The 54544-nt window shown below is 71.9% G+C and carries 52 protein-coding genes, 2 tRNA genes, 3 pseudogenes and 1 riboswitch (2 of these 58 cut by a window edge); of the genes and pseudogenes, 29 read left to right on the top strand and 28 right to left on the bottom strand.

Annotated features, from left to right (window positions below):
• From ACFYZJ_RS08045 to ACFYZJ_RS08025, 5 genes are all read left to right on the top strand, one after another.
• Positions 1 to 1211, top strand: the 3' portion of a protein-coding gene (locus tag ACFYZJ_RS08045; protein WP_388564078.1) for an FAD-dependent oxidoreductase. The gene continues 529 nt to the left of window position 1, outside the view; the window shows 1211 of its 1740 coding nt (coding positions 530-1740); its start codon lies beyond the left edge, outside the window; it ends in the stop codon at positions 1209 to 1211.
• A gap of 54 nt (positions 1212 to 1265) precedes the next feature.
• Positions 1266 to 2141 carry an intradiol ring-cleavage dioxygenase gene (locus ACFYZJ_RS08040; RefSeq protein ID WP_388564076.1) on the top strand — a complete coding sequence of 292 codons (876 nt, stop codon included), beginning with the start codon at positions 1266 to 1268 and terminating at the stop codon, positions 2139 to 2141.
• Complete coding sequence (locus ACFYZJ_RS08035; protein ID WP_388564074.1) at positions 2138 to 3220, top strand: maleylacetate reductase; 1083 nt, start codon at positions 2138 to 2140, stop codon at positions 3218 to 3220. The genes ACFYZJ_RS08040 and ACFYZJ_RS08035 overlap by 4 nt, the downstream gene beginning before the upstream one ends.
• Before the next feature lie 172 nt (positions 3221 to 3392).
• Positions 3393 to 4307 carry a YceI family protein gene (locus ACFYZJ_RS08030; RefSeq protein ID WP_388564072.1) on the top strand — a complete coding sequence of 305 codons (915 nt, stop codon included), beginning with the start codon at positions 3393 to 3395 and terminating at the stop codon, positions 4305 to 4307.
• A gap of 102 nt (positions 4308 to 4409) precedes the next feature.
• Positions 4410 to 4483, top strand: a tRNA-Pro gene (locus ACFYZJ_RS08025).
• Between the two features lie 102 nt (positions 4484 to 4585).
• Here the strand turns inward: ACFYZJ_RS08025 and lpdA are convergent.
• The 10 genes from lpdA to ACFYZJ_RS07975 all read right to left on the bottom strand — a co-directional run bounded on the left by lpdA (position 4586) and on the right by ACFYZJ_RS07975 (position 14779).
• On the bottom strand, positions 4586 to 5983 hold the full coding sequence (gene lpdA, locus ACFYZJ_RS08020; protein WP_388564070.1) for a dihydrolipoyl dehydrogenase: 1398 nt from the start codon (positions 5981 to 5983) through the stop codon (positions 4586 to 4588).
• 115 nt (positions 5984 to 6098) lie between these two features.
• Positions 6099 to 7541 carry an NADP-dependent phosphogluconate dehydrogenase gene (gndA, locus tag ACFYZJ_RS08015; RefSeq protein ID WP_388564068.1) on the bottom strand — a complete coding sequence of 481 codons (1443 nt, stop codon included), beginning with the start codon at positions 7539 to 7541 and terminating at the stop codon, positions 6099 to 6101.
• 156 nt (positions 7542 to 7697) lie between these two features.
• Complete coding sequence (locus tag ACFYZJ_RS08010; protein WP_388564542.1) at positions 7698 to 8954, bottom strand: arsenic transporter; 1257 nt, start codon at positions 8952 to 8954, stop codon at positions 7698 to 7700.
• A 115-nt stretch (positions 8955 to 9069) separates the two neighbouring features.
• Positions 9070 to 9867, bottom strand: coding sequence for a bifunctional hydroxymethylpyrimidine kinase/phosphomethylpyrimidine kinase (gene thiD / locus ACFYZJ_RS08005; RefSeq protein ID WP_388564066.1), 798 nt, complete (start codon positions 9865 to 9867; stop codon positions 9070 to 9072).
• Entirely contained in the window at positions 9864 to 11258 is a 1395-nt protein-coding gene (locus ACFYZJ_RS08000; protein WP_388564064.1) for a purine-cytosine permease family protein, read from the bottom strand. The genes thiD and ACFYZJ_RS08000 overlap by 4 nt, the downstream gene beginning before the upstream one ends.
• A riboswitch (TPP riboswitch) is annotated at positions 11250 to 11343 on the bottom strand. Its footprint overlaps the gene before it by 9 nt.
• An 87-nt stretch (positions 11344 to 11430) precedes the next feature.
• Positions 11431 to 12762, bottom strand: a complete 1332-nt coding sequence (locus ACFYZJ_RS07995; protein WP_388564062.1) for a jacalin-like lectin — start codon at positions 12760 to 12762, stop codon at positions 11431 to 11433.
• Between the two features lie 231 nt (positions 12763 to 12993).
• Positions 12994 to 13650: an endonuclease gene (locus ACFYZJ_RS07990; RefSeq protein WP_388564060.1), complete on the bottom strand. Its 657-nt coding sequence runs from the start codon at positions 13648 to 13650 to the stop codon at positions 12994 to 12996.
• Positions 13651 to 13657: 7 nt separating this feature from the next.
• Complete coding sequence (locus ACFYZJ_RS07985; protein WP_388564058.1) at positions 13658 to 13996, bottom strand: DUF3140 domain-containing protein; 339 nt, start codon at positions 13994 to 13996, stop codon at positions 13658 to 13660.
• Positions 13997 to 14039: 43 nt separating this feature from the next.
• Positions 14040 to 14522 carry a Dps family protein gene (locus tag ACFYZJ_RS07980; RefSeq protein WP_388564056.1) on the bottom strand — a complete coding sequence of 161 codons (483 nt, stop codon included), beginning with the start codon at positions 14520 to 14522 and terminating at the stop codon, positions 14040 to 14042.
• Entirely contained in the window at positions 14519 to 14779 is a 261-nt protein-coding gene (locus ACFYZJ_RS07975; protein ID WP_388564054.1) for a WhiB family transcriptional regulator, read from the bottom strand. The genes ACFYZJ_RS07980 and ACFYZJ_RS07975 overlap by 4 nt, the downstream gene beginning before the upstream one ends.
• A 170-nt stretch (positions 14780 to 14949) precedes the next feature.
• Between ACFYZJ_RS07975 and ACFYZJ_RS07970 the strand changes: the two genes are divergently transcribed.
• Positions 14950 to 16143 carry a thiolase family protein gene (locus tag ACFYZJ_RS07970; protein WP_388564052.1) on the top strand — a complete coding sequence of 398 codons (1194 nt, stop codon included), beginning with the start codon at positions 14950 to 14952 and terminating at the stop codon, positions 16141 to 16143.
• A gap of 108 nt (positions 16144 to 16251) precedes the next feature.
• Positions 16252 to 17025 (top strand): sulfite exporter TauE/SafE family protein, encoded by a 774-nt coding sequence (locus tag ACFYZJ_RS07965; protein ID WP_388564050.1) that lies wholly within the window; start codon positions 16252 to 16254, stop codon positions 17023 to 17025.
• A 14-nt stretch (positions 17026 to 17039) separates the two neighbouring features.
• On the opposite strand, the gene ACFYZJ_RS07960 is transcribed toward ACFYZJ_RS07965, so the two are convergent.
• Entirely contained in the window at positions 17040 to 17819 is a 780-nt protein-coding gene (locus tag ACFYZJ_RS07960) for an HAD-IIA family hydrolase (protein ID WP_388564048.1), read from the bottom strand.
• Between the two features lie 82 nt (positions 17820 to 17901).
• Between ACFYZJ_RS07960 and ACFYZJ_RS07955 the strand changes: the two genes are divergently transcribed.
• A complete protein-coding gene (locus tag ACFYZJ_RS07955; RefSeq protein ID WP_388564046.1) occupies positions 17902 to 18648 on the top strand; it encodes a cobalt-precorrin-6A reductase in 747 nt (248 codons plus the stop codon).
• A gap of 109 nt (positions 18649 to 18757) precedes the next feature.
• Here ACFYZJ_RS07955 and cobF read toward each other — a convergent pair whose 3' ends face one another.
• Positions 18758 to 19528 (bottom strand): precorrin-6A synthase (deacetylating), encoded by a 771-nt coding sequence (gene cobF / locus ACFYZJ_RS07950; RefSeq protein ID WP_388564044.1) that lies wholly within the window; start codon positions 19526 to 19528, stop codon positions 18758 to 18760.
• Positions 19529 to 19575: 47 nt separating this feature from the next.
• A complete protein-coding gene (locus ACFYZJ_RS07945; protein ID WP_388564042.1) occupies positions 19576 to 20100 on the bottom strand; it encodes a DUF309 domain-containing protein in 525 nt (174 codons plus the stop codon).
• 98 nt (positions 20101 to 20198) lie between these two features.
• Here ACFYZJ_RS07945 and ACFYZJ_RS07940 point away from each other — a divergent pair.
• From ACFYZJ_RS07940 to ACFYZJ_RS07925, 4 genes are all read left to right on the top strand, one after another.
• Positions 20199 to 20272 (top strand) — tRNA-Pro (locus tag ACFYZJ_RS07940).
• 353 nt (positions 20273 to 20625) lie between these two features.
• On the top strand, positions 20626 to 21168 hold the full coding sequence (locus ACFYZJ_RS07935) for a hypothetical protein (protein WP_388564040.1): 543 nt from the start codon (positions 20626 to 20628) through the stop codon (positions 21166 to 21168).
• A 31-nt stretch (positions 21169 to 21199) separates the two neighbouring features.
• Positions 21200 to 21577 (top strand): DUF3566 domain-containing protein, encoded by a 378-nt coding sequence (locus tag ACFYZJ_RS07930; protein ID WP_388564038.1) that lies wholly within the window; start codon positions 21200 to 21202, stop codon positions 21575 to 21577.
• Between the two features lie 38 nt (positions 21578 to 21615).
• The gene (locus ACFYZJ_RS07925; RefSeq protein WP_388564036.1) at positions 21616 to 22407 is read left to right on the top strand and encodes a DUF429 domain-containing protein; all 792 of its coding nucleotides are present in this window, start codon (positions 21616 to 21618) and stop codon (positions 22405 to 22407) included.
• A 124-nt stretch (positions 22408 to 22531) separates the two neighbouring features.
• Here the strand turns inward: ACFYZJ_RS07925 and ACFYZJ_RS07920 are convergent, their stop codons facing one another.
• From ACFYZJ_RS07920 to ACFYZJ_RS07910, 3 genes are all read right to left on the bottom strand, one after another.
• Positions 22532 to 24502 carry a collagenase gene (locus ACFYZJ_RS07920; protein ID WP_388564034.1) on the bottom strand — a complete coding sequence of 657 codons (1971 nt, stop codon included), beginning with the start codon at positions 24500 to 24502 and terminating at the stop codon, positions 22532 to 22534.
• 223 nt (positions 24503 to 24725) lie between these two features.
• A complete protein-coding gene (locus tag ACFYZJ_RS07915; RefSeq protein WP_388564032.1) occupies positions 24726 to 25685 on the bottom strand; it encodes a LysR family transcriptional regulator in 960 nt (319 codons plus the stop codon).
• Positions 25686 to 25786: 101 nt separating this feature from the next.
• The gene (locus tag ACFYZJ_RS07910) at positions 25787 to 27247 is read right to left on the bottom strand and encodes a PP2C family protein-serine/threonine phosphatase (protein ID WP_388564030.1); all 1461 of its coding nucleotides are present in this window, start codon (positions 27245 to 27247) and stop codon (positions 25787 to 25789) included.
• Positions 27248 to 27277: 30 nt separating this feature from the next.
• Here ACFYZJ_RS07910 and ACFYZJ_RS07905 point away from each other — a divergent pair, with 30 nt between their 5' ends.
• From ACFYZJ_RS07905 to ACFYZJ_RS07895, 3 genes are all read left to right on the top strand, one after another.
• The gene (locus ACFYZJ_RS07905; RefSeq protein WP_388564028.1) at positions 27278 to 28090 is read left to right on the top strand and encodes an SAM-dependent methyltransferase; all 813 of its coding nucleotides are present in this window, start codon (positions 27278 to 27280) and stop codon (positions 28088 to 28090) included.
• Positions 28091 to 28420: 330 nt separating this feature from the next.
• The gene (locus ACFYZJ_RS07900) at positions 28421 to 29410 is read left to right on the top strand and encodes an aldo/keto reductase (protein WP_388564026.1); all 990 of its coding nucleotides are present in this window, start codon (positions 28421 to 28423) and stop codon (positions 29408 to 29410) included.
• A gap of 159 nt (positions 29411 to 29569) precedes the next feature.
• Positions 29570 to 30022 (top strand): DUF6098 family protein, encoded by a 453-nt coding sequence (locus ACFYZJ_RS07895; RefSeq protein ID WP_388564024.1) that lies wholly within the window; start codon positions 29570 to 29572, stop codon positions 30020 to 30022.
• Between the two features lie 68 nt (positions 30023 to 30090).
• Here ACFYZJ_RS07895 and ACFYZJ_RS07890 read toward each other — a convergent pair whose 3' ends face one another.
• Positions 30091 to 30264, bottom strand: coding sequence for a CsbD family protein (locus tag ACFYZJ_RS07890; RefSeq protein WP_103839713.1), 174 nt, complete (start codon positions 30262 to 30264; stop codon positions 30091 to 30093).
• Between the two features lie 196 nt (positions 30265 to 30460).
• Between ACFYZJ_RS07890 and ACFYZJ_RS07885 the strand changes: the two genes are divergently transcribed.
• A complete protein-coding gene (locus ACFYZJ_RS07885) occupies positions 30461 to 31342 on the top strand; it encodes a hypothetical protein (protein WP_388564021.1) in 882 nt (293 codons plus the stop codon).
• Between the two features lie 74 nt (positions 31343 to 31416).
• Here the strand turns inward: ACFYZJ_RS07885 and ACFYZJ_RS07880 are convergent, their stop codons facing one another.
• The 3 genes from ACFYZJ_RS07880 to ACFYZJ_RS07870 all read right to left on the bottom strand — a co-directional run bounded on the left by ACFYZJ_RS07880 (position 31417) and on the right by ACFYZJ_RS07870 (position 33541).
• The gene (locus tag ACFYZJ_RS07880; RefSeq protein WP_388564019.1) at positions 31417 to 31884 is read right to left on the bottom strand and encodes a hypothetical protein; all 468 of its coding nucleotides are present in this window, start codon (positions 31882 to 31884) and stop codon (positions 31417 to 31419) included.
• A 97-nt stretch (positions 31885 to 31981) separates the two neighbouring features.
• Positions 31982 to 32548, bottom strand: coding sequence for a cysteine hydrolase family protein (locus ACFYZJ_RS07875; RefSeq protein ID WP_388564017.1), 567 nt, complete (start codon positions 32546 to 32548; stop codon positions 31982 to 31984).
• Between the two features lie 102 nt (positions 32549 to 32650).
• The gene (locus ACFYZJ_RS07870; RefSeq protein ID WP_388564015.1) at positions 32651 to 33541 is read right to left on the bottom strand and encodes an LLM class F420-dependent oxidoreductase; all 891 of its coding nucleotides are present in this window, start codon (positions 33539 to 33541) and stop codon (positions 32651 to 32653) included.
• A gap of 257 nt (positions 33542 to 33798) precedes the next feature.
• On the opposite strand from ACFYZJ_RS07870, the gene ACFYZJ_RS07865 reads away from it, so the two are divergent.
• Both ACFYZJ_RS07865 and ACFYZJ_RS07860 read left to right on the top strand, forming a co-directional pair.
• Entirely contained in the window at positions 33799 to 34632 is an 834-nt protein-coding gene (locus ACFYZJ_RS07865) for a universal stress protein (protein WP_388564013.1), read from the top strand.
• A gap of 202 nt (positions 34633 to 34834) precedes the next feature.
• Positions 34835 to 35518, top strand: coding sequence for an OsmC family protein (locus tag ACFYZJ_RS07860; protein ID WP_388564012.1), 684 nt, complete (start codon positions 34835 to 34837; stop codon positions 35516 to 35518).
• On the opposite strand, the gene ACFYZJ_RS07855 is transcribed toward ACFYZJ_RS07860, so the two are convergent.
• From ACFYZJ_RS07855 to ACFYZJ_RS07835, 5 genes and pseudogenes are all read right to left on the bottom strand, one after another.
• Positions 35475 to 36533, bottom strand: coding sequence for a PucR family transcriptional regulator (locus tag ACFYZJ_RS07855; protein WP_388564010.1), 1059 nt, complete (start codon positions 36531 to 36533; stop codon positions 35475 to 35477). The genes ACFYZJ_RS07860 and ACFYZJ_RS07855 overlap by 44 nt on opposite strands.
• 213 nt (positions 36534 to 36746) lie before the next feature.
• Positions 36747 to 37526: pseudogene (locus ACFYZJ_RS07850) on the bottom strand (sugar phosphate isomerase/epimerase family protein); the annotation flags it as partial.
• A gap of 85 nt (positions 37527 to 37611) precedes the next feature.
• Positions 37612 to 37752, bottom strand: a pseudogene (locus ACFYZJ_RS07845) (Gfo/Idh/MocA family oxidoreductase); the annotation flags it as partial.
• Positions 37753 to 37767: 15 nt separating this feature from the next.
• A pseudogene (locus ACFYZJ_RS07840) lies at positions 37768 to 38856 on the bottom strand (sugar porter family MFS transporter); the annotation flags it as partial.
• 84 nt (positions 38857 to 38940) lie between these two features.
• Positions 38941 to 40752, bottom strand: a complete 1812-nt coding sequence (locus tag ACFYZJ_RS07835; protein ID WP_388564008.1) for an ABC transporter ATP-binding protein — start codon at positions 40750 to 40752, stop codon at positions 38941 to 38943.
• A 444-nt stretch (positions 40753 to 41196) separates the two neighbouring features.
• Between ACFYZJ_RS07835 and ACFYZJ_RS07830 the strand changes: the two genes are divergently transcribed.
• Positions 41197 to 41535: a hypothetical protein gene (locus ACFYZJ_RS07830; RefSeq protein ID WP_388564006.1), complete on the top strand. Its 339-nt coding sequence runs from the start codon at positions 41197 to 41199 to the stop codon at positions 41533 to 41535.
• Between the two features lie 95 nt (positions 41536 to 41630).
• Here the strand turns inward: ACFYZJ_RS07830 and ACFYZJ_RS07825 are convergent, their stop codons facing one another.
• Positions 41631 to 42011, bottom strand: coding sequence for a hypothetical protein (locus ACFYZJ_RS07825; protein ID WP_388564004.1), 381 nt, complete (start codon positions 42009 to 42011; stop codon positions 41631 to 41633).
• 395 nt (positions 42012 to 42406) lie between these two features.
• Here ACFYZJ_RS07825 and ACFYZJ_RS07820 point away from each other — a divergent pair, with 395 nt between their 5' ends.
• Positions 42407 to 43600 carry a hypothetical protein gene (locus ACFYZJ_RS07820; protein ID WP_388564002.1) on the top strand — a complete coding sequence of 398 codons (1194 nt, stop codon included), beginning with the start codon at positions 42407 to 42409 and terminating at the stop codon, positions 43598 to 43600.
• Positions 43601 to 43667: 67 nt separating this feature from the next.
• On the top strand, positions 43668 to 44735 hold the full coding sequence (locus tag ACFYZJ_RS07815) for a DUF4232 domain-containing protein (protein ID WP_388564000.1): 1068 nt from the start codon (positions 43668 to 43670) through the stop codon (positions 44733 to 44735).
• A 75-nt stretch (positions 44736 to 44810) separates the two neighbouring features.
• On the opposite strand, the gene ACFYZJ_RS07810 is transcribed toward ACFYZJ_RS07815, so the two are convergent.
• Positions 44811 to 45461 (bottom strand): DUF4360 domain-containing protein, encoded by a 651-nt coding sequence (locus ACFYZJ_RS07810; protein ID WP_388563998.1) that lies wholly within the window; start codon positions 45459 to 45461, stop codon positions 44811 to 44813.
• A 511-nt stretch (positions 45462 to 45972) separates the two neighbouring features.
• Positions 45973 to 46989: a LacI family DNA-binding transcriptional regulator gene (locus tag ACFYZJ_RS07805; RefSeq protein ID WP_388563996.1), complete on the bottom strand. Its 1017-nt coding sequence runs from the start codon at positions 46987 to 46989 to the stop codon at positions 45973 to 45975.
• A gap of 666 nt (positions 46990 to 47655) precedes the next feature.
• Here ACFYZJ_RS07805 and ACFYZJ_RS07800 point away from each other — a divergent pair.
• The 8 genes from ACFYZJ_RS07800 to ACFYZJ_RS07765 form a co-directional block, all read left to right on the top strand.
• A complete protein-coding gene (locus ACFYZJ_RS07800) occupies positions 47656 to 49641 on the top strand; it encodes an ATP-binding protein (RefSeq protein WP_388563994.1) in 1986 nt (661 codons plus the stop codon).
• 56 nt (positions 49642 to 49697) lie between these two features.
• The gene (locus tag ACFYZJ_RS07795; protein WP_388563992.1) at positions 49698 to 50132 is read left to right on the top strand and encodes a roadblock/LC7 domain-containing protein; all 435 of its coding nucleotides are present in this window, start codon (positions 49698 to 49700) and stop codon (positions 50130 to 50132) included.
• Positions 50129 to 50506, top strand: a complete 378-nt coding sequence (locus tag ACFYZJ_RS07790) for a DUF742 domain-containing protein (RefSeq protein WP_388563990.1) — start codon at positions 50129 to 50131, stop codon at positions 50504 to 50506. Before ACFYZJ_RS07795 ends, ACFYZJ_RS07790 begins: the two co-directional genes overlap by 4 nt.
• Entirely contained in the window at positions 50484 to 51083 is a 600-nt protein-coding gene (locus ACFYZJ_RS07785) for an ATP/GTP-binding protein (RefSeq protein WP_388563988.1), read from the top strand. Before ACFYZJ_RS07790 ends, ACFYZJ_RS07785 begins: the two co-directional genes overlap by 23 nt.
• On the top strand, positions 51080 to 51649 hold the full coding sequence (locus ACFYZJ_RS07780) for a GAF domain-containing protein (RefSeq protein ID WP_388563986.1): 570 nt from the start codon (positions 51080 to 51082) through the stop codon (positions 51647 to 51649). The genes ACFYZJ_RS07785 and ACFYZJ_RS07780 overlap by 4 nt, the downstream gene beginning before the upstream one ends.
• A 268-nt stretch (positions 51650 to 51917) precedes the next feature.
• The gene (tdh, locus tag ACFYZJ_RS07775; protein ID WP_388563984.1) at positions 51918 to 52946 is read left to right on the top strand and encodes an L-threonine 3-dehydrogenase; all 1029 of its coding nucleotides are present in this window, start codon (positions 51918 to 51920) and stop codon (positions 52944 to 52946) included.
• A gap of 35 nt (positions 52947 to 52981) precedes the next feature.
• Complete coding sequence (locus ACFYZJ_RS07770) at positions 52982 to 54181, top strand: glycine C-acetyltransferase (RefSeq protein WP_388563982.1); 1200 nt, start codon at positions 52982 to 52984, stop codon at positions 54179 to 54181.
• 32 nt (positions 54182 to 54213) lie between these two features.
• Positions 54214 to 54544: the 5' portion of a LysR family transcriptional regulator gene (locus tag ACFYZJ_RS07765; RefSeq protein WP_388563980.1), read on the top strand. 575 nt of this gene lie beyond the right edge of the window; 331 of the gene's 906 nt are visible here — the first part of the coding sequence; its start codon is at positions 54214 to 54216; its stop codon lies beyond the right edge, outside the window.

The following is a 54544-nucleotide window of genomic DNA, read 5'->3' as shown; positions in this document are numbered from 1 at the left end:
CGGACGGCGGCCGCTCGAAGGTCGCCGAGGATGCGGGCCTGCCGATGGGCGGTCAGATGGGCGTCGCCGGCAGCATCAACATCGTCTTCGACGCCGACCTGACGAAGTACACGGCCCACCGCCCCTCCACCCTCTACTGGGTCCTCGCGCCGGGCGCGACGGTCGGCGGCATCGGCGCGGGTCTGGTGCGCTGTGTCCGGCCCTGGACCGAGTGGCTCATCGTGTGGGGCTACGACGTCCAGGCGGGCGCCCCCGACCTGACCACCGAGTACGCCGAGTCCGTCATCCGAGGGCTCGTCGGCGACGACGAGATACCGGTGACCGTCAAGTCGTCCTCGGCGTGGACCGTCAACGAGATGTACGCGGAAACCTACTCCAGCGGCCGGGTCTTCTGTGCCGGGGACGCCGTGCACCGCCACCCGCCGTCCAACGGCCTCGGCTCCAACACCTCGATCCAGGACTCCTACAACCTGGCCTGGAAGCTCAAACTGGTCCTCGACGGCACGGCGAGCCCCAAGCTGCTGGAGTCCTACACCGCCGAGCGCGCCCCCGTCGGCAGGCAGATCGTCACCCGCGCCAACCGGTCCATCGGCGAGACCGCGCCCATCTTCGAGGCACTGGACGGGCTGTCCCCGCAGACGCCCGAGCAGCTGTGGGCCAACATCGCCGCCCGCAAGGAGGCCACCGAGGCCGCCGAGAAGCAGCGCGCGAAGCTGCGCGAGGCGATCGCCTTCAAGGTGTACGAGTTCAACGCGCACGGCGTCGACCTCAACCAGCGCTACGTCTCGCACGCGATCGTCCCGGACGGCACCCCCGACCCGGGCTTCACCCGCGACCCCGAGCTCCACCACCAGCCCTCCTCCCGCCCCGGTGCCCGCCTCCCGCACGCCTGGATCACCTCCGGCACCCGCACCCTGTCCACCCTCGACACGGTCGGCAAGGGCCGCTTCACCCTGCTCACCGGCATCGGCGGCGAGTGCTGGGTGCGGGCGGCGAAGGCGCAGCGGATCGAGATCGCGACCGTGGTGATCGGCCCGGGACAGGAGTACGAGGACCCCTACGGCGACTGGGCGCGGCTGCGTGAGGTGCCCGACGCGGGCGCCCTGCTGGTGCGGCCCGACGGCTTCGTCGCGTTCCGGCACGCGTCCGCCGCCTTGGACGCCGAGGAACTGCTGTCCCAGGCGTTGCGGCGCATCCTCGGGCAGGCCTGAACGCGGGATCATGGGGGAAGCGACAGGTACGTCGTGGACGATGAGGAGCACGGCATGACCATCGACAGCACCGCCGGCCAGGACACGGTCACCGGGGAGGCCCTCGCCAGTCTCGGCGCGACCGCCGATCCCCGGCTGCGCGAGCTGCTCACGGGCCTGATCCGCCATCTGCACGCCTTCGTGCGCGAGACCCGGCTCACCCAGGAGGAGTGGGAGAAGGCCGTCGGCTTTCTGACGGCGACCGGACAGACCTGCACGGACACCCGTCAGGAGTTCATCCTGCTGTCGGACGTCCTCGGCGTCTCCATGCTGGTCGAGACCCTGAACGGCCACCGCGCGCCCGGCGCCACCGAGTCGACCGTCCTCGGACCCTTCCACATGACCGCCTCACCGGTGCGTCAACTGGGCGACGACATAGACCTGGTGGGCAGTGGCGAGCCGTGCGTGGTCAGCGGCCGGGTGCTCTCCGAGGACGGCACACCCCTGCCGGGCGCCGTCCTCGACGTGTGGCAGGCCGACGCCGAGGGCCACTACGACGTGCAGCAGCCGGACCTCCAGCCGGCGGGCAACGGACGCGGGCTGTTCACCGCCGACACCGAGGGCCGCTTCTGGTTCCGCACCTGTGTACCGGCCCCGTACCCCATCCCGACCGACGGCCCGGTCGGCGCCCTGCTGCGGGCCACCGGCCGGCACCCGTACCGCCCCGCACACATCCACTTCATCGCCACCGCCGACGGACACACCCCCGTCACCACGCACATCTTCGTGGCCGGCAGCGACTACCTTGACTCCGACGCCGTCTTCGCGGTGAAGAAGAGCCTGGTGCAGGACTTCACGGTCACCGACGACCCGTCGCAGGCGCGGGAGTTCGGGGTACCCAACCCGTTCCGGCAGGCCCGCTTCGACCTCGTCCTGGAGCGTGCGACATGACCTTCAGCACCGACTTCACCTACGAGACGCGCCCCGTGCGGGTCGTCTTCCGGCCCGGCGCCGCCGTCACCGCGACCCCGGACGAGGCCGCGCGCCTCGGCCTGCGACGGCTGCTCGTGATCTCCGGCAGCCGCGGCGAACCCACCGCACGGGCGGTCGCGGACGCCCTCGGCGACGCCTGCGCCGGGCTGCACGCCGAGGCCCGCATGCACGTACCCGCCGACGTCGCCGACCGGGGCGTCGAGGCGGCGCGGGCCGCCGGCGCCGACGGGTGCGTCGCGGTCGGCGGCGGCTCCGCGATCGGCCTGGGCAAGGCGATCGCGCTGCGCACCGGGCTGCCGCTGATCGCCGTGCCGTCGACCTACTCCGGATCCGAGATGACCCCCGTGTGGGGGCTGACCGAACACGGGGCCAAGCGCACCGGCCGCGACCCGCAGGTCCAGCCCCGCAGCGTCGTCTACGACCCCGAACTGACCCTCTCCCTGCCCGTGGCGCTCACCGTGACCAGCGGCATCAACGCGCTCGCGCACGCCGTCGAGGCGCTCTACGCCCCCGACACCTCCCCACTGGTCCAGCTGATGGCCGAGGACGGCACCCGGGCGATGGCCGAAGCGCTGCCGCTGCTCGTCGCCGACCCGGGCGACCTGGAGGCGCGCAGCCGCGCACTGTACGGGGCGTGGCTGTGCGGAGCGTGCCTCGGTGCGACCACCATGGGGCTGCACCACAAGCTGTGCCATGTGCTGGGCGGCACCTTCGGGCTGCCGCACGCCGAGACGCACACGGTGGTGCTGCCGTACGTCCTCGCCTACAACGCGCCCGCGGCACCCGAGGCGGTGACCGCGCTGCGGCGGGCGCTCGGCGCGGAGGACGTGGCGCGCGCCCTGTGGGAGCTGGGAGGCCGCCTCGGCGCGCCGCGCTCCCTCGCCGAACTCGGCCTGACGGAGCGCGACGTGACGACGGCCGCCGCCCAGGTGACGGCCCAGCCGTACGCCAACCCCCGCCCGGTGACGGCGGACGGGGTGCGGGGTGTGGTGAGGGCGGCGTACGAGGGAAGGGAGCCCGAGACGGCCGCGGCATAGGGGCTGTCACGGCGGCAGGTGCCCTGTGCCGTACCACTGTCTCGTAATGAGACACCCGCGGCGGCGCCGTCCGACCCAAGATCGAAAAGGGGGACCGCACACAGGCGCGGCCGCTTCGGCGTGCCCAGAGCCGCCACTCGCACGGCCGCGCCACCGAAGAAAGGTGAACATCATGGCCCTCGCACTGCTCCGGCGTCGGCGGCCCCGGGGCGCCTCAGCCGAGGCGGCGGGCCTCTCGCTCCCCCTCCCGCCCGGCGCGGGCGCAATCGCCCGTGAGATCGTCGACCCGATGGGCTCGCCGATGGCGTCCGCGGACGTCACCGTCACCGCCCTGGACACGCACCGCGTCGCGGCCCGTGGCACGACCGACCCGTACGGCTTCTTCGTCGCGGCGCTGCCGCCCGGCCACTACAGCCTGCTGGTCTCGGCGGAGGGCCTCAGGCCGCACCACGAGACCGTCGAGCTCGTGGCGGGCACGGTGGCGCGCACCGAGCGGGTCTGGCTGCAGCCGGCCGAGGCCCAGCAGCTGCCGATGCCGGGCGCCTGGCTCTTCGACCCGCCGCACACGGCGATCCGCTTCATCGCCAAGCACGTCGGCATGGCCAACGTCCACGGCCGCTTCGAACGCTTCGACGGCGGCATCCAGATCGCCCAGGACATGACGCAGTCCCGCGTCCACGTCCGGATCGACGCCTCCAGCATCAACACCGGCAACAACACGCGCGACAACCATCTGAGGTCCGCCGACTTCCTGGACGTGGAGCGCTTCCCGTACATCGACTTCACCAGCACGCGCTTCGCCTACCGGGGCGGCAGCAGGTGGACCCTGCAGGGTTCCCTCACGATGCACGGCGTGAGCCGGTCGGTCGCGCTCGACACCACGTACCTCGGCATGGTGAACGGCGGCTACGGCGAGGAGCTGCGCTGCGCGGCCCTGGCCAAGGCGGAGCTGCACCGTGAGGACTTCACCCTGAACTGGCGCTCCATGCTGGCCCGCGGCATCGCGGTGGTGGGCCCGACGGTGCAACTGGAGCTGGACGTCCAGGCGATGTACCGCACCCCCGACACGCCGACACCGCCGGAGTAGGGAACCGCGGGCGGCGGCCGGCGCGAGCGCCCCGGTGAAGGACCCTCAGTCCGGTGCGGTAGGGTTTACCCGCGCGATCTCGCGGAACACGCGAGAGGGCGACGGGACGTGGCGCAGCTTGGTAGCGCACTTGACTGGGGGTCAAGGGGTCGCAGGTTCAAATCCTGTCGTCCCGACAGTGGGAGCGGATGCTTCCGCCGGTGGGGGCTCTCTTCGAGAGGGCCCCCGTAGTGGCGTCCTTGGTTTTCCCGCGCGGGCGCCCGGTCTCCGTCCTCACATCATAGGTTGATCATGTGCCCGGCCAGACCGTGCAACGCGTCCTGGACGGCCTCGCTCAGCGTGGGGTGCGCGTGCACGTTCCGCACGAGCTCGGTCACCGTCAGGTCCCATTTCTGAGCCAGCGTCAGCTCGGGGAGCAGTTCCGTGACGTCCGGCCCGATCAGGTGGGCACCCAGGAGTTCGCCGTGGCGGGCATCGCTGATGAGCTTCACGAAGCCGGCCGTTTCGCCCAACCCGTGCGCCTTGGCGTTCGCGGTGAAGGGGAACTTCGCGACCCGGATGTCGAATCCCTCGCTCCTGGCCTCGTTCTCGGTCCAGCCGAAGCTCGCGATCTGGGGCCGGCAGAAGGTGGCGCGGGGAATCATGCGGTAGTCGAGCTCCATGGTCTCGGCGCCCGCGATGGTCTCCGCGGCGATGACACCCATGGCCTCCGCCGTGTGCGCGAGCATCAGTTTGGCCGTCACATCGCCGATGGCGTAAATGTGCGGCTGGCTGGTGCGGCACCGGCCGTCGACGTCGATCGCGCCGCGATCCGTGAGCCGGACGCCCGCGTTCGCCAGCCCGTATCCGGCCGTACGGGGCTGGAAGCCCGTGGCCTGGAGCACCTTCTCCGCCTCCAGTGTCCTTTCCTGGCCGGCCTGCGAAACGACGACGCGCACGCCGTGCGGGGTCTCCTCCATGGACTCCACGCGGGTGGAGGTCATGACCGTGATGCCCTGCCGGCGGAACTGCCGCGCCAGCTCCGCCGAGACCTCCTCGTCCTCCAGGGGAGCGATCCGGTCGAAGAACTCGACCAGCGTGACCTGGACGCCGTAGGCCCGCAGCAAGTAGGCGAACTCCACCCCGATGGCGCCGGCGCCCGCGATGACGATGCTGGCCGGCAGGGTGTCGGAGAGGATCTGCTCCTCATAGGTCACGACACGTCTGCCGAGACGGGTGCCCGGCAGCAGCTTCACGGTCGAGCCGGTGGCGATGACGCAGTGGGCGAAGGTGAGCGTGGCCTCTTCACCGGACATCCGGACGTTCATGGTGTGCGGGTCGATGAACGACCCCTGGCCCTCGAACTGCGCGATGCCGTTCTTGCGCATGAGGTAGCCGACACCCTTGGCCCGCCCGTCGGCCACCTTGCGGCTCCTGAGGTATGCCGCCCGGTAGTCGAGGCCGACCTGCCCGTCGAACTTCAGGCCGTAGGTGTCCGCTTCATGGACGACGAGGTGCGCCAGTTCCGCGTTCCTCAACAGCGACTTCGCCGGGATGCAGCCGATGTTCAGGCAGATGCCGCCCCAGAACCGTCCTTCGACGACGGCGGTCCTCAGGCCGAGTTGGGCGGCGCGAATGGCCGCCACGTAACCGCCCGGGCCTGCCCCCAGGACCACGACATCGAACTCTGGGTTCATGGCTCGACCTTACCGTCGAATCAGGATTTCGCCCGCTGAGTCAGGTTCGTGCATTACGGCGACACAGGCGGTCAGGACCGGGCTCCCGCCCGCGGAGCCCGGTGGTGCGCCGGTCTCAGATGACCTCCGTCTCCGTGCGGCCCGGCATGCCCCAGAGGGTGTGGTAGCTGCCCTCCCGGTCGACGCGCCGGTAGGTGTGGGCGCCGAAGTAGTCGCGCTGGCCCTGGGTGAGCGCGGCCGGCAGGCGGTCGGCGCGCAGGGAGTCGTAGTGCGACAGCGCGGCGGAGAACGCGGGCACCGGCACGCCCCGGCGGGCCGCCGTGGCGATCACCTCGCGCCACGGCACCTGCGCCTCGGCGATCTCCGACGCGAAACCCCCGTCCGACAGCAGGCTGACCAGGCGGGGTTCGGCCGCGTAGGCGGCACGTATGCGGTCCAGGAAGGCGGCGCGGATGATGCAGCCGCCGCGCCAGATCTTCGCGACCGCCCCCAGGTCGATCTTCCAGCCGAACTCCTTGGCCGCGTCCAGGATCATCTTCCAGCCCTGGTCGTAGGCGATCAGCTTGGACGCGTACAGGGCCTGCTCCACCTGCGCGGTGAAGCGCTCCGCCTCGTACGGGGTCAGTTCCCAGTTGGTGCCGCCGGGCAGCCCCCGGTAGGCGGCGCGCAGCGCGGACTGGCCCGAGGCGGCGCGGGCGAAGGTGGCCTGCGCGATCGCCGTCACCGGCGAGCCCAGCTCCAGCGCGGTCTGCACGGTCCAGCGTCCGGTGCCCTTCTGCCCGGCCGCGTCGGCGACGACGTCCACGAAGGGCCTGCCGGTCGCCGGGTCCACATGGGACAGCACCTCCGCCGTGATCTCGATCAGATACGAGTCCAGGCGGCCCTTGTTCCACCGGCGGAAGATCTCCGCGATCGCCGCGGGGGAGTACCCGGCCACCTGGCGCAGCAGGTCGTAGGCCTCGCCGATGAGCTGCATGTCGGCGTACTCGATGCCGTTGTGGACCATCTTCACGAAGTGCCCGGCGCCGTCGGTGCCGACATGCGTCGCACACGGTTCGCCGTCCACCTTCGCGCTGATCTTCTCCAGCATCGGGCCGAGCGCGGCGTACGACTCCGGTGAGCCGCCGGGCATGATGCTGGGCCCGTTGAGCGCACCCTCCTCACCGCCGGAGACCCCCACGCCCACGAAGTGGATGCCTCGCTCGCGCAGCGCCCGCTCACGGCGACGGGTGTCGGCGAAGTGCGCGTTGCCACCGTCGATGATCATGTCGCCGGGCTCCAGGAGCGGGGCGAACTCCTCGATCACGGCGTCGGTCGCCGCTCCCGCCTGCACCATGATCATCAAGCGGCGGGGCCGCTCCAGCGCCGCCACGAACTCCTCGGCCGTCTCGGCGGCCACGAACATGCCCTCGTGCCCGAAGTCATCGATGAGCGCCTTCGTCCTGGCCGGGGTGCGGTTGTGCACGGCGACGGTGTATCCGTTGCGCGCGAAGTTCCGGGCCAGGTTGCGGCCCATCACGGCGAGCCCGGTGACGCCGATCTGCGCGGTCGCCTGCATGCTGTGCTCCTTGGGTCCGGATCCGTCGCCCCCGCGTGCGGGGCGGGCGCGGCGGATGTCGCTCGGTACGGCTCGTACCGCCGTACCGATGTACGGACGGCGGGGCGGGAGTTGCTCACCGCCCGCGAGCCGGACCGTGCGGGGCCGGGAGCCGGGTCATGCCCCCACGACGTGCAGGGAGGCCCACAGCGCCACCACCGCGCCCGCCAGCGCGGTCGGTACGGTGATCGCGCCCAGACGCGTGAACTCCTTCAGGTCGACGCCGTGGTCGTGCTGGTGGACGATCCGGCGCCACAGCAGGGTGGCCAGCGAGCCGGCGTAGGTGAGGTTGGGGCCGATGTTCACGCCCAGCAGCACGGCGAGCACCGCTCCCGGGCCCGACGGGGCGGCCAGCGGCAGCAGCACCAGGACCGCGGGCAGGTTGTTGATCAGGTTGGCCAGGACGGCCGCCAGAGCCGCGACGCCGAGCAGCGCGGGCAGGCCGGAGCCACCGGGGATGACCTGGCCGAGGGCGCTCGCGAGACCGTTGTCGACCACCGCGCGCACCACGACGCCCAGCGCCAGCACGAACGCCAGGAAGGACGGCGCCGCCGCGCGCACCACCGTCAGGGGGGTGGCCCGGCGCCTGAGGAGTCCGCGCACGGCCAGCACCAGCGCCCCGGCCGCCGCCGACCACGCCGGGTCGATGCCGAACGCGGAGGCGACCACGAACCCCGCGAGCGTGCAGGCGAGCGTCACCAGCGCGAACAGCGGCAGCTTCGGCGGCTCGCCGTGGTCCTCTTCGGTGGCGCCCGCGTCCAGGTCGTGGTGGAAGAAGCGCCGGAAGACGACGTACTCGACGGCCACCGCCACCAGCCACGGCAGGACCATCAGCGCGGCGAAGCGGGTGAAGCTCAGCCCGGCCGCGCCGAACGCGAGCAGGTTGGTGAGATTGGAGACCGGCAGCAGCAGCGAGGCCGTGTTCGACAGATGGGTGCAGGCGTACAGGTGCGGCTTCGGTCGGGCGCCCATGCGGGCGGCGGTGGCGAACACGACGGGCGTGAGCAGCACGACGGTGGCGTCCAGGCTGAGCACCGCGGTGATCAGCGAGGCGAGCGCGAACACCGCGGTCAGCAGCCGCCCGGGACGGCCCGCCGCCCAGCGCGCCATCCACGCGCCGCAGGCCTGGAACAGGCCCTCGACGTCGCAGAAGTGGGCCAGTACCAGGACGGCCGCGAGGAAGCCGACGACCGGGCCGAGGCGCTCGGCCTCGGCACGTGCGTGGTTCAGGGAGATGGCGCCGGTCAGGATCACGATCCCGGCGGCCGGAACCGCCCAGACGGCCTCCGGCAGCTTGAAGGGACGCACCACCGCGCCGGCCAGGACGGCGACGAGGAGGAGGACGGAGAGAGCCTCGGCGAGCGGGGGGTTCAGGGTTCGGTCCTTCCGCGAAAGGATCGGCGGTGCGCGTCCATCACACCAGATCCGTCTGTGGCGCTCTGACCCGAGGCACCCTCACGAGGGCGCGGGCTCCCTTCCCGGGCCACGGTCACGGGCGCGCACGCAGTCTCCAGCCGTGGTCCACCGGTCCGATGCCGGCGCCGAGCGCGAAGCCCGCCGCGATCGCCTCCGTCACGTACTCCTTGGCCTGCCGCACCGCGTCGGGCACCGTGAGGCCTTGCGCGAGACCGACGGCGACGGCCGAGGCGAGGGTGCAGCCCGTGCCGTGGGTGTGGCGGTTGTCGTGGCGCGGGGCGCGCAGCCAGTGTTCCTCGCCCCCGTCGGTCAGCAGGTCCGTGGCCTGACCGGGCAGGTGCCCGCCCTTCACCAGCACCCACCGGGGCCCGTACGCCAGCAGGCGGTCGGCCGCGCGGCGCATGCCCGCCTCGTCGGTCACCGAGATGCCGGTCAGCTCCGCGACCTCGTCCAGATTGGGCGTCGTCACCGTGGCGAGCGGCAGCAGCCGGGTCCGTACGGCGTCCAGGGCGTCGTCGGCGAGCAGCCGGTCCCCGTGCTTGGAGACGCTCACCGGGTCCACGACGACCGGCGCGGACACGTCCGCGAGCAGGTCGGCCACCGTCTGGACCAGCGCGGGCGAGGCGAGCATGCCCGTCTTGACCGCCTGTACGCCGATGTCGTCGACGACGCTGCGGTACTGGGCGCGCACCGCCTCCACCGGCAGCTCCCATGCCCCCTGCACTCCCACCGAGTTCTGCGCCGTGACCGCGGTGATCACGCTCATCCCGTGGGCGCCGAGCGCCAGCATGGTCTTGAGGTCGGCCTGGATGCCGGCGCCGCCGCCGGAGTCGGAGCCGGCGATGGTCAGGACACGGGGCGGCGCGGTCATGCGCGGCCCTCCTCTCGGACGCGCAGCGGGGCGTAGAGCGTGAGGGCGACCAGGAACGCCACGTAGTAGGAGACGTCGGCGCCGTGCAGCGCGTGGGCGACCGGGCCCACGTACAGGCCGGTGTCCATGAACGGCACCGCCGCGGCGAAGGCGCCGACGAACGCGAGGAGCGGCGGCCACGGGGAGCGCGGCCGGGCGGTCTCGGCGGCGAGGTCGACCGCGGTGCCGCGCCGCACCAGCCAGTCGACGACGACGATCGCCACGAACCCGGGGATCCAGTAGCTCACGAACAGCAGCACGTTCTGGAAGCGGGCGGTGGTGTTCGCCGCGTGCATCCACAGCACCAGCGGGAAGCCCAGCAGCACGGCGAGGGCGGCCGCCACCGGACGCGGCAGGCGGACCCCGACGGTCTGCAGCGCCAGGGAGCCGCTGTAGTCGTTCATCGCGTTGCTGGCGAGCGCCGCCAGCGCCACGGCCAGCAGCCCGAAGGCGCCGGCCGCGCCACCGCCCAGGACATGGTCCACGCCCGCGGCCGTCTGGTCGGTCAGCACCGAGGCGCCCCACAGCCCGAGGACCTGCACGGCCAGGAAGGACACCACCAGACCGAGCAGCGTGCACCAGAACATCCGGGCGCGTGAGGTGGTGCGCGGCAGATAGCGGCTGAAGTCGCTGGCGTACGGCGCCCAGGACAGTGACAGGCTGAGCGCGATGGTGCTGGTCAGCACGAAGGCGCCCGCCCGGTCCGCGCCGTGCGCGGTGCCCGTCCAGGCGGGGTGCACGCTTCCCTGCATGCGCAGGGCGATCAGCGCGAACGCGGCCGCCAGCACGAACGTCATGACGATCTGCAGCCGGTGGATCGCCTCGTAGCCGAGGACCCCGAGGGCTCCCTGCGCCAGCATCACCACCAGGGCGCCCAGCCAGAACGGCCAGCCCGCGAGCCGTGCCAGCGCGTCCCCGCCGAACAGCCCGATCAGCGCGTCCCAGGCGATCGAGGACAGCCACTGCAGCACCCCGGGCAGCACCACCGCACGGCCGAACGCCAGCCGGGCGAGCGGCAGCTGGCCGGCTCCGGTGCGGCTGCCCCAGGTGCTCAGGTAGGCGGTGGGCACCGCGCCCAGCACCGTGCCCAGGACGACGGCGGCGAGCGCGGTGGTGAAGTCCAGGCCGAGCGCGATGCCGATGGTCCCGGTGAACACGCCGGTCATGGTCAGATTGGGTGCGAACCACACGGTGAACAGCCGACCCGCCCCGCCGTAACGATTCGTCTCGGGGACCGGCTCGATGCCGTGCCCCTCGACCCTGAGGTCGCCGGGAGCGGTGGGCATCCGCCCGTCGAAGACGGTGCTCCGGCCGCCGGTGGGCAGTCCGCCCGAGACATGCGCCGATGGCATGAAAGACATCCCTCCGCCAGTACGAACTGGTTCAGGTTCGACGGGTGTGATCTCAGCCCGCAGGTGGGCACCCCGTGTCCGGTACGGCGGCAAGACTAACCCGAGGACCGGAATCAGCCATACGCAAGGGCCGCTGCCCGGTCAGCGGCCCTGGACGTGTCGTGCCGGCGCGTCAGCGCCGGGTGTAGACGAAGCCGATCTTGTCGACCTCGTCCCCGGCGCGCCCGTGGAACCCCGCGATCTGCCAGCCCCAGGGCGCCGTACGGGTCACGCAGTCGGAGGTGGTGGTGCCACCCGCCAGGCTGCGGCCCAGGTTGGTCGTGAACTTCGCGGAGAAGATCCTCGAGTGGCCGTCGTACTGACCCTCGCACAGCTGTGCGCTCGTCACGTACTCGTCGCTGCCCAGGGCGAGTGCGGACGCCGTGCCGCCGGTGCCGCCGTGGACGAGCGTGGTGCCGCCCGCCAGCGTCAGGCCGACCTGGTCGACACGGGAGCCGCTGCGCAGCGATATGCCGGTCGCGCGGGCGCCGGCCGGGACGCTGTCGATGTCGTTGTAGTAGTCGCCGTGCGGGCCGCCGAACTGGTCGCTGAGCTGGAAGGCGGAGTCGCGCGCCCAGCTGAACGTGGCGGTGATCGGGTCGTGGTCGGAGAGCATCTTGCCGTCGTCGGTGAGGAACTCGGCGTGCTCGTTGTTGTAGGCGGTGGCCTTGAGGGAGACCAGCTTGCTACTCCGGTAGAGGATCTTGTCGACGACCTCGCAGCTGTTGGTGACCGCGTTCTCGTCGCACAGCAGCGGGTCGCTGCCCTTGACGGGCGGGGTGCCGCCGCGTACCAGCTGGACCCAGGCGTCGGTGAGGCCGTTGGCGGCGGCGAACTCGGCGATCGTGTCGCCGGAGCGCGTGTAGCGGGTGTTGGTGTCGCCCATGACGACGACGGCGTTGCCCGCGGAGTGGGTTGTGATGAAGTCCGTCAGCTGGTTGAGGTTGTCCGCGCGCGAGGCCAGGTCGCCGTCGTTCGTCCCGGCGTTGGTGTGCAGGTTGTAGAAGTCGACGTAGACGCCCTCGGCCAGGCGCTCCCGCATGAACGTGAAGCCCTTGGGGGTGAGGCAGTCGCCCGAGTCGTACTGGCACGAGTTCCAGTGCACGCGCTCGAAGTCGTCGGTGTCGTAGGGGATGCGGGACAGCGTGTTGAGCCCGCTGCCGACGCCGGCGCCGCCACTGGTGGGCGTGCGGTACGGGTGGGAGTCGGCGGCGTACAGGTACGCGTGGTAGTTGAAGTCCTCCTGCACCTGGACGATGTCGTACGGGCCGAGCCGCGAGCCGATCGCCGTGGTGCTCGGCCGGCGCGGTGTCGGAGCGCTGGAGAGGCCCTCGGGCAGGCCGGCGACGTTGTAGCCGAGCACGCTGAACGTGCCCGAGTCGGCCGCCGCCGCGGTGGGCGCGGTGGCCGTGAGTCCGCCGAACGCGGCGGCGGCCGCCGCGAGGGTGGCGAGGAGTCTGCGCATGGGGAACGGCTCCTGGGGGTGGCGAAGGGAGTGTTGCGCGCATGCCAAAAGTAGCGGCGAGGGACCGCTGGGGGAACGCGCTTTCTGCGGTCCGGGTGAAGATTTCACCAGGCGGTCGCCGGGGAGTCGACGACGCCGAGCGGCGCGGGCGGTGTCCACGGCGCCCGGTGGGGGACGGCACGGGGCGCGGGCTGCCTGACAACTGGTCCTCGGCAGGCCCGCGGGCCACCCTCACGCCGCGTGCTCCCGCACCTCCTCCGCCAGCTTCTTGTCGAGTGCCGCGCGCACCAACGCCGCTGCCAGCACCGCGGGTTCGGTGTCCTTCGCCAGCTTCACCAGCTTCTCCGGGTCCTTGGGCAGCCCCAGCCGCTCCGCCCCCGACAATGCCTTCGCGTCGAGGTAGGGTGCCACCTCCGGCCACACGCGCTGCACCTCGCGCAGGAAGATGTCCGCGCCGGCCGGGCCGATACCCGGTATCTCCTGCAACAGCCGGCGCAGGGCGGCGACATCCCCGTCGGCTTCCTTCCGCAGCCGCCGCAGGTCTCCGCCCCAACGCTCCCTCACCAGTTCGGCTCCCTGGCCGAGTTGGGTCGCCGTCCGCTCGTCGTAGCGCCGGTAGCCGCCCCGCCCCAGCGCGTCGACCCGCTCCTGCCAGTCCGCCTCCGTCATGCGGCGCGGATCCTTCAGACCCGCCTCCTCGAGCGCCCGCACCGTGGCGAGGGCGATCGAGGAGCGGATGCGGGCACTGAGCAGCAGCGCCATCAGCAGCAGTCGGTACAGCGGCTGCGGGGCGTCCTTGAGCCGGATCCCCGCCTCCTCGGCGTAGGTCTGACCGTGTTCGCCGACGAGTTCCCCGATCACCTCGGCGGCTCTGTCGTCGCGGCCCATGGCGGCCTCACCGTGACGCCTTGAGCGGGTCGTGCCCCAGTGTCATGAGCCGGTGGCGCCGGTGCTCGTCCTCGGCCTGCGGCTCGTTCTCCACGTCCACCTCGGAGGTGACCGTGTCCACCACCTTGCGCATCACCCGGACGTCGTCGTCGGTGAGATCGGTGCGCCGCTTCTGCAGGATCGACAGGACGTGCCGCCCGGTGGGCGTGCCCGCCTCCTCCGGCAGCGGCTCGCTCTCCTCCTCGGCGTCCCGGACCCGCAGCCAGGCCGCGAGTTCCTGGGAGGTCATGTTCACCACCCGGTGAAAGTCCTCCCACAGCGCGTCCATCTCCAGGGCGTCGGTCATGGCGTACTCCTCTCCACCCTCGACGGTTCGGCTCCGCGCCGGCTCACTCCTCGCGCGGCCAGTTCTCGGCCTCGAACATCCAGCGCTGCTTCTCCAGCTCCGCGGTGATCCCGATCAGCAGGTCCTGCGTGACGGGATCCGGCTCCGCGGTGGCGTCGATCCGCTTGCGCAGCCGCCCGATCGCCGCTTCCAGCGACTCCACCATCAGACCCACGACCTCGGTGTCGCGCAGCCAGCCCTCTTTGGCGCCGGGCAGGCCGTAGACGGACGCGATCGTCTCCGGGCGGCCGTCCGGCGGCACACCGAGCGCGGAGGCACGCTCGGCGACCGTGTCGGCGTACGAGCGTGCCGTGGCGACCACCTCGTCGAGCTGGAGGTGGATCGAACGGAACCGGGGTCCGACGATGTTCCAGTGGGCCTGCTTCCCGACCAGGGACAGCCCGAGCAGATCCACCAGAGTCTCCTGCAGGGCCTCCCCGGTGACCCGGCGTGCGGGCTCGGGCAGCGTGCTGTGCACCACGGTCATCGGGCGCTCCTCCTTGTCGTCGGTCGGTCTCTCGTGGCACGGAGCAGTTCGGCGCGCTCCTGCTCGCCGGTGCCGCCCCACACGCCCGCCGTCTGCCCGCTGCCCAGCGCCCAGTCCAGGCACTCGCCCATCACGGGGCAACGGCGGCAGACGCGCTTGGCGGCGGCGGTCTCCTCGACGGCCGGTCCCGCCGTCCCGACGGGGAAGAACAGCTCGGGGTCCTCGCCCACGCATGCCGCTTGCCGCAACCACTCCATGGGCGCCCGGGTCCCCAGGACGGATCAGGTGAAACCCGACGGGACGGCGCCCGCCTTCCCTCACGTCGCAGGTGAGCTTCCCGGCGACCGCCCGGCGGTCTATAGTCCGAAACTAGCGGTGCTAATTAACTGGCTCCGCACCATCGTCGAGGCCGGTCAGGAGTTCCGTGGTGCGTACCGTCCACTTCGCGGCAGCCCGCCGCACCCCCATCGGCAGGCTGCGCGGCGCCCTGTCCTCCGTGCGGCCCGACGACCTCGCGGCCACCGTGATCCGCGGCCTGGTCGCGGACGTGCCCGCGCTCGACCCCGCCCGCATCGACGACGTCTACTGGGGCGCCGCCAACCAGGCCGGCGAGGACAACCGCAACGTCGCCCGCATGGCCGCCCTCCTCGCCGGCCTGCCCGAGTCCGTCCCGGGCGCCACGGTCAACCGGCTGTGCGCCTCCGGCCTGGAGGCGGTGACGACGGCCGCGCGCGCCATCGCCGCGGGCGAGGCCGACATCGTGCTCGCGGGCGGCTCGGAGTCCATGAGCCGGGCCCCCTTCGTCCTGCCCCGCCCCGACGAGGCCCTCCCGCACCGCGTCGAGACCGCCGACACCCGCCTCGGCTGGCGGCTGGTCAACCCGGCGATGAAGGACCTGCACGGGTTGCTGTCCATGGGCGAGACCGCCGAGGAGGTCGCGAAGCGGTACGGCATCCCACGCGAACGCCAGGACGACTTCGCGCTGCGCAGCCACCGGCGGGCGGCCGAAGCGCGCAAGAACGGGCTCTTCGACGCCGAACTCCTGCCCGTGACGCGGCCCGACGGAGTCGTCGTCACCGCCGACGAAGGCGTCCGCGAGGACACGTCGTACGAGAAACTCGCCCGCCTGAAGCCGGTGTTCCGCGAGGGCGGCACCGTCACCGCGGGCAACGCCTCACCCATGAACGACGGCGCCGCGGGACTAATCCTCGTCAGCGAGGGGGTCCTGAACGAGCTGGGCCTCGACTCCCTCGGCCGGTACGTGGCCGGGGCCTCGGCCGGCGTGCACCCGGACGTCATGGGCATCGGCCCCGTCCCCGCCACCGAGAAGGCCCTGGCGCGGGTCGGCTGGTCGATCGGCGACATCCAGGAGGCCGAGCTCAACGAGGCGTTCGCCGCCCAGGCCCTCGCCTGCACCGACCGGCTGGGCCTCGACCCCGAGCTGGTCAACCCGACCGGCGGCGCCATCGCCCTCGGTCATCCCCTCGGCTGCTCGGGCGCCCGCATCCTGACCACCCTCCTGCACCGCATGCGCCGCACCGGCGCGTCCCGCGGCCTTGCGACGATGTGCGTGGGCGTGGGGCAGGGCAGCACGGTGCTCGTCGAACGTCCGCAGGCATAGGGGAAGCGGGGCAGACGCGGGGTCGTCGAGGGGCCGCCGAACCGAGGGCCCATCTGGCGAGACGCCCCTGACGGGGGCCGGATGCGTGGGCATAGCATCGGTCCCCGCATGAACACAATCACGCTATGGGACATATCGCCGTGGGGGTTCGCCGCGCTGGCCGCCGCCGCGCTGCTCGTCGGCTTCTCCAAGACGGCCGTGAGCGGCGCCAACACGGTCAGCCTCGCCATCTTCGCCGCCGTCCTGCCCGCCCGGGCCTCGACCGGCGTCCTGCTGCCGATCCTGATCGCGGGCGACGTCCTCGCCGTCCTCACCTACCGCCGCCACGCCCACTGGCCCACCCTGTGGCGCCTGTTCCCGGCGGTCGCCGCGGGCGTCGTGCTCGGCACACTGTTCCTCGTATGGGCCGACGACGGCATCGTACGGACGTCGATCGGGGCGATCCTGCTGCTGATGGCGGCGGTCACCGTGTGGCGCCGCCGGACCGCCGAGCAGGAGGACGACCCCGACGCGGTGATGACCCGGGCCGGCCGGATCAAGGCCCGCTCCTACGGCGTCCTCGGCGGTTTCACCACGATGGTCGCGAACGCGGGCGGCCCGGTGATGTCGATGTACCTGCTCTCGGCCGGCTTCCGCAAACTCGGCTTCCTCGGCACCTCTGCCTTCTTCTTCCTGATCGTCAACGTCTCCAAGGTGCCCTTCAGCGCCGGTCTCGGCCTGATCGACGGCCGCTCCCTGCTGCTGGACGCGGCGCTCGCGGTGTTCGTGCTGCCGGGTGCCGTCATCGGCAGGTGGGCGGTGAACCGGATCGACCAGCGCCTGTTCGAGCAGCTGGTGATCGTCGCGACGGTGGTGGGCGCCGTCCAGCTGCTGCTGCCCTGAGCCGCGCCACCGGGCTACCCCAGCAGCGCGGGAAGGTCCGCGAAGGAGTCCAGAACGTGATCGGGCTCGCCGCTCGCGGCCCGGTGGGTCTCCGGCAGGTACTTGCCGGTCTTCACGAGGACCCCGGTCAGGCCGGCCCGCTGGGCGGCGAGAACGTCGGACTCGATGTCGTCGCCCACCATGAGCGCTTGGCCGGGGCCGACCCCGAGACGGGCCAGCGCCGCCTGGAAGAAGGCGGGTGACGGCTTGCCGGTGACCTCGGCCTCCGTCTGCGCGGCCTTCTCCAGGCCCAGCAGGAACGCCCCCGAATCGAGCTGCAGCCCGCGGTCGGTGCGCCAGTACAGGTTGCGGTGCATGGCGACCAGCCGGGCACCCCGCTGGAGGTGGCCGAAGGCCCGGTTGAGCGCCGCGTAGTCGAACTCGGGTCCTGCACCGCCGAGGACGACCACGTCCGGGACGTCGTCCTCGTCCTCCACGAGGGAGACACCGGTCAGGTCCTCCCGGATGTCACCGCTGGTGAGCAGCGAGCACCGCGCGCCGGGACAGTGCTCGGCCAGATACGCGGCGGTCACGGCGGGCGCGGTGAGGATGTCCTCGGCGGCCACGGGGAAGCCGGCCGCCGACAGGGTCTCGGCGATCGACGCGCGGGTGCGGGACGTCGTGTTGGTGACCAGGGAGACGGCCGGACCGGAGGCACGGATCTCCCGCAGCGCCTCGACCGCGCCCGGCAGCGGCTGCCACGAGACGGTCAGGACCCCGTCGATGTCGATGAGGACGGCACGCAACTCATCCATGCCAGGACGATAACGAGCCCGACGCCCCCACCGCCGCACGGCCCGCGGTACGTGAGCCGGGCGTGCCCGTACCCTCGACGTCATGTCCCCGCACGTCCTGGTCCTCGGCGGCACCACCGAGGCACGCGAACTCGCCGCGGCGCTGGCGTCCCGCCCCGCCGTCCGGGTGACCACGTCCCTGGCCGGGCGGGTGTCCCGGCCGGGCGCGGTGGAGGGTGACGTCCGCATCGGGGGATTCGGCGGTGCGCAGGGACTGGCCGACTGGCTGCGCGAGCACCACGTGGACGCCGTCGTCGACGCCACCCACCCGTTCGCCGCCGGCATCACGGCGAACGCGGCACGCGCGGCGGCGGCAACCGGTGTTCCCCTGGTGGTGCTGCGCCGGCCCGGCTGGAGCGCCGGGCCCGGCGACCGCTGGCACGAGGCGGCCTCACTCACCGACGCCGCGACCCTGCTGCCGGGGGTGGGGCGGCGTGTCCTCCTCACCACCGGCCGGCTGGGCCTCGCCGCCTTCGCGCACCTGACGGACCTCCACTTCGTCGTACGCTCCGTGGAACCGCCCGAGCCGCCCCTGCCGCCGGACATGCGACTGCTGCTGGCGCGCGGCCCGTTCACGGTCGAGGACGAGACGGCGCTGCTGCGCGAGCACCGCGTCGACGTCGTGGTGACGAAGGACAGCGGAGGCACGGCTACGGCGGCGAAACTCGCCGCGGCGCGACACCTGGGACTCCCGGTGGTCGTCATCCGCCGCCCGCCCCTGCCGCAGGGAGTGACGGCGGTACCGGACGTGCCCCGGGCACTGAACTGCCTGGGACTGGGCCCGCACTGACGCATCCGCCCGCCGGTCCGGTCGTACCGGAGTGACCGTCGAGCCCTGTTCGAAGAGCTTGGGGAAGCCTGCCGGGCGTCGCGACGGGGCGGACGTCGCCTGTAGGGCACTAATCCCGAGGACGCCTGCGCAGGAGATACGTGTCCATGATCCAGCCCTTGCGCTCCCGCGCCTGGGCGCGCAGTCGCCCGATGCGCTCGGCCGTCTCGGCGAGGGGGCCGGAGACGAGTATCTCGTCGGGCGTGCCGATGTAGGCGCCCCAGTAGATGTCGATGTCCTGGTCCGCGTACTTCCGGAACGTCTGGTGCGCGTCCAGCATCACGACCACGTCGTCGACCCCCTCCGGGAAGCCCTCCGCGAGGCGGCGGCCGGTGGTGATCTGCACCGGCCCGGCGACCCGGTTGAGTCCTGTGCGGTGCTTCGCGACCAGCGCCGAGACGCTGCTGACGCCCGGCACGACGTCGTAGGAGAACGTCACCGTGCCCCGCTCGAGGACCTCCTGAAGGATCCCGAGGGTGCTGTCGTAGAGTGCCGGGTCGCCCCACACCAGGAAGGCGCCGCTCTCGTCCTCGCCCAGCCCCTCGGCGATGAGCCGCTCGTAGATCCCGGCGCGCGCCGAACGCCAGTCACCGACCGCGGGGGAGTAGGCGGCACCGCCCGCGGCGCGGTCCCGCTCGGGATCGCGCGCCTCGACCAGGCGGTACGACCCCCGGGGCAGGTGTGCGTCGAGGATGTCGCGGCGCAGCTGTACCAGGTCGGACTTCACCTCGCCCTTGTCGAGGAGGAAGAACACGTCCGTGCTCTTCAACGCCTTCACCGCCTGCAGGGTCAGCTGGTCGGGGTCGCCCGCCCCGATGCCGATGACATGAATCTTTCGCACGCCCCGAGTCTGCCGTACGGCACGCTCGGTCCCCGCGGGCCGCCCCCCTATGGCCGCGCCCCACGCAGTCGGGGCGCCCACGCCCGCGCGTCGACGGACGCCGCGTCCCGCTCCACCACCGCCGCCAACTCCCGGGCCCAGCCGACCAGCCCGGCCACCTCCAGCCCGTACGGCCTGTCCCGTCCCGTCCCGGACGCCCACGCCTCGACGGCCCCGGCGCCGCGCCGCAGCAGCCGGGCGCCTCCGGTCACATTGCCCCGGGCCGCGTGCGTGAGACCGACCGCCAGCTGCGCGAGCCCGCGCCACAGGGCACGCTCCTGCGCGGGCCCCGACTTCCAGGCGTCCTCGAAGACCTCGTGCGCGTGAAACGGCTTTCCGGCCTCCAGCAGCGCCTGCGCCTCGGTGACGGTCTCCTCCGGGGTGCGCACGACGCCTTCCGGCTGGCGTGCCACGCCCTCCGCCCCGTACGGCAGGGGCCGTCCCAGACCGTCCCGTGGCCGCGCGTTGCGGGCCCGCCCTTCCGTGTCCCGGTCGCGTCCCCGGCCCGCCCGAACTCCCGATGCGTCGCTCATACCCCGATTGTCGCGCCGCACCTGCCTTCTTCGGGGCAGTGCCCGTCGTGGGGTAAAGTTCTGTCCGCGTGATCACGCGGGACCCGCGGGAGACGCATCGGGACGTGGCGCAGCTTGGTAGCGCACTTGACTGGGGGTCAAGGGGTCGCAGGTTCAAATCCTGTCGTCCCGACAGTGATGTCGGACATTTCCGCAGGCAGGGGCTCTCTTCGGAGGGCCCCTGGTGTTTGGCCGGGAGCAGGTCACGTCCGTCGGAGCGGCTTCCGCTCCCGGCGCGGAGCCTGAACGGGCTCGCATACGCCACCGGACGGACGCCGTTGCGGGTCCGTGGCCTCACCCGAACAGTCTCCAGGGCGCCGCCCGCCTCCGCCCCGACGTATCGGCCCTGTCCGCAAGTCGTCCCGGCGCCGTCCCGGGCGCGGAACGGCCGCTCGCGGTGACATTCCGGGATGCAGGGTGACCTTCCCGAACATAGCGTCGGCAGCGCACAGCGGGTGCCGGTTCGGCGTAGGAGGTCGGTCAGTCATGGGATCTCGAACCGAGCAGCACAGCCGTCCGCAGGGCTCGCCGCTGGTGCGGCGATGGCGTCAGGCGGCGGACCGGCATCTCACGCCTCTGCAGCGGTCGTTGCTGGTGACATGGATCTCCTTCGGGGTGACCTTCGGCACGCTGCGGATCATCACGCACGGCATCCGTGGCGGATGGCTGCCCTGGGGGAACGTCTCCGCGGGTGGCGAGCACCTGCACCACTACAACTTCGGCATCGCCACCCTCGCCGGCGTGGGCCTGGTCGCCGTGCGCGGTGACGAACGAGCCATTGGGCATCCCGCCGTGGCGGCCGCCTACGGGTGCGGGACCGCACTGATCCTCGACGAGTTCGCCCTGCTCCTGGACCTGCGGGACGTCTACTGGGCCAAGCAGGGCCGCGTCAGCGTCGACGTCTCCATCGGCTTTCTGTCCGCGCTCGGCACGTACCTGACCGCAAAACCCTTCTGGCACGAGGTCGGCCGGATCACGCGCCACCACATCGCCGCGACGGCCCGGCGGGGCGGACCGACGGCCGTCTGAGCGGCTTCGTGAGGTCGCGAGGAGGACTCCCATGAGCGCGACCCCGGGCGCTACGGACGGCACCGGCACCGGCGGGCGGCCGGACGGGGTACGCCCCGCACCGCGCAGGCCTCGCGCACGACTGCGGCTGTCGGGGGCCGATCCCTGGTCCGTCATGACGACCAGCTTCCTGATATCGCTCGCTCTCGGGGCCTGCTCGATCATGACCGTTGCCCTGCTGTGGGTGCTGCTGAGCGTGCTCAAAGCGGTGGCCTGGCGGTCGCTGGGCTGGGCGCTCGCCCTCACCACCGGCGTCGCGGTGCTCGAGGTCGCGCTGACCACGGCACTGGCGACCCTGGCTGCCTTCCTCTACAACATGTCGGCCGGCTTCGTGCGCGGGATCGAGGTGACGGTGACCGAGGACGAGTAGCGGTGGATCCGGAGGGCAGGCTGCGGGAGCATTCCGGGGTGAAGCGACGACAGGCGGTGACGGTCGGCGTCGATCTCGCCGCGAGCGCCCGGCGTACCGCCGTGTGCCGGATGATCTGGGGCCGCGGGCCCGGGGTGACGGCTGAGTTCCTCTCGCCGGAGGGTGACGACGGCCTGCTGGCCGTGATCCGGTCGGCCGACAAGACCGGCGTGGACTGCCCTCTCGGCTGGCCGTCGAGCTTCGTGGCCACGGTCGAGGCCCATCACCGGGGTGAGCGGCTGCCGCCTCCCGCCGGGTACGGGGAGCACGCGGACGGAAGGCCGGGGCTTGACCCACTGCGGTTCCGGCTGACCGACGACATCACCTGGAAGGCGACCGCCATGCGGCCTCCGCTGTCGGTGTCCACCGACCTGCTGGGTGTCGTGGCGCTGCGGGTGGCACGTCTGCTGGACGCTCTCGCGGCGACGGGGGTGCAGGTGCCCAGGGACGGCTCCGGACCGGTCGCCGAGGTCTACCCGGCTGCCGCGTTGCGGCGCTGGGGGATCCGTCCCACCGGCAGCTACAAGACGGCCGCGCCCGAGGCGCGGGCCGTCCGCGAGCACATCATCGCATCGGTCGAGGCCGGGCTGGGGGCGTCGCTGCCCGGGAGCGCCCGGGAACGGTGCGCCGACAGCCACGACCACCTCGACGCCCTCGTCTGCGCCCTGGTCGCCCGTGCCGTCCTGCTCGGGGACACCGTGGGGCCGCGTACGGTGGACGAGCGCGCCGCCGCGGCGCGGGAGGGCTGGATCCACCTGCCGGGTACGGACCTCGCCGCTCTCCCCCGCTGAACCGGCGCTGTCGCCGTCCAGCCGTTTCCGGCCGGCTCGAGAGGCCGGCCGGCTGCCGCGCGGCCGGTCGGCCTGTTGGGCGGTCGGTCGGCCTGTTGGGCGGTCGGTCGGCCTGCCTGGCGGACTATCGCCTCTGTGGCAGGCCGACGTGCCGAAGGCCGCCCGTGCCCGGGCCGGCGCAGGCGCCCGTCGCGCACGCGGTGAGCCAGGCGTCGAAGTCGGCGTCGTAGCGGGCGCCGATCCCGGAGGCATACACGGCGTGGCCGCCCGGGTAGTCGCCGACCCGGAAGCGGGCGAGCATCCGCAGGATGTCCGCCGGGTGCTTTTCGAACATGTAGCGGACCGCGAGGTAGCCCCACGGGTAGGTGCGGGTCACGTCGCTGTTGGCGTAGGTGCTCTGGAAGAGCGTGCTCAGTGTGTAGGTGTGCCTGCCCGCCTCGGTGACCGCCTGGTCGTCGGTCATGCCGCGGTAGCTGTAGGAGACGTATTCGGCCAGGCCCTCGATCCACCAGACGTCCGGTACCGCCGTCTGCTGGGAGAAGTCGCCCTTCATGTCGTCGCGGGCGTCCAGGTAGTGCGTGTACTCGTGGTTGAGGTTCCAGATCCGGGCGGTGAAGCCGTCGTCGTACTGCTTCTGGTACATGATCGAAATCGGCTGGTTGCGGGGGTCGGCCGGATCCCCCACCAGGGTGATGCCGCCGTTGTCCGTGCTGACGCCGAAGATCGCCCCGGCGTAGGTCCGGTAGTCGGCGCGGTCGGCGAACACGACGAGCTGGACCGTCGATTCGTACTGACCGGGTATCGGTCCCTCGTCCTTGACGAGGGCGTGGAAGTACGGGTCCTGGCCGGCCAGGCTCGCGCACGTGGCGTCGAGGTCGGCGGCGGTCAGGGCCTGCGCCCGGATGGTGTGGGTCGCGTCGCAGGCGTGGGTGACGGGCAGCGCCGCCTTCGCCAGCCGGCCGACGAGGTCGCAGACGCCGTAGTACGAGCAGTGGGCCTTGTCGTAGGAGTCCACCTGGGTCGCGACCGCGACCCACAGCCCGGCGGTGGGCCCGGTGATCCGGGACGCCTTCAGCAGGCCCTTGGCCAGCGGGCGGACCGTGGCCCGGAGGCCGGGGTGTTCGATGTGCCGGGCCAGGTTCATGCCCGCGTTGGAGTCCAGGTAGGCACGGTCCGTCCGCAGCAGGTCCCGGTGGCCGAGCGCGAACGCGTGGAGGGTGTGGAGGATGCGCGGGTCGGCGGTGACCGCGTCGACGTAGGCGGGGTTCCAGTTTCCGCGCCAGAGGGGCGTGTAGACGTCGTTGACGGCCGCCACCATGCTGGCGACGGCGTCGTAGGAGCTGTCGTACCCGCTCAGCACCCTGCGGTAGACGTTCAGGTAACGGGCCTGCAGGTCGGCACTGTCGGTGAGGATGATGACGTCGCCCAGGACGTCGCCGTTCGCGGAGCTGACATCCCTGGCATGCCGGCGGGCGAAGAAGGCGTCCAGGCCCCGGGCCGTGGCCGTGGCCAGCGCCGTGCCGTAGGGGCCGACATCGGACGGGTTGTTGAACTGCACGTAGTAGCCGGCACGCAGGAACAGGACGAGTTGCCATATGCCGGCCGAGTTGTCGCCGCTGTATCGCCGCGCCGCCTGCGTGAAGGCGCCGGCGACCGTGACCATCTGCGGTTCCCGGAAGATCGCGTGCGCGTCCGTACCGGTGACGGCGAACAGGCTGTTGACGCACTCCACGGTCGAGGTCGCGACGAACGCCACGAGTGCGGATCCGCTCCTCCCGCCGAAGTCGGCAGGGGTGCAGGACCTCGCTGCGGGTGCGGCCTCGGGCCCGGCGACCGGGGCAGGCTCATGCACGGTTGACTCCGCTCGCAGGGGCGGGAGCCGGTCGGGAGCGACCCGTCGGCCCTGCACGGCCCGCTCCGAGGCGCCGAAGTCCGACCCGGTCGGAGGCGGCGTCGTGTTGCGGGGGGCGGCGACGGCGTCGTCGCGGGCCGGCGGCGGCGCGGCGAGGGCCGGTGTCGTCAGGAGGCCGACGACGGTGGCACAGACGGCGAGGGCGCCGACCACACGTCTGGGCAGGGCGAAGCGGTAGCGCATCTGGGCTCCTTCACGGATAGATGCGCCTCGGAAGCGGTGATGAGGCGTGAGAGGCACCTTCTCAAGGCCGATGGTGGGGCACAATGGGGTGTGACATAGCACATTGCACCGACGGAGGCATAACACCTGACGTGCCTCCGACCTGACGTGCCTCCGAAGTGGCGTGCCTCCGAAGTGGCGTGCCTCCGAACTGACATGGCATCCGGCCGGGTCCCCGCCGGGCCTATCTCCCGGTTACGCTCCACGTCCGCGCAGCCCACGTCCTCAGGTGCGGAGAGCGAGCGACGAGATCCCGGTAGGCCGTGGTGGCGCAGACGTACAGCGTCTCGGCCAGTTCCTCCGGAACCCTGTCGCGCCGCCAGGCCAGTACGTAGCGGCACCACAGCGGTGTGCCCGTCAGGGGTTTGACCAGCACGCCCGGCGTCGGCCGGAGGGTGGGCTGCACCAGGGACACCCCGAGCCCGTCGGCGATCATGCGCTGCAACTGCGTCCGGTCGCCGAGGAATTCGTGCACCACCGCCGGTGAGAAACCGGCCGCCTCGCACGCCGCGTAGAACACTCCCGGCCAGCCCGCCCCGTCGTCGGGTGTCACGAACCAGCCCTCCTCCGCGAGGTCGGCGAGCGCGACCTGGAGGTGATGTCCGAGCCGGTGACGAGCCGGCAGCGCCACGAACGTCGGCTCGGTGACGATCCCGCGATGTGCCACCGCGGCCGAATGGCGCAACTCCCTTCCCGGGTAGTCCGCGGCGATCGCCGCCTCCACCACGCCCTCCTGAAGGAGTTCGACGATCCGGGAGGACGCGTACACGCTGCTCACCGTGAGGGACATGTCCGGCAGCCGGCGTCTGACCAGGGCCGCCATGCCCGGCAGGATCGGCGAGTTGGTCGCGGCCACGCGCAGGGTCCGGCGCGTTCTCGCAGTGCTGCCGCACGGACGGCGCCCGATCGCCGCCGCGCGGGCCAGGACATCCCGTGCCCGGGCCACGATCTCCACGCCGTACGGCGTGAGCCGCACGCCGGCCGCCCCGCGCTCAAACAATTGCTCGCCGAAATGGCGCTCGATGCGCTGGAGTTGGGTGCTCAGGGCCGGTTGCGAGTACCCCAGGTCCGCCGCGGCCCGACCCACGCTCCCGGCGTCGGCGATCGCGCACAGCACGCGCAGGTGCCGAAGCTCCAACTCCATCGGCTCTCTCCCCTCCGCGTCACCGACCCCGGTGGTACCGGCGGAGGGGAAGCGTTCCATCGCTCCGTCCCACTCACAAGACGGTGATGAGCCCAGGTCGTTCAGTCCCGCGCGGGCGTCAGTTCGGCGAGGAGGACGGTCCGGTCGTCCGTGCCGTCGGTGGCCGGTGTGTCGTGCAGCAGCCGCCGGCCCAGCGCTTGCAGGGCGCCCGGGTCGGTGGAGTCCCCGGACGCGGCGGCGTACGTGTCCAGGAGGTCGGCGAGGGCGGCGATGCCCTTGTCGATGTCGGTGTGGCGGGACTCGACCAGGCCGTCGCTGTAGAGCAGCAGCAGCGCGGGTTCGGGCACGTGCAGCACGGTCGGTTCGTAGGTGCCCGTGCCGACGCCGAGCGGCAGGCCGGCACTGGTGAGCGCCACCGGTGCGGCCCGTCCGTCCGGGCCTCGGATCAGCGGGGGAGGGTGGCCGGCGCCGACGAACGTGCAGGTACGGCGTTGCGCGTCCCACTCGGCGTACATGCAGGTGGCGAAGGAGGCACCGGGGGTGTCGCAGGCGAGTGCGTCGAGCCGGCGCATCAGCTCCGCGGGCGTGATGTCGAGGCCCGCGAGCGTGCGTACGGCCGTACGCAGCTGGATCATGGCGACCGCCGCCTCCGGGCCGTGCCCCATGGCGTCCCCGACGACCAGACCTGTACGGCCACCCGGGCGGGGCAGGACGTCGAACCAGTCGCCCCCGATGATGTTGTCGTGTCCGGCGGGAAGACAGCCGTGCGCGATGCGGCAGCCCTCGAACTCCTGCCCGGTGGCGGGCAGCAGGCTTCGCCGGATGGCCAGCGCGGTGCGGCGCTCACGCTCGTACCGGCGCGCGTTGTCCAGGGCCACGCAGGCCCGCGCGGCCAGCGACTCGACGGCGGCGGCCTCGCCGGGCCGGAAGGGGGCCCGGTGCGGCCCACGGCTGCCGACGATGAAGCCGACCGCGGTGCCGCGCAGGTGCATCGGCACCACGAGGAAGGAGACCGTCTGCAGGAGCCGGTTGATCCGGGCTACGTCGCCGCCCGAGGAGGTGAGGCGTTCGGAGGTGTGGGCGTCGACCGCGTCGAGCAGTTGCGTGCGCCGGGTGGCCAGGGCGCGCGCGTAGGGCGTCTCGCGTGGGAAGACGATCACCTCGCCGACCGGCAGTATGCCTTCCCAGTCCTCCGCCGCGTCCGTGCCCACGCGCAGCGCGAGACGGCGGGCCTCGATCTGCGGCGGGTCCGCGACGGCGTAGGCGTTCTCCTCGACGAGCCAGCGCTGCAGCAGGTACACCGATGCCGCGTCGCAGAACCCGGGCGTCAGCGCGTGCACGACATGACTGCCGGTCAGGTGCAGATCGAGCTCGGAGCCGATGACGTCGGCCGCGGGGGAGAAGGGGAGCCGACGGGGCGAGTTCGCGGCCGCCCGTGCTTCGCCGAAGTGGCTGCGCGCTTCGTTCCGCAGGGTCGTGCCTTTCCGGGTGGTGGCCGGGTGCGGCTGGGCGGCAGGGGATCGCCTCGCCGCGTGGTCGCTTGCAACTATATGATGGAACATCAAGATCATTACGAATGGGGGGAGTTGCCGGTGCCGGCTGACGAGGGTCTCCCGCAGGGCGTCGATCCCGACAAGGCGAGCGTCGCCCGGATGTACGACGCCATGCTGGGCGGGCAGCACAACTTCGCGATCGACCGGGAGGCGCTGGCCGCGTTCACCGCCATCGATCCCCAGGTGCGCACGCTGGCGCGGGCCAACCGCGCCTTTCTCCGGCGGGCCGTGCGCTTCCTGATCGGGGCCGGGGTGCGGCAGTTCATCGACCTCGGCTCGGGCATTCCCACCCAGGGCAACGTCCATGAGGTGGCGCAGGAGGCCGACCCCGGAGCACGGGTCGTCTATGTGGACAACGACCCGGTGGCCGTGGCGCACAGCACTTCCCTGCTCGCGGACAACCCGCACGCGGACATCGTCGACGCCGACATCCGGCGGCCGCAGGACGTCCTGTCCTCGCCGCAGGTGCGGAAGCTGATCGACTTCGAGCAGCCGGTCGCCGTACTGATGATCACGATCCTGCACTTCATCTCGCCCGAGGAGGACCCGGCCGGCCTTGTGGCCGCCTTCCGGGACGCCGTCCCCGAGGGCAGCTGGCTGGCGATGAGCCATGCCACCAACGAGGACCGGCCGGACACGGCCGCCGCCGTGGGCAAGCTGTACCGGTCCCGGGCGACGTCACCAGTCACCGCGCGCTCCCGCGACGAGATCCTCGCCCTCTTCGACGGCTTCGACCTGGTGGAGCCAGGCCTCGTCCACGTACCGCTGTGGCGCCCGGACCCGCAGGACCCGGTGCCGGACAATCCGCGGGAGTTCTGGGTGTACGCGGGCGTCGGCCGCAAGGGCCGCTGAGGGACCGCGGCGACCGCAACCTTGACTTCGAGTGCACGCGAACGCCTAGCGTGCACGGCAGGGCTCACCCGGAAAGGCCGCCGGCGGACGGCGCCGACGGCTGTTCGTCACGTGGGCGCGCGCCGGACCTCGGTGCATACCGGACCTCGCCGCGTGCCTGACCTCCTCGCGGCATGCCGGACCTCCGGGATGCCGATGCGTCGGATTCGCTGCTCCATGGAGCTGAGGAGGCCCGTGCGGCCACGAGACCGCGCCCGCACGGTGAGCCTCGCGCTTCGCTCGCGACCCGCGAAGCCAAGGACAGCAGCGCCAGAAAGGGCTGAGACGCACATGAAACAGCGCAGGCTTCGGGACCTGGAGGTTTCCGCCATCGGTCTCGGCTGCATGGGGATGTCCGCCTTCTACGGCACCGCCGACGAGGACGAGGGCATCAGGACCATCCGGCGCGCTCTCGAGCTGGGTGTCACATTCCTGGACACCGCACAGCTCTACGGCCCGCTCACGAACGAGACGCTGATCGGCCGCGCGATCAAGGGGCACCGCGACGAGTACGTGATCGCCACCAAGTTCAACTACCGGATGGACGACGCCGTCCCCGGGGACATCAGCACCATCGGACGACAGGACGGCTCGGCCGAGCACGTGCGCAGCTCCGTCCACGGCTCCCTCAAGCGGCTCGGGACCGACTACATCGACCTGTACTACCAGCACCGCGTCGACCCGAACGTGCCGATCGAGGAAACGGTGGGGGCCATGGCGGAGCTGGTCGCGGAGGGCAAGGTACGCCACATCGGCCTCAGCGAGGCGGGGGCGGAGACGCTTCGTCGGGCGAACGCCGTCCACCCGATCGCCGCCGTGCAGACCGAGTACTCGCTGTGGTCGCGCGACCCGGAGACCGCGGTGCTGCCCACCTGCCGTGAGCTGGGGATCGGGTTCGTCCCGTACTCGCCTCTGGGGCGCGGCTTCCTCGCGGGCCGGTTCACCTCGCCGGACGAACTCGACGAGGGCGACTGGCGGCGCTCCGGCCCCCGCTTCACCGGGGAGAACCTGAAGGCGAACCTGAGGCTGACCGAGAAGGTGAAGGAGATCGCCACCGAGAAGGGCGTGACGCCGGCGCAGCTCGCCCTCGCCTGGGTGCTCGCGCAGGGTGAGGACCTGGTCCCGATCCCGGGCACCAAGCGCCGCACCTACCTCGAACAGAACGCCGCGGCGGTGGACGTCGAGCTGACGAAGGACGACCTCGCCAGGATCGACGCCGAACTCCCGCCGCCGGCGGGCGACCGCTACGACGAGACGGGGATGGCGGCCGTGGATCTCTAGAACGGCGGCCGTGGATCTTCGAGGTGTCCCCTGGGGTGGCCCCCTGTCACACGGGTACCCGGTGGTGACCGCCGGTGCGGCGGCGCATCGGTGCCGTCGTGGTGGGGACCGGTGGCGGATGGGCCACCGGGGTGGGCGACCGTGAGGAGGAGCGACCGTATGAACGCCACGGACGACCTTCCCGTTCTGCGGACCCTCGACGAGCTGGGGGCGCTGGTGGTCCGTGACCCCGACCTCTATGTCCGCTGGTCGCGTGGCCCCTCCGCCGATCTGGGCAACGCGAAGAGCAGGGACGACCTCACCGGTGTCCCGATGCCGGGGCTGTCGGCCAACCCCCTCGGCGTCGAGCCCTGGTGGGGGGACCGGCCCGTCGAGCTGTGGGTGGCCCGGCGGCTGCACGACTACTCGCACCTGCCGCGTGAGAAGGGGGAGGGAGTGCGTCCCTGGGTGCTGCGGGGCCGGGTCGAGGGACGCGGACCCGACAACGAGCCGCTGGTACGGGACGTGGAGCCGGTCGGCTGGGTCGACGAGAAGGTCATCAGGGAGGCCCAGACCGAGGTCGACCGCCAGTCCGGCTGCTGGGGACCGCTGCGCCGCGACGACGGACGCTGAGCGGCCGGACGCGTGGCGGGGCCCCCGGCCCGGTGGACCGGGGGCCCCGCCCGTGGGCGCGTGGTGCGTCAGCGCTTGAAGATGTCCTTCGCCTTCTCCTTCATCTGGCGCATGTCGCCCTTCGACTTCTTGCCTCGACCTTCGGCCGTCATCGACTCATTGCCGAGCGCACGGCCGAACGTCTCCTTGATCTTGCCCTTGGCCTGTTCGAACTTTGCTTTGGCCTTCTGTTCTCCAGCCACCGTTGCTCCTCCACGTCGCATGTCGACCGGGGGGGTCACTCACCACGTCGAGTGATCGGTGGTGCGTCACCCAAACATGGTCGGGCGACGAGCGCCGTCCTGGCGCGTCTCCTGCCGCTTCCCATGACGGCTGTCCTGATGTGTGCTATGACCGCTGTCATAGCCGGGTCGACCCGGGACGACGCGTGGAGGCCGCATGGTGAGTGACGTTTCCTCCCGGCTGATGTGGGAGCTGGTGGAGCCGGTGCACAGCCTTGTGTACTTCACCCCGGAGGCGCGGCAGGCGGCCGACGAGGCCGGGATGCGCGGCTTCTGGATGGGCTACTTCGGTTTGCGCGCCGCACCGCTCGGACCTGTTTCCGCGGCGGTCGTGACCAGCAGCTTCTACGTCTTCCACCCCGACCGGGTGGCGCGGGCGCTGCCCGACGCGTGGCGGTACGCGACACCGTCCGACCTGCTGGCGGCCAGGGAGCGGGCGGTGGACCGCGCCATGCGGCGGCTGTACGGGGAGGAGACCGTGCACGGCGAGCTGATGGCTCGGGCGGCGGATCTCGCCTGGGACGCGGCCGAGGCGGCCGACACCGCGGGACGGGTGCTCGGCGCGGCCAACCAGGCCCTGGACCGGCCGGCCGAGCCGCATGTACGGCTTTGGCAGGCGGCGACCACGCTCCGCGAACACCGCGGTGACGGACATGTCGCCGTGCTGGTGAGCCGCGGCATCGGCCCGGTCGAGGCGATGGTGCTCAAGGCCGCCGCGGGTGAGTCGGACGGCGCCTTGCTGCGTGAGGGCCGGAAATGGGACTCCGCCACCTGGCAGGACACCGAGGGGGTGCTGCGGGAGCGCGGGTGGCTCGATGGCGACGGCCGTCTGACCGACGCGGGAGCGGCCGAGCGCCACGCGATCGAAGAGGCGACCGACGCCGCCGCGGAGAGCCCGTGGCGGGCGCTCGGCCAGGACGCCACCGCACGACTGGCCGAACTGCTCGCCCCGCTGGCCCGGAAGGTGGTGACCTCGGGAGTGATCCCGTCCGGCAATCCGGTCGGGGTCACCGGCGCCGGGCTGAGCGGCCCCGCGTGATCGCGGCCGGTCTGCGCCGCCCCCCGGTGGACGGCGAGGTGCGAGATCAGTCCGAGCGGGCAGTCCCGGCCGGATCAGTCCCAGAGGGGATACGTGACCACGCGTCCGAACCCGTCCGGCCGGCCGTCGGTGTAGGTGAGGCTCATCCGGGTGTAGTGCTGCAGCTGCGGGTGCTTCTTCCAGGGCTGCGGGTGGTCGAGCCGCACCGTGACCGGATACGAGTGGAACCTGCCCGCCGCGCAGTACGGCTTGCAGTCGTTGACCATGTTGACGGCCTCGGCCACCGCCGAGCTCGGCCCCCACTGCGACCAGCGGACCGAGGACAGGAGGCTGTTGCCGTCACCGCAGGCGATCATGAAGGCGCCGGGGCGTACTTCCGGTCGCCAGAAACAGTCGACGACGACGGGGTGCCCGGACTGCCGTGGCACGGTGTGTGCGGCCGACGGCGCCGTGGCCGGGGCGGCGGACGCCGTGCCCATGACTGCTGCCAGCGATGCGGCGGCACCGAGCATGACCGCCTTGGTGACTGTGTGATTACGCATGTCCGCTCCCGCCCGTCCGTCTCGGGTGTCTCCGGACTCCCGTGCCACGCTACGACCGTGCCAGGGGGTCGCACCACTTCTACCCAGTTCGCCGGATTCATCCCCCGTCGGTCGGTGCGAACGTCACCTCCGCCGTGCCGACCGTTCCGCCGCGGCGCCCGGGAGCGCTGTGCCAGTTCCAGTACAGGTTGGTGTGCGCGATCACCTGCTCCGGGGACGGCGCACCGTACTGCGTCAGGTCCTCCGTCGTGTGCGCGTCACCGACGAGCGTCACGTCGTAGCCGCGGACGAAGGCGCCGTGGAGGGTGGAGCGTATGCATCCGTCGGTCTGGGCACCGGTGACGACGAGCCGGCCCACCGCGCGCTCGGCGAGCACCGTCTCCAGCTCGGTGTCCTCGAACGAGTCGCCGTAGCGCTTGTGGACCAGGGGCTCGTCATCGAGGCGCACCAGCTCCGGCACGTACTCCCAGCTCTCGCTGCCCGGCTTCAGATGGTCGTCGGAGTGCTGCACCCAGACCACGGGCACGTCCTCCTCGCGGGCCCTCGCGACCAGCGTGCCGATGTTCGCGATGACGCTGTCGCGACGGGGCGTGCCCGCCATCACTCCCTTCTGGACGTCGATCACGAGCAGCGCGGTGTTCGGCCGGTCGGGCAGGGTCGTCATGGGGACTCCGTTGTCTCGTCTGCGTCGGGGATCCTTGTGCCGACGACCACAGTAGGACGGGACACTGACAACGGACCCCGGATCGCGCCTCGGGTCCTCGCGTCAGCCCAGCAGCGCGGCCAGACGGCGCCAGCCCGCCCGGGGAAGCGAGTCGTGGGGCCGGCCGTCGACCACCTGGAGGGCCACATGGTCCGCGCCCGCCGCCAGGTGGGCCTCGATCCGCTCCCGGATCCGGTCGTCGTCCCCCCAGGCGAACAGCGCGTCGACCAGCCGGTCGCTGCCGCCGCCCGCGAAGTCGTCCTCGGTGAAGCCGAACCGGGCGAGCGCCTTCGTGTAGTTGGGCAGCCCCAGGTAGACGGCGAGAGCGTCGCGCGCCGTCGTGCGGGCGCGATCCGGGTCCGTTTCCAGGACCACCTTGGTCTCGGGAGCCAGCAGCGGGCCGTCACCGAGAATCGCCCGCGCCTCGGCAGTGTGGTCGGTGGTCACCAGGTACGGGTGCGAACCGGCGGCGCGGTCGCGGGACAGCTCCAGCATCTTCGGTCCCAGCGCGGCCAGCACACGGCGCCCGGCCGGCACGCCGGCGGCGTCGAGGGCGTCCAGATAGCCGACCATGTCCGAGTACGGGCGGCGGTACTGGTCCGCCAGTTTCGCGTGGCTCACGCCGAGCCCGAGCAGGAACCGCCCCGGGTGGGTCCGCTCCAGCTCCGCGACGCTCGCCGCCGTGTCGCCGGCCTCGTACTGCCAGATGCTCTGGATGCCGGTCGCCACGACGAGCCGCGAGGTCGCCTCGATCAGCGGCACCGCGTGGCGTACCGCGCTGCTGCCGCCCAACCAGACGGCACCGAAGCCGAGTTCCTCCAGTTCGGCGGCGGCGTCGGCCAGTTCGCCGCGCCTGGCCGGATCCTCCGGGCGCAGCCCGATACTCCAGATGCCGTACCGTCCGACGGTCTCCTTCAGTGAGCCCACGTGGTCCGTGCCGGTGACGTCGCCCATCGGTTCCTGTCCCTCCGTAGCCGGTGTTGCGCGCTGCCCACGCACCACTTGATCACAGCAGAGCCCAACGGCCGCCCGATGCGGCGTATTCCACGCCGTGTCGCTCGGGGATCCGCGCCGCCTCTCTGCGGCCGCCCCGTCGCGACAGGGGCCGAAGGTCCCTCACGAGGGGCCGAAGTGCCCCTCTCGTCGCTCCGCGGCCGGTGTGACGGTGAAAGGTGAGCCGTTCCGGAGCGGGACGAAAGGCGGTGGGGACCATGGAGCCGCCTCTGGTCGTGGGCGTCGACGGATCGGAGTGCAGCCTCGTGGCGGTGGACTGGGCGACCGACGAGGCGGCCCGGCACGGTCTGCCCGTACGGCTCCTGTATGCCTCCGCCGGTGACAGCGACAAGGACGACGTGCCCTCGGATGCCATCCTCGTCACCGCCACGGAACGCGTCCGGCGCCGCAACCCGCGGGTGCGGGTCACCGCCGACGTCCTGTTCGAGGATCCGGTGGAGGCATTGCTGCGCGCGGTGCACCACGCCTCGGCCGTGGTGACGGGCAGCCGTGGCCGCGGCCGGCTGACGGGGTTGCTCCTCGGCTCGGTCAGCCTCACCGTCGCGGGCCGTGCCAGCGGGCCGGTGATCGTGGTGCGCGGCGACAAGGCCGGCCTGGAGGGCACGCACGACCGGATCCTGCTCGGCGCCGGGGAGCCCGGCACGAGCGGCGCGGCGGTGCGGTTCGCCCTCCGCGAGGCCGAGGTGCGGCACTGCGTCCTGGACGTGATCCGTGCCTGGCGCCACCCCGCGCACCGGCCCATGGACCACCCCCTGCTGACCGGGGACCCGGCGCACTTCTGCGAGGAGCGGGCGGCCACCCTGATCGACGCCCTGCTCCAGGACGCCGTGGCCGACCATCCGGGGGTCCGGGTGCACCGGACCACGGTCGAGGGAACCGCCCGCCGGGTTCTCCTGCGCCGCTCGGCCGCCGCGGACCTCGTGATCATCGGTGTCCGGCGCGGGCACGACCGCAGGGACCTGGGCCGGGTAGCCCACACGCTGCTGCACCACGCCGAGTGCCCGGTGGCCGTGGTACCGGAGAGGCACTGACCGGCGGAGCGGGGACGTTCGGGTCCCCCGGCAGGGGCTGTTCGGCCTCAGCGGCAGGGGAGCGGGCGCGGTGGACTGGAGGTGTCGGCGCAAGGCGACCGCGCCCGCTGGGGACACGGAAGGCCGATGCCCGGCAGATCGAAGGCCGAGCACGACGCGTGATCGCCCCCGGCGCCGCGCGCCGAGTTTGGACGGTGACATCGTGAACGCAAGGCAACGGCTCGCGGAGGGCGTACGCACCCGGCGCGGTCGTACGGTCACCGTCTCCGGGTTCACGCCCCAAGGAATGCCCGCGAACATGGGACGCGTCGTGCTCGGCATCACCTGCGAACCCCGTGACCGAGGCGAGACCCTGGCCTCGCTGACGCCGGAAGAGGCCCGGCGTGTCGCCGGACTGCTGCTCCACCAGGCCGCCGTCTTCGCCCCGCGGGTCCCGGGCCCGCCGGGTCACGCGGACGCCGTGCCGATCACCGCGGACGCGTATGAAGTACGGCTGCGCGGACACATACTGGCCGTGGACCAGCCGGTGCCGGACGGCGGCACCGACACGGCACCCACCCCCGTGGAGCTCCTCGTGGCGTCGCTGACCGCGTGCGTCGCGCACTGCGCCGGCCGGTTCCTCGACCGCCACGACCTCAGCCGTGAGGGGCTGCGGATCGAGACCGAGTTCCGTACGGCGTCCGGCCGGGCGCCCCGAGTGACCTCGCTCCGCCTGCGGGTGCGCGCGCCCGCGCTCCCCGCCGCACGACGGGACGCCCTGCGGTCGGTGGTGTCCCGCTGCACGGTCAGGAACACACTGACCAGACCACCGGAGATCGTCATCGCCCTGCCCGACGACGGGATCAGAGGGGCTTCGCCGGCCAGTCCAGCAGACGGGCGCCGATGACCGCCGTCTGGAGCATGTAACGGTGGGCGGGGTCGACCGGATTCGCACCGGTGAGCTTGTGGATGCGTGCCAGCCGGTAGGTCAGGGCGCGCACGCTCAGTGACAGACGGCGCGCGGCCTGGGCGGCCACACAGCCGGTGTCGAAATACGCGGTGAGGGTCTGAAGGAGGGGCTCCGCGCCACCCCGGGCCGTGGTGAGCGGGCCCAGGGTGCTCACGACCAGGTCGGCCATCGCCTGGCGGTCCCGGGTGAGCACGGGGTAGACCAGCAGATCGGCCGCGTGCAGCACCGGGTCGGCCAGGTCCATGCGGTCGGCGAGGTCCAGGACGCCGAGGGCCTCCTCGTAGGACTGCACCACGCCGCCGGGACCGGGCTGCGCCCGCCCTATGGCGATCCGGCCCCCGCCGACGGCCGCGTGCGCCTGCTTGGCGAAGTGGGCGAGGACGTCCTCCTGGTCGCCCGGCGCGATGCACAGCAGACGGCCGTCCTTGGTGGTGAGCAGGATGTTTCGGGCGCCGAAACGGGTGATCAGGGAGCTCTCCACCTGGCGCGGTACCGGGTCGGCCTCGTCGTAGGCGGTCGGGCCCTGGGCGACCGCGACGGCATGGGCGTGCGCGAGGCGCAGCCCGAAGCGTTCGGCACGCTCGGCGAGACGGCCGAGGTCGCTGCGGCCGTAGAGAAGGTCGTCGATGAACTCCCGTCGCGCGGCCTCCTCCTGACGGACCGCGAGGCGCTGCGCCCGCTCGTAGCCCTCGGTGAAGGCGTCGATGGCCTGTTCCACGGCCGCGAGCACGCCGTGCGCGGTGCCGGGGGTACCCGGCCAGGCGGTGCGCGTGGCGGTCAGGTGCCCACTGACCAGGGCGCGCAGGCCGACTCCCGCGTCGGCGGCCCGCTCACCGAGCGTACGCCGGGTGTCGATCTCGTCGCGGGTGAGGCGGCGGCCGGTGGCCGCCACGTCGGCCAGGAGCCGGGTGTAGCCCGTCAGATATGTCTCGACCGCTGCGCGACCCCCCATGCCTCCCCCTGCCTCTCCCGTGCGCCTGACACGTCGTTGACGCCTTCCTGACGGCGTCGGGCAGGCAGACAGTAATGAACATTGCCGGGAACCGGCAACGCGAATACGGTCTGCGGCCGTGCACGATGTGCGCAGGGGAGCACCACGGAGGTCCCGGTGCCGGACACCGGCAGGTGTCCCGCACCGGGACTCGACTCACGGCGGCCGCGAGGCTCACACGGCGAGTTCCTTGCGGATGCGGTCCAGCATGAAGGCGGAGGACTCTCGGGCCCGTTCCTCCCGGGCGAAAACACAGGCGGTGGCGACGCCGTCGAAGTCCATCTCGCGCAGGGTGCCGAAGAAGGCGTCCCAGTCGCCCTCGCCCTGACCGATGTCGAGGTGCTGGTGGATGCGGGCCGGGGTGCCGGGCGGGTTGAGGATGTAGCGCAGGCCCGACGATCCCTTGTGGTTGAAGGAGTCGGCGATGTGCACGTGCCGGAGCTTGTCGCCGGCGTAGCGCATCATCGCCGCGATGTCCGCCTTCGGGTCGGTGCCCGAGAGGTGGAAGGAGTGCGGGGCGCAGTACAGGTAGTTCACCCAGGGCTTGTTGATCGCGCGGACGAGGTCGACCGCCGGGGTGTTCTCCTCGCAGAAGTCGTCCGGGTGGGCCTCCAGGTTGAGGGCGATGCCCTCGCGTTCGAAGACCGGGAGGAGTTTCTCCATCGAGCGCCAGAACGCGGCCTCGCTCTCGGCGGCCCGCTCCGGGCGGCCGTTGAACTCCGAGTTCATCAGCGGACATCCGAGGTCCGCGGTGATCTCGATCATCCGCTTCCAGTAGCGGACCGCGGCCTGCCGCTCGGCCTCGTCGGGAGAGGACCACTTGTACAGCGGCAGCACGGAGGACAGCTGGACGCCGTGCGTGCGTAGGGAGTTCTTCAGCCGGGTGACGCGCTCGTCCTCCGCCCGCGGGTGCAGGAAGAACGGCATGAAGTCGTCGCGCGGCGACAACTCGATGGGGGTCCTTGAGGTGGTCGAAGCGCTTGCTCGTGGCGCGCGGGGTGATCACCTGCGCGGAGACGATCTCGTCGTCCAGCAGCCGGCGCAGCACGTCGATCTCGTGCACGGCCGTGTCCTGCGCGGCCATGGCCGAGGTGTAGGAGTCCGGCACGGTCGGGTTGCGGTGGGCGCAGTGCACGATCAGCGGGGCGCCCAGGGAGCCGGAGGCGATGACCTCCTTCATCCGGCGGTAGCCGGCGGTGCCGATCTGACCGGTCATCAGCATCGGACGGCGGTTGACGCGGCCCAGCAGCCAGATGCCGACGAAGGTCGCCAGCACCGAGATGACGCCGTCGGCGATGTTCGCGGTCAGGGCGCTGTCGGCGGCGAAGCCGGCGTCGGTCAGGATCTGGGTGCCGTAGTACATGATCGTGTTGACACGGGTGATCTGCTGCACGATCGCGATGCCGAAGCCGACGAACATCAGCTTGCGCACCCACGGGGTGGACGTCATGTCGTGCCGGCCGCCGAGCTTCTCCTGCTCCTGCCTCACGGCGAGCGCGGAGACCTCGGCGAGTTCGGCCTCGGCCCGCTGCCGGGAGCGCACCTGCTTGAGGACTTCCAGAGCGTCGTTGAACCGGGCCTTGGAGGCCGGCCAGCGGGGGCTCTCCGGCATGACGAGCATCCCGAACCAGAGCACCACGGCCGGGATCGTGGCGATGACCAGCATCCAGCGCCAGATGCCGCCGGCCTCGCTCCCGACGTTCGCGATGATCGCGTTGGAGGTGAAGGCCAGCAACTGCCCGCTGACGGTCATCAGTTCGTTACGGGTGACCAGTGCGCCGCGCCGCTCGGCGGGGCAGATCTCCGCGAGGTAGACCGGCACGGCCACCGATGCGCCGCCGACCGCTAGGCCGAGCACGAAGCGCGCCACGATCATGACCGCGGTGGTGGGGGCGAGGGCGGCACCGAGCGCGCCGACGAAGAACAGCACCGCGAGGGTGAGGATCGTACGGCGCCTGCCGCGCGCGTCCGACAGACGGCCGCCGGTGATCGCGCCGAGCGCGGCGCCCAGCAGCAGCGAGCTGGTGACCAGGCCCTCGGTGACCGGAGTCAGGCCGAGGTCCTTGCTCATGTAGGGCAGGGCACCGTTGATGACACCGGTGTCGTAACCGAAGAGCAGCCCGCCGAAGGTGGCGATGACGGTGATCAGCCGCAGCCGCCGGGAGACGGCGGTCGGGGCGTCGGCCGTGGGGGCGTCGGCCGTGAGGGTGGGGGTCTGAGTCGCGTCGTCCCTGACTGCCGTCCGGCTCTGCCAGCCCTTGAATCCCCGCGGTTTCTCAGTGATCGCTCCGCCGTCTCTCCGCGGCGGTTCTCCGCGGCCGCTTTCCGCGAGCCCCTGCGCCCCGCCCTTTCCTCCTGACTCACTTCTTCAGCGCATGTCGGCGCCCGCCGGCGTGTCGTCGAGGAAGCCTCCTGACTGGTGCTCCCACAGCTTCGCGTAGGCGCCGGCCGACGCGAGCAGTTCCTGGTGCGTGCCCTGCTCGACGATCCGTCCGCGGTCGAGGACGACGAGGCGGTCCATCCTGGCGACCGTGCTCAGCCGGTGCGCCACCACCAGCGCCGTCCGCCCCTCCATGAGCCTCCACAGAGCCTCCTGGACGAGGATCTCGCTCTCGGAGTCCAGCGCACTGGTCGCCTCGTCGAGCAGTAGGATCGGCGCGTCGCGCAGGATCGCCCTGGCGAGGGCGACCCGCTGGCGCTGCCCGCCGGACAGCTTGACGCCACGTTCGCCCACCAAGGTGCCGAAGCCGTCCGGCAGCGCGTCGGCGAACTCCGTGACGTGCGCCGCCTCGGCGGCGCGGCGGATCTCGGCCTCGGTGGCGTCCGGACGGGCGAACGCGATGTTGTCCCGCAGCGTGCGGTGGAACATCGCCGGGTCCTGCGGCACGTACGCGATCAGGCTGCGCAGGTCGCTCTGGCGCATTCTGCTGATGTCCTGACCGCCCATCAGGATGCGTCCGCCGTCGATATCCGTCATCCGCAGCAGCAGCCGGGTGAGCGTGGTCTTGCCCCCGCCGGACCGGCCGACGAGACCGAACTTCGCCCCGCTGGGCACGGCCAGGTCGAGTCCCTCGAAGAGCGGCTCGGCGCCCGCGTGGGCGAAGGTCACCTTCTCGAACCGGATGTCGGCGCCCTGGGGTCGCAGCGGCTCCGGCGAGACCGGGTCGAGCACGGTCGGTGGCGTCAGCAGCAGTTCGGTGAACTGCGCCGCCTCCGTCATCGAGCTCTCCAGGCGGCGGTAGATCTGGTTGAACTCGAACATGATCCGGGTCGCGTTGGTGTAGTACGTGAAGGTCACCACGACCGCTTCCACGCCGTGCCGGCCGGCGAACACGATCGCGAGCAGCAGTCCCAGCGCGTTGGTCAGCACGGACATCGGCGCGACCAGCGTGTCGATGCGGAGGTTGCCGTAGTCCCATGAGCGCAGCGAGAGCCGTCGTGACTCCGCGACGCGGGACCGGTGCTCGGCGGCCTCGCGTTCCTCGGCGGCGAACGCCCGCACCGTGTCCATGTTCATCAGACTGTCGGCGACGTGGCCGGAGACCCGGGCGATCGCCTCCTCACGCTGGTGCACGATCGCCTGACGGCGCCGGATGAGGGGCGCCACGCACAGCGCCGTCAGCGAGATCATCGCCAGGAGTCCCACGACGAGCAGTGGTTCATAACGCCAGAGCACCACAGAGCCGAACACCAGCGGCACCAGGCTGCCCACCACCGAGAAGGTCAGCGTGTCGACGAACTCCTCGAAGCGGGAGGCGAAGCTCAGGACGCGCTTGGTCAGCGACCCGGCGAAGTTGTCGTGGAAGAACGCGGCGTCCTTGGCGAACAGCTGGTCCATGCCGATCACGTACAGGCGCTCGATGCCGAGGGCGTCGACGCGGTTCAGGCAGTGCATGCCGATGCGCCACAGCGTCTCCGCCAGCAGCAGGACACCCGCGAAGCCGAGGACGTAGGGCAGCGCGGAGCCGATGGACACGCCGGCATCGTCGGCGATTCTGCCGACCAGCATCGCGACGACCAGCGGCGCGACGTAGTTGATGCCGATGTTGCCCATGGCCGGCAGCAGCATCGCGGGCACCGTCAGGCGCCGGAGCCGGGCCAACTCCCGGCTGTAGTAACGAAGCGCGAGGAGCACCGGGCCGCCCCCCGGCGAACCGTCGCGCGGTCCTAACGATCCCATCGCACCCCCGTGGTGTCGTACGGCGGCCCGCCGCCCGCTTCTTCGAGAAGCCGTCTTTTCACTGGCCGCGCGGAGCTTCGGTTCGAGTGGGCGCCCTCGTTCCGGGCGCGTTCCGGCTAGGTGGCATGGAGACTGAGCCCCCACGCAATGCCGGTGACGCGTTCGCGAGTGCGAGGAGGTCAGGAACCGACAGTGTCGCGCGACGGCGCCCGCGGAGTCCAAGCGATTTTCTCAGCCGGCCGCTGGGCGGTGCACCGGGCGCGTGCTGCAGATTCCCGGCGGCATCAGGAGCAGCACGCTGGAGAACGCGCCCCCGGTGACGGGTTTCACAGATCTAGTTTATTGTTCAACCAACTGGGGCGTGCGTAGCTTGGGTGGCGCCGAAACCCGGCACATTTCGATCGTTCGCAGTCGCAGACCAGGCGACTGTGCAAGGAGAAGACCATGGGAAAGCTCATGCGGCGTATCGCGACCGGGGGTGTCTCCGCGGTGTTCGTCGGAAGCGCTCTCCTCGCCCTCGGCGGACCGGCCACCGCGGCCACCCCGCGGGCGGACAACCACTCCATCGTCACGACAGTCGCCGTCCAGGACCTCAGGGCCGTCGCCGTCCACGGCGGATCCGGAAACCGGAGCGACGGCCACCGCCATAACGGTGAACGTCACACCCACCGCCGTCCCGTCGATCCGTGGATCGCGGACCAGCTCGCCGTGTTCGCGGACCCGTGGATCACGGATCAGCTGGCGCTGTTCGAGTCTTCCGCCGCGGTCACCGCAACCCCCTGAGACCTCGGCACTCCCTGACCGGCCGGGGACTCACGAACCGGTGGCGGCGAATCCGTCCCGAGCGTGGTCGAAGACGGGGCGATGGGCGTCTCCCTTCACGTCCGGGGCCGAGAGGTGGATGTCGTACTCCCGGCCGCCCTCCCGGCCGTAACCGAGATCGACGGCGCGGAACGCGCGGACGCGTCCTTTGAAGGTGAACTCCCACACCGCCGCCGGCTCCGCCGGAACGTCGTCTGCTGCATGCGCAGCCTCCGGTACGTCGGGTAGTTGGCCTTCGTGTTCCTCTCGATGTCCAGGAAGTGCGATTCCGGGTTCGCTCCGGCGGGGTCCACCGTGCCGATCGTGATGCCGGCCAGACCCGTCGGGTCCGTGTAGGCGACCTCGTCACCGGTGCGCGGGCCGGGCTTCCAGCCGTCCGGGATGGGGAGCGAGACGCCGAGTCGTTCGTCCCTGACCTGGTGGTAGCCCTCGGGCACGGGCGACGGAGCGTGGGCAGGAGTGGCGGCGGGTCGCGATCTGCTCGGCCGAGCCGGTACCGGCCGGCGACGAGCCGCCCCTTGTCCGACACGGCGTGCCCTCCGCCAGTTCAGTCCGCTTTCGATTCGGCCGTCACCATAACCGTCCCCGGTGAAGGCCCGCGGGCAGCCCCTCGTCAGGCCCGACGCGGACGGCCTCGGCCGCGCCGAGGAGTCGGGCGTCGGTGGCAACGCCGCGTAGGGATGTTCGTCGGCGAGTCGTCGGGGCGGCGGTGTTCGCGGGCTCCTGATCAACCGCCCGGGTTGTACGTAATCAAGCGGATTGACCCGTGGTGTGCGGTGCAGTTGCATCCCGGTGAGCCCTCGGGGCGGGCCCGGGGGGAGGGGGAGAGCCGATGAGACGCATGCTGTGGGGCGCGGGCCTGGCCGCCGCCCTCACCCTGGCCGCCGTCCCGGCGCACGCCGCACCGGCCGAGGCCGCGCGCGCCGGCACCCGCACCGGCGGTGTCGACCGGATCAGCACCGGCGCGGACGGTGCCCAGCTGGCCATGGCGTCGCGGGACGGGAACGTGAGCGCGGACGGCCGGTACGCGGCTTTCGGGACACTCGGCCCCGGCGAGGGGTGCCCGGCGACCTTCTCCACCTGCCTCTACGTCAAGGACCTGCGCACCGGGGCCCTGACGAAGCTGCCCGGGACCGGCGTCTACGCGGGCGGTGCGATCATCAGCGCGGACGGCCGCAGGGTCGCCTTCGACACCGGCAACCGCTTCATGAAGCCGTACGTCCACGACCGCGCGACCGGCGTGACGCAGCCGTTGTGGCCCGCCGACCCACCGTCCGGCATGAGCTACGAACTGGGGCACGTCGCCGCGATCAGCGCCGACGGCGACCACGTGGCGTACACCGTCGGCAACCGGAACGGAAGCAGCAGCTCGCCCTACCTGTATGTGCGGGACCTGGCCACCGGCACCGACGACCTGATCACTCCGGTGCCGGAGGGCAATGTCGTCGGTGCACGGCTCAGCGCCGACGGCAGGCGGGTGGCCTATGGTGTGCACAACGGCGACCGGACGGCCGTACAGGTCAAGGACCGGGTCACCGGCACCGTCCGCCGGATCGACGTCGCGCCCGACGGGACGCCGGCCGACGACGTGTCCTTCGTCGTGGGGTTCTCCGCCGATGGCCGCCGGGTACTGTTCGACTCGTGGGCGACCAACCTGCTGCCGGGCGGCCCCGCGCCGCACGACGAGCAGGCCTACGTGGCCGATCTGCGCACCGGCCGGATCGAGCGGGTCGGCGCCCCAGGAGACGTGGCCCAGGCGGTCGACGGCGGCTGCCGGTTCGTGGTGGTGAAGGAGCACGGCGCCCTGCCACCGGAGGAACAGGGCGACCTGGTGCTCGTCGACGTGCGCACCGGACGGCGCGAGACGGTCGCGCCGTCCGCCGCCTCGGCGACCGCCGTCCCCGGTGCCGTCACCCGGCACGGCCGCGCGGTCCTGTTCACCTCGGCAGCCGCCGACTTGGTACCCGGCGACACCAACGGCGTCTCGGACGTCTTCGAACGCCACCTCGACCGACGCCTCCTGTGACGCGTCTGTGACTGGAGGAGTGGCTTCCGCCACAGCCTGATCGCAGTGGCGCTGATGGGCTGGACGGATGCGCAGAACCACCACCGATGTCGCCGTGACCACCCTCGCCGCAGCGGCCGCCCTCATCCTGACGGGTTGCGGCGCGGAGAAGGCCGACTCGCGCGGCGACGGAACGACCCGGACCGACGTCACCGACGGTCCGGGACGGATCAGCGCCGAACCGTTATGCCCGTCCGACCGTCCCCGGTACGGCGCCGAACCCTCTGGCGCTCCGGCCCCCGGCGGCACCGGTCGTCCCACGGGTACGCCGCTGCCCCTGCCCGGCGGTGAGGGCGTGGCCAAGGACGGTGTGCGGATCACCGGCCTGCCCGCCTGGGCCCGTGACCACCGCGGAGGCTGTGACGTTTCCTCGCTGTCCGCGGAGTTCGAGGTCACCAACCGCGGCACGGCGCCGATGATGTACACGATCACGTTCGGGTTCCCGTCCGGCTCCGGTGGCGCGATCGACACCACCGAGAAGACCGTGCCGTCCGTGCGGCCCGGCCAGACCTTCAAGGGCGCCGTCCCCCTGGGACACCTTCCCGGAGACATGAAGAACGGGGCCCGCGTCGAGGTTGCCAAGGTGCGCAGCGTCCCGGTCGACGAAGCGCCCTCCGCGTCCGGACCCTGCCCGGCCTCGGGGCTGCGTCTGTACGCCGACGACGGTGACGCCGCCATGGGCCTGCGCGTCGTGGGCCTGCACCTGGAGAACTGCGGCGCCGACCCCTATCGTCTCGACGGCCGTCCGCAGCTTCAGATCCAGGACGAGGGCCACGGTCGCGTCGACGGCGTGAGGATCGTCCACGGCGACGAGATCGCCTCCGGCGCCGGAACCGAGGGTACGCCCCAGCCGGTGACCCTGAAGCCGGGGGAGCGCGCCCACGCGGAACTCGTGTGGCGGAACACCACCCAAGCCGGAACTCCGGTGAACGCACCGTACGTTCGTGTGTGGGCCAGGCTCGGCGCACGCCCGGTGATGGTGATCCCGGAGCTCGATCTCGGCACCACCGGGATGCTCGGTGTCGGACCGTGGACGAAGGACACGGCATCGGGCCCCATCGGCGCACGGCCGTCCACTGCACCGTCCGTGCCGTGACACCGTCCTGGCATCGGCGCCGCGGCCACGCCGGCGGGCGGGCGACGCCGCGCTCACCCGCCCACCGGCTCTCCCTCAGGAGTTCGAACACTCCTTCCACGCCAGGTGATACACGGTGCTGATGTCCCCGTCGGTCGAGTCCATGGTCATGAAGCTGACCTTGCCGGGCGCGGACGTGCCCGCGGCGACCCGAAGTTCGGTGTTGATGTTGAAGTTGCGCTGGACTCCGCAGGGCGCCCAGACGAGCTGGGCCCAGTCGGTTTTGTCGGTCGCCTGCCAGTTGTCGTTGTAGGGGCCGTTGAAGGGGTGGCTGCGGTACGCCGTGTTCGAGGAGCCCTGGAAGTAGTACGAGGCCCGCTGGGTGCCGCTCGCGCCCTGCTGGAGCGAGGCGAAGCCGCGGTAGTCGGCGCTGGCGATGGCGTAGGTGAAGCCCTGGGGAACGTGCACGACCAGGTTGAGCTGGCAGTTCCTGCGGAAGGCGGTGGGGTCGGAGTTCCCGCCGGCCTGGGCCAGGTAGTCGCTGTAGGTCACCGTGAAGGCGGTGTTGTCCTCCGAGACGGCCACGGCGGTGGTGCCCTGGGGACAGCCGGAGCCGTTGACCGTGGCGACGTCGATGACGATCTTGTCCGGGGGAGGGTCGGTGAAGACGGGGGAGCCGTGCTGCGCCGGAATCGCGGTGGCGAGAAGAGCGGCGATCGCGCCGCTCAGGAGCAGTCCGCCGGCCATGGTTCTCCTTCGTTCGGTGGGGGTGACCATGCGCGGTGGTCATGAGCACGTCAACCAGCGCGCCTGCTCCCGGTCTGTGGAGAAAGCAGTGGAGAAACCATGAGCGAGCTGTGAAGACCGGGAGCGCTCGCATCGTACGCAGTCGCCCATGGGGAGGCCAGGTCGATCCCCGGCCATTCAGGCCCCGGCATTCGGGCCCGGCCTTCAGGCCCCGGCGATTCGGGCCCTGGCATCCGGTCCCGGCCATTCAGGCCTCGGCGATTCGGGCCCTGGCATCCGGTCCCGGCCATTCAGGCCTCGGCGATTCGGGCCCCGGCGATTCGGGCCCTGGCATCCGGTCCCGGCCATTCAGGCCCCGGCGATTCGGGCCCCGGCGATTCGGGCCCCGGCCAGTCGATCCTTGGCTATCCGGTCCCCGCCCACTCGGTCCCTTAGCCATGCGGATCCCTGACCGTTCGGCCCCCGGGCAACCGCGGCCTCGCAGGCATGGCCGACGGCGAAGGCGTCGCGATCAGTGGGGACGCAGTTCCCCCGAGCCCCGGGGGATGAGCCGGGTGGGTATCTCCGTGGTGCGGGCCCGGGAGCGGTCGCCGTCCAGGCGGGCCAGGGCGATGGTCGCGGCGGTCGCGCCCATGGCCGCCGGGTCCTGGGCGACCACGGTGAGGGCGGGTTCCAGGACCTCGGCGAGCGGTATGTCGTCGAAGCCGACCAGCGCGACATCCCTGCGACCGGCCCGGGCGAGGCCCAGCACGGCTCCCATCGACGCGAAGTTGTTCGCCGCGAACAGCGCCGTCGGCGGGTCGGCCAGGTTCAGCAGGCGCTCGGTGTCGGCAACCGCCGACCGCATGTCGTGGCCGCCGGCCACCAGCGCCCGGTCGTACGACAGTCCGGCTTCCGCGAGGGCGTCCCGGTAGCCCCGCAGGCGCATGCGGCGGGTGTAGAGATGGGTGGGTGTGTTGCCGATGAAGCCGATCCTGCGGTGGCCGTGCGCGATCAGGTGCGCGGTGCCCTCGCGCGCTCCCTGCCGGTTGGAGCTCAGTACGCTGTCCGCGGCCAGGCCGGTGCCCGGACGGTCGAGGAAGACCACCGGCAGTCCCGCGGAGCGCTCGGCCTTGAGATAGCCGTGGTCCGCCTGCACGATCGGCGCCATGAGCAGGGCGCTGACCCGGCGGGCCAGGAACGTCCCGACCAGGGAGCGTTCGCGTTCGGCGTCCTGCGCCGAGGAGCCGACGAGGAGGGTGAGGCCCCGGCCGTGCGTCACCGACTCGATCCCGCTCACCACGGTGGCGAAGAACGGGTTGCTCATGTCCGGCACGATCAGCCCGATGGCGGTGTCGCTGCCGCCGAGACGGATGTGCCGGGCCATGAGGTTGGGCCGGAAGCCCAGCCGTTGCACGGCCTCCATCACCCGCTCACGGGTCTCGGCGGCGACCGGCCCGTCACCGTTGAGCACCCGTGACACCGTCTTCGCGCTGACGCCGACCTGCTCCGCCACGTCGCTGAGCGTGGGCCGGCGTGTCACAGCCATGGTCGTGTCCCCTCGCATGAGGGTGGCGTGAGTCGTCCTCCTCCGCGCCACCCGTGGTGCTGTCAGTTCTCCGAGAGACCGGCCGCCCCGGCGGCCTGCTCGTCGGCAACGACAGTACCTGTGCCTTCGGCGGCGGGCTGAAGCGCACCCGTCATCATCGGCACGGCCTCGGACGTCGAGTACTCGCCCGGCTTGACCGGCGCCGTCCCGCGGCCGGTCGGTCGGTGCCGCGGCCGCCGACACTGCGGGTGACGATCCCGGGGAACGGTCCCTGGTTCCAGGGAGCGGAAGGCCTCGGCGCGGGCTGACTTTCGGATCAGCGTTCGAGCGGGTCCAGGGTCGAGGCGCGGGACGCGCCTCAGCGACTCACCTTTTGTCTGTGACCGCTTCTGACCAGCTCCGATCTCTTCTATGGCGAGCTTGATCGCATGATCAGCATGGTTATCGGTCTGTCGTGCGACAGGTCATACCAGAGCGGGAAGCTCTCGGGGGGACTTTGTCAACAGCCCACCCCACCTGCCCCAAGGGTGACTACTCTGAGTGTCCGTCGGGCGACGCAGGGCCGGAACTTCGGCTCTGTCGACCGGCGCCGCGATGGCGCGTGCCCGAGTCGCGCAGACCCGCGGGAGCCCCTACGCCCCCGACGCACCCAGTACGAGGACGCCGATGTCTCACCTTCGCGCACCCGCCGCACGCGAAGACCGCCGCGCGGGCGGGCGGCGCGGGCGGCCGCCCGCTCGCGCGGTCCTCCCGTACCCCGAGATCCGGATGCGGCCCCAACTGCGGCGTCTGGCCGTCCTGCCGCCCCTCGCGGTGGCCCTCGCCGCCTGCGCCGCCGTGCTCTACACGATCCGCATCACCGGCGCACGCCCCACCCTCGCGCTCTGGGCCGTGCTCGCGGGCTCCCTCGCCGTCACCGCGGTGGGCGTCGTGATCGCCGCCGTGGCCGCCGAGCGAGCCGCCCGGTCCGTGGACGGCCGGCTCGACGCGTTGCGCCGCGACACCTCCCGTGACGCGGCCGACCTGCGCGCCCTCGTCGAGGCACTGCGCCGCGGCGAGACACCGTCCGTGCGGGCCCCACGCGGCACACCCGCCGCCGACGCCGACGAGTTCGAACAGCTCGCCGCGGAGCTGGCCCGCGCCCACGACGGCGCCGTCGCCGCGGTCGTCCAGGCGGCACAGCTCTCCAGTCGGGCGGACAGCGAGCAGAAGCTGGAGGTGTTCCTCAACCTCGCCCGGCGTCTGCAGTCGCTCGTGCACCGGGAGATCTCCATCCTGGACGAGCTGGAGAACGACATCGAGGACCCCGATCTGCTCAAGGGCCTCTTCCACATCGACCACCTCGCCACCCGCATCCGGCGCCACGCCGAGAACCTGGCCGTGCTCGGCGGCGCCGTCTCCCGCCGGCAGTGGAGCAACCCGGTTCCCATGACCGAGGTGCTGCGCTCCGCGACCGCCGAGGTCGAGCAGTACACGCGGGTCAGGCTCGTACCGCCGGTCGACGGCAGCCTGCGCGGACACGCCGTGGCGGACGTGATCCACCTGCTGGCCGAACTCGTCGAGAACGCGACGGTGTTCTCCGCGCCGCACACCCAGGTGCTGCTGCGTGCCGGCCTCGTCACCTCGGGGCTCGCCGTGGAGGTCGAGGACCGCGGGCTCGGCATGCCCCAGGCCGAGCAGAACAAGATGAACGCCCTGCTCGCCGACCCGGATCAGTTCAGCCTCGCCGGACTGCTGGCGGACGGCCGCATCGGCCTGTTCGTGGTCTCCCAACTCGCCCGCCGGCACGGCATCCACGTCCGGTTGCAGACCAACATCTACGGCGGTGTGCAGGCGGTGCTCGTCCTGCCGCAAGGGCTGCTCGGCCCGGCACCGGGCACGGCCGCGACGATGACGCCGGTGGCACCGCAGGGCACTGCGGTTCCAACGGGCGGCCGGAGTACCGCGGGCGCGGCCGGCTCGCGGCCGACGACCGCAACGAGCCTGCCGGACACGGCCGTTGCTCCGGGCCCGTGGTCCACCGTCGCCGCGGCGGACCCGTGGCCCGCCACCACCCCGGCGGACCCGTGGCCCGCCACCACCCCGGCGGACCCGTGGCCCGCCACCACCCCGGCGGACCCGTGGCCCGCCACCACCCCGGCCGACCCGCACCCCGCGGCCGTCGTGCCCCCGCCCCACACCCGTCCCACCCACCCCTCCGCCCCGGCGTCCGAACACCCCGTACCTCATGAACCCCGTCGGCCGGCACCCGACGGCATCCCGACCGAGCGCGTACTGACCCCGTTGCCCGTGCGCGACACCGACACACCACGGCCCACACCCGCCGAGGCCCGGCCCGGCATCCGCCCCACCGACCGGGCGACTCTCGCGGAGAACGCGACCAGGCCGCCGACACCGCGCGTCGACGCTGCGAGCGCCGGCTCGGGCAGACCCACGCTGCCCCGCCGCCGTGCCCAGGAGCACCTCGCGCCCCAGCTCCGCGGCGGACCCACCCCGCCGGTCCTCCAGGACGCCGACCGGTTCTCCGGCCACGACCCGGGCCTGATGGCCGCGTTCCGGCGGGGCATCGGCCTCGCGGAGGCCCTCCGTGAGTCAAACGCGTCGGAGCCTGACCTGACAGACCGTCATGACGGGGGCGCTCCGGCCGGATGACCGCCCCGACCCCACCCGCTCCCGCAGACCCGCGTACCCCAAGGAGTCCATCCACCATGGCGAGCGAAGCGCCGACCGCCCAGGCTCATGACCTCGACTGGCTGATGAGCGGCCTCGTCCAGCGCGTACCGCACACCACGAGCGCGGTCCTCCTCTCCTGCGACGGGCTCGTGAAGGCCGTGCACGGCCTCGACGCGGACAGCGCCGACCATATGGCCGCCCTGGCCTCCGGCCTCTACGCGCTCGGCCGAAGCGCGGGCGTCCGCTTCGGGGACGGCGGCGACGTACGGCAGGTCGTCGTCGAACTCGACTCCACCCTGCTGTTCGTCACCACCGCCGGCTCCGGCACCTGTCTCGCCGTGCTGGCCGGTCGCGAGGCCGACGCGGCGGTCCTCGGCTACGAGATGGCGATGCTCGTCAAGAGCGTGCGACCGTATCTGACGACCGCGTTCCGCCGAAGCGCCGACCAGCCCACGGCGATGCGGCCTTGAACGTCACCGCGGCCGGTGACGGCCCCTGGCTCGACGACGCGGCCGGGCGGCTGGTGCGCCCCTACACGATCAGCAACGGCCGCACCCGCCCGACCGCCGCGCTCGACCTCATGTCACAGGTGATGGCCACCGGCTCCACCCCCCGCGGCGCCCTCGGCCCCGAGCACGCCCAGGCGCTCGGCCTGTGCCGTTCGCCCGTCCCGGTCGCCGAGGTCGCCGCCCATCTGAGGCTGCCGGCGGCGGTCACCAAGGTGCTGCTGTCCGACCTCGTCGACTGCGGGGCGCTCACCACCAGGCCCCCCGCACACCACCACAACCCCACCGACCGGTCCCTTCTGGAGGCAGTGCTCGATGGACTACGACGACAGCTCTGATCCCTTCCCCACCGCCCTGAAGATCCTGGTGGCGGGAGGGTTCGGCGTCGGCAAGACGACCTTCGTGGGCGCGGTGAGCGAGATTGCGCCGCTGAGCACGGAGGAACTGCTCACCACGGTGGGCGCCGTGACCGACCGCCTCGACGGCGTCGAGGGCAAGGTCGAGACGACGGTGGCGATGGACTTCGGCCGTATCACCCTGGACCCCAAGCACGTGCTGTACCTGTTCGGGACGCCCGGACAGGAACGCTTCTGGTTCATGTGGGACGAACTGTCGGAGGGCGCGCTCGGCGCGGTGGTCCTCGCCGACACCCGCCGCCTGGAGGACTGCTTCGCCGCCGTGGACTTCTTCGAGCGCCGCGGCCTCGGGTTCGTCCTCGCCGTCAACGAGTTCGAGGGCGCCCACCGCTACGACCCGGACGAAGTGCGCGCCGCCCTCGACCTCCACCCCGGGATTCCCGTCGTGCGCTGCGACGCCCGGCTCTCCAGTTCCGGGGTGCAGACCCTGCTCACACTGGTCCGGCACCTGCTCGCGCACACGCCGGCACCCGCCACGAGCCGCGGAGCCGGCGCATGAGGCTGAGCCGTCTGCTGCTGACCCCTCAGGACGGGGACGCCCCCGAGCGGATGCGCAGTCTGCGCCGGATGGGCCTCGGGGAGTGCGCCGAACCGGAGTTCGACGCCTTCGCGGACCGCCTCGCCGGGCTCGCCGCAGTGCCGTACGCGATGGTCACCTTCGTTCATGAACACCGGCAGTGCTTCGCCGGACTCCACCAGCCCGACGACCGCCCCCTGACCGCACCGGCGGACCCGGACGGCGCCGCCGGCCCAGCGGGGCGGCATCTGGGCCGCGAGTACGGCTTCTGCCCGCATGTGGTCGTCCGGCGCAAGGCCCTGGTCCTGGAGGACGTCCGTGACTACCCCCGCTTCGCCGGCAATCCGCTCGTCGACGAACTCGGCGTCCGCTCCTACCTCGGCGCCCCCCTCATGGACCCCACCGGCATCGCCCTCGGCACGGTCTGCGCCCTCGACGTGCGACCGCGTCCCTGGGGCCGCGCGGGCCTGGACACCATCAAGTCGCTGGCGGCGGAGCTGACCGAGCGGATTGCCGCCAGGGGGACCGGTGACACCGAGCCCGCCTGACGGCAGAACGCGGACGGTGCCACAGCGTGGGGCGTGGAGCACAGCGGTGCGGCAGCGTGGGGCGTGGAGCACAGCGGTGCGCAGCGTGGGGCGTGGAGCACAGCGGTGCGCAGCGTGGGGCGTGAAGGAAAGCTGCGGTCGCGCTTAAGAAATCCTCGATGGACCGGTGATCCCCGATGCGGCAGATTTCTGAGCGACTTCACATCCTTCCCCCGGCGCGGGCCCCTTCGGCGTGCCCCGCGCCGGCCTCACCCCAGGAGCCGTAGCGTTGAAGGCGCTGGTCAAGGACAAGGCGGAACCAGGGCTCTGGCTCACGGACGTTCCGGAGCCCGCCGTCGGGCCCGGTGACGTACTGATCAAGGTGCTGCGAACCGGCATCTGCGGAACCGACCTGCACATCCGCGCCTGGGACGGCTGGGCGCGGCAGGCGATCCGCACGCCCCTGGTCGTCGGGCACGAGTTCGTGGGCGAGGTCGTCGCCATCGGACGGGACGTCACGGACATCAAGGCCGGCGACCGGGTCAGCGGCGAGGGCCACCTGGTGTGCGGGAAGTGCCGCAACTGCCTGGCCGGGCGCCGCCATCTGTGCCGGGCGACCGTCGGGCTCGGTGTCGGACGGGACGGCGCGTTCGCCGAGTACGTGGTGCTGCCCGCCACGAACGTGTGGGTGCACCGCGTCCCCGTGGATCTCGATGTCGCCGCGATCTTCGACCCGTTCGGCAACGCCGTGCACACCGCGCTGTCCTTCCCGCTGGTCGGCGAGGACGTCCTGATCACCGGTGCCGGCCCGATCGGTCTGATGGCCGCCGCCGTGGCCCGGCACGCGGGCGCCCGCAACGTCGTCATCACCGACGTCAGCGAGGAGCGCCTCGACCTCGCCCGCAAGATCGGCGTGAGCCTCGCCCTGAACGTCTCCCGGGCGACCGTCGCCGACGGACAGCGCGAACTCGGTCTGCGCGAGGGCTTCGACATCGGCCTGGAGATGTCCGGCCGCCCCGAGGCCCTGCGCGACATGATCGCCAACATGACGCACGGCGGTCGTATCGCGATGCTCGGTCTGCCGTCGCAGGAGTTCCCCGTCGACTGGGCGCGCATCGTCACCTCGATGATCACCATCAAGGGCATCTACGGCCGCGAGATGTTCGAGACGTGGTACGCGATGTCCGTCCTGCTGGAGGGCGGCCTCGACCTGGCGCCCGTGATCACCGGCCGGTACGACTACCGCGACCACGAGGCCGCGTTCGCCGACGCGGCGAGCGGCAAGGGCGGCAAGGTCATCCTCGACTGGACCGCGTAACCCCCTCCCGGCCCGAGCACTTTCAGGAGCCTTCCATGTTCGACTCCGTGCGCGACGACCTGCGCACCACTCTCGACGAGATCCGCGCCGCCGGGCTGCACAAGCCCGAGCGCGTGATCGGCACCCCGCAGTCCGCGACCGTCAACGTCACCGCGGGCGGCCGGCCCGGCGAGGTGCTCAACTTCTGCGCCAACAACTACCTCGGCCTCGCCGACCACCCCGAGGTGATCGCCGCCGCCCACGCGGCGCTGGACCGCTGGGGCTACGGCATGGCGTCGGTGCGCTTCATCTGCGGGACGCAGGAGGTGCACAAGGAACTGGAGGCACGCCTCTCGGCCTTCCTCGGCCAGGAGGACACCATCCTCTACTCCTCCTGCTTCGACGCAAACGGCGGTGTCTTCGAGACCCTGCTCGGCGAGCAGGACGCGGTCATCTCCGACGCCCTCAACCACGCCTCGATCATCGACGGCATCCGCCTGTCCAAGGCGCGCCGCTTCCGCTACGCCAACCGCGATCTCGCCGACCTGGAGCGGCAGTTGAAGGAGGCCGGCGAGGGCGGGGCGCGGCGCAAGCTGATCGTCACCGACGGCGTGTTCTCCATGGACGGCTATGTGGCCCCGCTGCGCGAGATCTGCGACCTCGCCGACCGGTACGACGCCATGGTGATGGTCGACGACTCGCATGCCGTCGGCTTCGTCGGCCCCGGCGGTCGCGGCACCCCCGAGCTGCACGGCGTGTTGGACCGCGTCGACATCGTCACCGGCACCCTCGGCAAGGCGCTCGGCGGCGCCTCCGGGGGTTACGTCGCCGCCCGCGCCGAGATCGTCGCTCTGCTCCGTCAGCGCTCCCGGCCGTACCTCTTCTCCAACACCCTCGCCCCGGTGATCGCCGCTGCCTCCCTCAAGGTGCTCGACCTGCTGGAGTCGGCGGGCGACCTGCGCGAGAGGCTGAACGAGAACACTGCCCTCTTCCGCCGCCGGATGACCGAGGAGGGCTTCGACATCCTGCCCGGCGACCACCCGATCGCCCCGGTCATGATCGGTGACGCCGCCAGGGCCGGACGCATGGCCGAGCTGCTCCTGGAGCGCGGCGTGTACGTCATCGGCTTCTCGTACCCGGTGGTCCCGCAGGGCCAGGCCCGGATCCGGGTGCAGCTGTCCGCGGCGCACTCCACGGACGATGTCCACCGGGCGGTCGACGCGTTCGTGGCGGCGCGGGCGGAACTGGACGCCTGAGACGACCCGGACCTCCTGCGATAATCGTTCGCATGATCGAAGCGCGGCGGCTGCACATCCTCCGTGCGGTGGCTGACCACCGCACGGTGACGGCCGCTGCCGCCGCGCTCTACCTCACCCCCTCCGCGGTGTCCCAGCAGCTCACCGCGCTGGAACAGGAGACCGGCCACCGGCTCGTCGAGCGCGGTGCCAAGGGCGTACGGCTGACGCCGGCCGGCGAGATCCTGCTCAGTCACACCCATGCCGTACTGGCCCAGCTGGAGCGCGCCGAGGCCGAGCTGGCGGCCTACAGCGCGGGCTCGGCGGGCACGGTGACGGTCGCCTCCTTCGCCACCGGGATCGGTCTGGTCGTCGCCCCCGCGC

The organism is Streptomyces sp. NPDC001848 (assembly GCF_042891915.1).
In the GTDB taxonomy this organism is placed as follows: Bacteria; Actinomycetota; Actinomycetes; order Streptomycetales; family Streptomycetaceae; genus Streptomyces.
This window is presented reverse-complemented; position numbering and strand designations above follow the sequence as displayed.

Excerpts from the sequence above, each read along its gene's own strand:
- ACFYZJ_RS07875 (WP_388564017.1), bottom strand. The coding sequence starts at position 32,548 with ATGACGACCCTGCCCGACCGGCCGAACACCGCGCTGCTCGTGATCGAC.
- ACFYZJ_RS07955 (WP_388564046.1), top strand. The coding sequence starts at position 17,902 with ATGTCCCCGCACGTCCTGGTCCTCGGCGGCACCACCGAGGCACGCGAA.
- ACFYZJ_RS08040 (WP_388564076.1), top strand. The coding sequence starts at position 1,266 with ATGACCATCGACAGCACCGCCGGCCAGGACACGGTCACCGGGGAGGCC.
- ACFYZJ_RS07920 (WP_388564034.1), bottom strand. The coding sequence starts at position 24,502 with ATGCGCTACCGCTTCGCCCTGCCCAGACGTGTGGTCGGCGCCCTCGCC.
- ACFYZJ_RS07935 (WP_388564040.1), top strand. The coding sequence starts at position 20,626 with ATGGGATCTCGAACCGAGCAGCACAGCCGTCCGCAGGGCTCGCCGCTG.
- ACFYZJ_RS07885 (WP_388564021.1), top strand. The coding sequence starts at position 30,461 with ATGGTGAGTGACGTTTCCTCCCGGCTGATGTGGGAGCTGGTGGAGCCG.
- ACFYZJ_RS07830 (WP_388564006.1), top strand. The coding sequence starts at position 41,197 with ATGGGAAAGCTCATGCGGCGTATCGCGACCGGGGGTGTCTCCGCGGTG.
- ACFYZJ_RS07880 (WP_388564019.1), bottom strand. The coding sequence starts at position 31,884 with ATGCGTAATCACACAGTCACCAAGGCGGTCATGCTCGGTGCCGCCGCA.
- ACFYZJ_RS07855 (WP_388564010.1), bottom strand. The coding sequence starts at position 36,533 with ATGGGGGGTCGCGCAGCGGTCGAGACATATCTGACGGGCTACACCCGG.
- ACFYZJ_RS07820 (WP_388564002.1), top strand. The coding sequence starts at position 42,407 with ATGAGACGCATGCTGTGGGGCGCGGGCCTGGCCGCCGCCCTCACCCTG.
- lpdA (WP_388564070.1), bottom strand. The coding sequence starts at position 5,983 with ATGAACCCAGAGTTCGATGTCGTGGTCCTGGGGGCAGGCCCGGGCGGT.
- ACFYZJ_RS07985 (WP_388564058.1), bottom strand. The coding sequence starts at position 13,996 with ATGACCGACGCCCTGGAGATGGACGCGCTGTGGGAGGACTTTCACCGG.
- ACFYZJ_RS07770 (WP_388563982.1), top strand. The coding sequence starts at position 52,982 with ATGTTCGACTCCGTGCGCGACGACCTGCGCACCACTCTCGACGAGATC.
- ACFYZJ_RS07810 (WP_388563998.1), bottom strand. The coding sequence starts at position 45,461 with ATGGCCGGCGGACTGCTCCTGAGCGGCGCGATCGCCGCTCTTCTCGCC.
- ACFYZJ_RS07910 (WP_388564030.1), bottom strand. The coding sequence starts at position 27,247 with ATGTTCCATCATATAGTTGCAAGCGACCACGCGGCGAGGCGATCCCCT.
- ACFYZJ_RS07870 (WP_388564015.1), bottom strand. The coding sequence starts at position 33,541 with ATGGGCGACGTCACCGGCACGGACCACGTGGGCTCACTGAAGGAGACC.
- ACFYZJ_RS07780 (WP_388563986.1), top strand. The coding sequence starts at position 51,080 with ATGAGGCTGAGCCGTCTGCTGCTGACCCCTCAGGACGGGGACGCCCCC.
- ACFYZJ_RS07900 (WP_388564026.1), top strand. The coding sequence starts at position 28,421 with ATGAAACAGCGCAGGCTTCGGGACCTGGAGGTTTCCGCCATCGGTCTC.
- ACFYZJ_RS07995 (WP_388564062.1), bottom strand. The coding sequence starts at position 12,762 with ATGCGCAGACTCCTCGCCACCCTCGCGGCGGCCGCCGCCGCGTTCGGC.
- ACFYZJ_RS08000 (WP_388564064.1), bottom strand. The coding sequence starts at position 11,258 with ATGCCATCGGCGCATGTCTCGGGCGGACTGCCCACCGGCGGCCGGAGC.
- ACFYZJ_RS07990 (WP_388564060.1), bottom strand. The coding sequence starts at position 13,650 with ATGGGCCGCGACGACAGAGCCGCCGAGGTGATCGGGGAACTCGTCGGC.
- gndA (WP_388564068.1), bottom strand. The coding sequence starts at position 7,541 with ATGCAGGCGACCGCGCAGATCGGCGTCACCGGGCTCGCCGTGATGGGC.
- ACFYZJ_RS08035 (WP_388564074.1), top strand. The coding sequence starts at position 2,138 with ATGACCTTCAGCACCGACTTCACCTACGAGACGCGCCCCGTGCGGGTC.
- ACFYZJ_RS07815 (WP_388564000.1), top strand. The coding sequence starts at position 43,668 with ATGCGCAGAACCACCACCGATGTCGCCGTGACCACCCTCGCCGCAGCG.
- ACFYZJ_RS07895 (WP_388564024.1), top strand. The coding sequence starts at position 29,570 with ATGAACGCCACGGACGACCTTCCCGTTCTGCGGACCCTCGACGAGCTG.
- ACFYZJ_RS07865 (WP_388564013.1), top strand. The coding sequence starts at position 33,799 with ATGGAGCCGCCTCTGGTCGTGGGCGTCGACGGATCGGAGTGCAGCCTC.
- ACFYZJ_RS07800 (WP_388563994.1), top strand. The coding sequence starts at position 47,656 with ATGTCTCACCTTCGCGCACCCGCCGCACGCGAAGACCGCCGCGCGGGC.
- ACFYZJ_RS07980 (WP_388564056.1), bottom strand. The coding sequence starts at position 14,522 with ATGACCGTGGTGCACAGCACGCTGCCCGAGCCCGCACGCCGGGTCACC.
- ACFYZJ_RS07785 (WP_388563988.1), top strand. The coding sequence starts at position 50,484 with ATGGACTACGACGACAGCTCTGATCCCTTCCCCACCGCCCTGAAGATC.
- ACFYZJ_RS07915 (WP_388564032.1), bottom strand. The coding sequence starts at position 25,685 with ATGGAGTTGGAGCTTCGGCACCTGCGCGTGCTGTGCGCGATCGCCGAC.
- ACFYZJ_RS07975 (WP_388564054.1), bottom strand. The coding sequence starts at position 14,779 with ATGGAGTGGTTGCGGCAAGCGGCATGCGTGGGCGAGGACCCCGAGCTG.
- ACFYZJ_RS07835 (WP_388564008.1), bottom strand. The coding sequence starts at position 40,752 with ATGGGATCGTTAGGACCGCGCGACGGTTCGCCGGGGGGCGGCCCGGTG.
- ACFYZJ_RS07960 (WP_388564048.1), bottom strand. The coding sequence starts at position 17,819 with ATGGATGAGTTGCGTGCCGTCCTCATCGACATCGACGGGGTCCTGACC.
- ACFYZJ_RS07795 (WP_388563992.1), top strand. The coding sequence starts at position 49,698 with ATGGCGAGCGAAGCGCCGACCGCCCAGGCTCATGACCTCGACTGGCTG.
- ACFYZJ_RS07945 (WP_388564042.1), bottom strand. The coding sequence starts at position 20,100 with ATGAGCGACGCATCGGGAGTTCGGGCGGGCCGGGGACGCGACCGGGAC.
- ACFYZJ_RS07965 (WP_388564050.1), top strand. The coding sequence starts at position 16,252 with ATGAACACAATCACGCTATGGGACATATCGCCGTGGGGGTTCGCCGCG.
- ACFYZJ_RS07930 (WP_388564038.1), top strand. The coding sequence starts at position 21,200 with ATGAGCGCGACCCCGGGCGCTACGGACGGCACCGGCACCGGCGGGCGG.
- ACFYZJ_RS08030 (WP_388564072.1), top strand. The coding sequence starts at position 3,393 with ATGGCCCTCGCACTGCTCCGGCGTCGGCGGCCCCGGGGCGCCTCAGCC.
- ACFYZJ_RS07805 (WP_388563996.1), bottom strand. The coding sequence starts at position 46,989 with ATGGCTGTGACACGCCGGCCCACGCTCAGCGACGTGGCGGAGCAGGTC.
- thiD (WP_388564066.1), bottom strand. The coding sequence starts at position 9,867 with ATGACCGCGCCGCCCCGTGTCCTGACCATCGCCGGCTCCGACTCCGGC.